The following is a 57294-nucleotide window of genomic DNA, read 5'->3' on the forward strand; positions in this document are numbered from 1 at the left end:
GACGGGCCACAGACCAGCTTCTCAAACCACCGCCGAACAAGCTCAAAAGCCGCAACCAGATGGAATTCCAATGGGCCGCAATTTAAACCGGACAGCAGTGCCCTATTGGTGGCTTCTAAGGGCATCACCGGCCCGATTAGCAAACTTCGCGAACGCATGCTTGCTCTTGCCGAGAACGACGTCGAGTCACCTATCTTTGGAGTTGGCAGAAAGGATGAGTTGGGCCAAATGGCCTCTGCGGTTCTAGTGTTCCAACAGAATGCGATCGATCGGCAGGCGTTGGAAGAAGATTCCCAGAACAGCCGTGTTCAAGCCGAGCGCGACAGGGGGGAACGAGAAGCACAGAAAGCTCGTGAGGCCGACGAAGTGGATTTCGCCATACGTTCGCTGGCATCCGCCTTGGAAGATCTTGCTAACGGGAATCTTGCAAACCGGCTCGAAACCCCGTTTGCGGCCCGCCTTGATCCACTTCGGCTGAACTTCAATGACTCGGTGAGCAAACTCAGGCATGCCCTTGGAAATGTGGCCGCCAATGCGAAGGTAATCGAAGCTGGGGCTTCCGAAATCCAGGCTGGTGCTGACGATCTTTCAAAGCGCACCGAGCAGCAGGCAGCCTCTATCGAAGAGACGGCAGCGGCTTTGGAACAAATCACAACTGCGGTTAAGGACTCGACGAACCGTGCTGAAGAAGCTGGCGTGTTGATTGCTGGCGCAAAGAGAAATGCCGAACACTCCGGGGAAGTGGTGAGGCAAGCCATTGCTGCAATGGAGAAGATTGAGCGATCCTCGGGGGAAATCGGCAACATCATTGGCGTCATCGACGAGATCGCTTTTCAGACCAATTTGTTAGCACTGAATGCGGGCGTTGAAGCCGCAAGGGCTGGCGAAGCTGGGAAGGGGTTTGCAGTGGTGGCGCAGGAAGTCCGCGAGCTTGCGCAAAGATCTGCACAGGCAGCAAAGGAAATCAAAGTTCTCATTGATGCGTCGGGACAGCAGGTGAAAACCGGCGTGAAGCTCGTTGGTGACACCGGCGAAGCCCTTCACTCAATCGTCGCCGAGGTGCAGGCAATCAATCGACATGTCGCTGCTATCATTGAGGCAGCGCGGGAGCAATCCACTGGTCTTCAGGAGATCAACATTGCTGTCAACTCGATGGACCAAGGGACACAACAGAACGCAGCGATGGTCGAGCAATCGACCGCGGCTAGCCATACCTTGGCTCGTGAAGTCGAGGGCCTGAACCGGCTCCTTGCACAATTCAGACTTCACTCAGACAGCATTCGGGTCGCCGATCCAGCAATCCATGCAAGCGCCAGTTCTCCGGCAAATGAACTCCGCCGTCGGATCGTGGCCATTCATGGTGGGATGCTCGCCACTGCAGACCAGCCTAACTGGCAAGAGTTTTGAGGAGGATAAGATGAAAGTCATCCCCTTTCGCGGGCGCGACGACGTCTTGCCTCAGCTACACACCCTTCTCGTTGACGAGGCTTCATTGACTCCACGACAGGAATTGGAGCTGCGCCACCTCATCTCCCGGATAAATGACGCTCGAGCGATCTTCCAGGAAGTGAGCGAGAGAATTGCCTTGTTAAAGGACGAGATCTTGGCGCCAGTGGGTGCTGATCGCTAGGGCAATTGTCGCATTCTCACAAACGAGTGGGTTATCAGTTAGTCCACTCGACATCGCCATTAAACTCCGCAATCAAAAAGTCGATGAATGCTCGTACCTTAGCCGAGCCTCGACGGCTCGGCAGGTACACCGCGTGCACATCTCCTGGTAAGCCTGGGGCAACGCTCCAGCTTTCGAGCAAGCGGACCATCTGACCGGAAGAAATGTCTGGATAAACCAGCCAGATCGGCAGCAATGCAACTCCGACATGTTTAAGGACAGCCTCCCTTAGGGCCATCGAATTATTCGCTCTGAGATTGCCGCCGACCCGCATCTTCTCTGCTCGCCCGTCCTTATAGAAAGACCAAAAGCGATTGGAACGAGAGTAGTTAAACGTTAGGCAGTTGTGCGACATTAGATCACTCGGTTCACGGGGAGTGTCATGCTCTTTGAGATATTCTGGGGTTGCGCATAGAACTCTCTCATTTGAACAAATACGTCGTGCGATGAGGCTAGTGGTCTCAATCTGACCAAGCCGAATCGCAACATCCGCTCTGTCCTCAGTGAGATTAACAATTTCGTCCGTGAGGGTGACATCTATCTCAATATCCGGGTACCGGCGAAGAAACTCAGGCAACCGTGGCGCAATGTGCAGTTCACCAAACGCCACAGGAAGGTTAATCCTCAGCGTCCCACGGGGCTTACCCGAGTTCGCGATGACGTTGGAGTTTGCCTCTGAAAGATCTTGAATGATCTGCACCGCGCTGTCGTAGTATTCAATGCCGATGTCAGTCAGCGTCAAGCGGCGCGTCGATCTGTTGATCAACAACGCAGCCAAGTGATCTTCCAAGCTGTCGACTTGACGCGTAACCGATGATGTCGCGACACCAAGTTTGCGTGCAGCTCGCGCAAAGGCTCCTTCATTGACTACTTCAACAAATGCAGTCAACGCATTGAACATATCCATAAAATTCAACTCATTTTGACCGTTGCGCGGAGCGCAACAGAGGTTCGCGCAGGAGGCAGATTATCATTCTTCGGAATTGGCCCCATTTGCGAGGTACCGCGGCTCGTGCCGCATTCGACATCTGGATAGGACCGAAGATGACCACTGACCTGTTTAGCCCGATCGAAGTTGCGGGCCTCACTTTTCCGCATCGCATTGCGATGGCACCACTCACTCGATCGCGGGCCACCCAGCCGGGGAACGTGCCGGGCGCTATGAACGTCACCTACTACCAGCAGCGTGCAAGCGCTGCGCTTATCATCACTGAGGCGACCCAGATTTCTCAGCAGGGCCAAGGGTATGCCTGGACTCCTGGAATTCACTCTGCGGAACAGATCGACGGCTGGAAGCGCGTCGCCGAGGCGGTGCACAATCAGGGAGGGCGTATATTCATGCAGCTTTGGCACGTAGGGCGCGTTTCCCACCCTAGCTTCCAACCGAACGGTGCGCTTCCGGTCGCCCCAAGCGCCCTTCCCGTTCCTGGTAAGACGTTCATTGTTGACGAGCTTGGAAATGGCAATTGGGGGGAGATCCCCGTTCCACAAGAACTTGACCTGGCTGGCATAAGGCCGATCATCGATGACTATGCTACAGCGGCGAGACATGCGATATCGGCGGGCATGGACGGTGTCGAAATTCATGCTGGGAATGGCTACCTTCTCGATCAGTTCATCAACAGTGAGAGCAACCATCGCACCGACCAATACGGTGGGTCTTCGCAAAATCGCGCACGGCTGCTGCTTGAGGTGACCGACGCCATTTGCGCTGCAGTCGGCCCAAGCCGTGTTGGCGTACGGCTCACGCCGTTGGGTCGCTTCATGGGCATGGGTGACGAGGCACCGGAAGAAACCTTCGGCTATATTGCTGAACAGCTCAATGAGAGGAAACTGGCGTATCTTCACCTCGTCGAGCCGAGCGTGGTTGGCACATCCCTTGATGAGAACACAGATCCGAGATGGGATGGCATAATGGCACTTCTCCGTAAGAAGTTCACCGGTACGTTGATCGTTGCCGGGGGATACGATCTCCAAAAGGCGAAAGATGCAATTGCAAGCGGACGCGCGGACATCGTGGCGTTTGGTCGGCCATTTATTGCGAACCCAGATCTTCCTAAGCGATTTGCAGATGGTCACCCCCTCAACGAACCCGATCAAACGACCTTTTTCGGCGGCGATGCTCGCGGTTACACAGATTATCCAACCATCTAATAGCAACGCGAAATGGTGGCGTTGATCGACTTGCCTCGACCGCCACCATTAGCGATCAGGATACTTTCGCCTGACCGCCGACCATAGGTCTTGTCGAATCCTATTGTTGTGAGCGGCGTCATGAAGCGCAACGCACTACAAATTCCGGACTTTCATCCAAGCCAGCACTCGCTTCACCTGGTACGGTTCTGCTCTCCGTCCGGGCCTCGCGATGACATACGTTTTCAATCCTACTTATCAGCTCCTTGTGTTGGCGAGTGCCTTCGCCGCTGTCCATCTTTTGGCAAGTGGAAGGACGTTCATCTTCGCTTCACACACGATCCTCTTTGCCGCACTCACTGCCGTGTTGGTTAGTCACGGCATCGAGCCCTATCAGACCACAGCTCAAGCGCCAGGTGGACTTTGGGTCAAGCTGTTTTACGGCGCCGCGAAAGCAACGTGGTGGATCGGCGGAGCACTGATGCTGGTCAGCTCCGTTCGCCTGTTTCTGATTTTCGAAGGCAGACCTCGAGAGGGGCGGCTTGTGCAGGACCTGCTCGCTGGCCTCATCTACACTGGTGCAGCTCTTTCAATCGTTGCCTACGTTTTCAATGTCCCCGTCGGTACGTTGATCGCGACGTCTGGCGTTATTGCTGTCATCCTCGGCCTCGCTCTGCAAAGCACTCTCTCGGACGTGTTCTCAGGTGTCGCCTTGAACCTGGGGCGTCCCTACTCTGTCGGCGACTGGATTATCCTGGATACGGGCGTGCAAGGGCGAGTGGTTGAGACCAACTGGCGAGCCACACATCTGCTCAATGGGACTAACGATTTGGTCGTGATTCCGAATAGCACCCTAGCTAAGAGCCAGCTAGTAAATCAGAGTAGCCCGGACGAGACGCACGGCGTAACACTAACAGTTCGCGTTATCACCTCTCGGTCGCCGACACAGATTCAGCAGGTGTTCAGCACCATATTATTGGGCGGACGGCACACGCTTCGAGAACCGGCGCCTCTTGTCACGATGGGTGAAATGGACGGTCAGTCCATTGGCGTGGAGCTGGCGTTCAGAGTCGCTGATGCTGGGCAGATCATAACCGCGAAGAACGAGATGCTGGATCTGATATTTCGTCATCTGAAGGCAGAAGGATTGGCGTTAGCGACTTCCGTTCCAAATCTGGGAGTACCGCTGAACATCACATCGATCGGCAGCGCGGCAGCAGACCCTTCGGATCAACACGACGCTATAAGAGATGTGCCTCTATTCGCAGCCCTAACGGAGAACGAATTAAATCTGCTGACCCAGGGTGTGACAAGAAAGACTTATGCTCGCGGAACCGAGATCATTCACCAGGGTGAAAAGTCCGGCGCTCTTATGGTGGTTACTCGCGGCGTCGTGATCGTCGAAAAGGAACTGGGAAACTCAAGGATCGAACTTAACCGCTTGTCGCCAGGCGATTTTTTCGGTGAGCGTGGCCTGCTAATGGGAGCCGAAGAGCCCGGCTTCATTCGAGCGTTGTCACAAGTTTCCGTGTTGGAAATCACCTCCGAGGATCTCTCGAAAATTTTGCACGCGCGGCCAGATCTTGCAGACGATTTAGGAGCGACTTTGGCCGCAAGACTAGATGCCGAAGCTGAGTATGGTGTCGCGACGCCATCTATGCGCCGTCCCCTGACAATCGCGCATCGCATACGCCACCTCTTTCAACTGTGATCTCTCGCCTACAACGCGCGGGCGCCAAGTGCTTGACCATACGCAGCAATCTCGTTTCCGACGGGTAATCGCAGTTGTTCATACTCGCGGAGCGCGTTCTGGAGAGTGGCGTGGGAAGAGATTGCTGCCCTTAACGCCATCGCATCTCCCGCAGCCTTTGCAACCCCCATCGCTGTGTGTGGGCGTACAATAAAGGCAGAGTCGCCCACTAGGGCAATGTTTTGCGACACCATGTTTCGGGCTTGATAGTCGAAGATACCTTGGATGAAGGGAGCTGGCTCAGCCTCAATAGCCAGCGCAAAGGGCTTCGGGAGCAATACCATTGCGTCCTCCACAAGGGCTCCGCGTCGCATGGGCAAAAGGTCGCCCCTTGGAAGAGAGTAGTCGTAGAGTTTGCCACTCTTCCCAGTGAAGGTTTCAGCGCGGTATCGCGGGGAAACTGGTCGATACCAAACCCAGTTGTAGCGGCGGTCGCCAACGTTCATTTCACCCTTTGGACCAGGCACGAGATAACCCAAGGCATGAATACCCTTCGTCACATAGAATGCGAACCGATCAAGAAGAATAGAAGCCTCCGCCGGTAAGTCGCTTTCCGGGATCAGTCCACGCCATGCAACGTAGCCAGCGAACTGGTTCTCGGGTTCGGCGTTGACGGACGCTCTGACAACTGACGAGATGCCATCGGCGCCTATAACAAGGTCAAACTCTTCCTGGGCACCCGTGTCAAACGTGACTACGGCTCCGGTCGTCGCCTGCTTGACGTTGATGATTGCGCGGCCGATGACGTATGCGTCGGTAGCAAGCTTCGATGCCACCGTCGAAAAGAGATAATCCCAGGAAATCTGGGTCTGAGGAGTAGGTAGCCGTTCGGCGATCTCTCCGTTTGCCGCAAAGTATATTCGCTCTCTGGCGACTACCCCGACCCTGGCAACGTGTTCGCATCCGATAGCCCGCAACACCCGGAAGAGGTCGCCTTGGCCAACGAGTCCCGCGCCCCGCCCGGCAAGGCCATGGGCAGAGCGCTCGTAAACTCGAACATGGTGGCCGTCATTCTGAAGGAGTATGGCGGAGAACAAACCCGCAAGCGATCCCCCGACAACTCCAATCTTCAACGGTCTCATCTTCGATCTCCTATTCCGCGTGACTTAGGTTCGACTTCGAGTTCCGTCCGACCGCCTTGAGTGCGAGAGCAATGAGCGGCAGGATACCTCCCACCAGCGTTACTCCAAGCCAGGATCCGTTCTGCCAAGCAAGAGAGGCGATCGCAGAACCAGCAGCTCCCCCAAGGAACATACCAGTCATGAAGATCGTATTCAGACGGCTCCGGGCATCGGGATTGAGTGCGTAGATGATGTGCTGATTGGAAACCAACGCGCTCTGAATGCCGAAGTCCAGAACGATCACACCGATCACCAAGGCGATGATGGATGCCCACGCTCCGAAGATAAGCCAGGCGACGACTGTCAGTGCAGCACCAAGCCAGACTACGAAGTGTGGACCGCGCTTGTCGGCGATGCGTCCCGCCACTGGGGCCGCGAAGACTCCCACAGCACCCACGATACCGAAGAGCCCTGCAATGTCAGCTCCAAGGCCAAAGTTCGGGCCCTGCAGATACAGGGCAAGTATCGTCCAGAATGCCGTGAAGGAAGCGAACAAAGATGCCTGAACTAGAGTTGCTGTTCGCAGCGCGGGATGATGCCTCCACAAATCACCAAGAGATTTGATAGCATTATGATACCGCATCCGAGAGGTTGGAGCATGGGCGGGTAGTGTGGCGAACATCATCGCCGCTGCAGCCAACGCCATCGGTACACCAATCCAGAACATCTCTCGCCAGCCAGCATGCTCACCAACGAACCCCGACAGTGTTCTACTGAAGAGGATGCCCGAGAGTACGCCAGCCATTACCGTGCCGATCGTCGCCCCCCGCTTTTCCGCCGGAGCCAGTGACGCGGCAAGTGGGACAATCTGTTGAGCAACGGTCGAGCTAGCCCCGACAACGAGAGAGCTGGCAACGAGCATCCAGGCGGATGAGGATATCGCGGCCAGCGACAACGCTGCCGCTAGGATCACAAATTGTCCGATAATCAGTTTCCGACGATGAACCAAGTCGCCAAGCGGCAACAGTAGGAATAGGCCAACCGCATAGCCAAGCTGGGTCGCAGTGGGAACCAGCCCGGTTGCCGATTGACCTGGGAAGTCGGCTTCGATAATGCCGAGCATTGGTTGATTGTAGTAGATATTGGCGACCGCGACGCCGCTCGCGACGGCCATTGCCAGGAGGGCAACTCTGCTCAGGCCGGTGTGTGTTGATGAGGATGACATTTCCTTAGCCTTTCAAGCTACAAGATTGGAATACATGTAGCTTTGCATCGCCTCATGTTTTAGTCTTGGATAATGATCAGCCCATTTATCGAAATCCGTTATAATGAATACTAGTGATCTGGCTGTCTTTGTTGGGGCCGTAGCCTCCGGGAGTATCTCCGAAGCTGGAAGGCGCCTTGGTTTGATACCCATGGCTGCAACACGGCGATTGTCTGCGTTGGAGAGCAACCTTGGCGTCCGGCTACTCAATCGAACAACACGCTCGCTATCGCTAACTCCTGAAGGAGAGGCATTTCTTCCATATGCTCAGGCGATCGTTGAGAACGAGCAGCAAGGCCGTGCTCAGGTTAGAACTGATACGATGGGAGCTGCTGGCCTCCTGCGCGTTTCGGTTCCCATCGCTTTTGGGCTTAAGATTGTCACGCCTGTAATTCCATTGCTTCTTGAGGAGAATCCCGAGCTTCAGATCTCCCTTGATATGAGCGACCGACTTCCAGATCTGACGGCGTCCGGCATTGACCTTGCCATTCGTATCGCTCGCTTGAAGGACAGCAGTCTGATTGCTCATAAACTGGCGAGCAATCCGCGAGTATTGGTCGCCTCTCCCGACTATCTCCATCGCTATGGGATCCCACGCTCTATCAGCGATCTCTCTCATCACAGCTGCCTCCCAATGACTGGCGTCACGCATTGGACGTTTAATTCGCTGGGTTCTGAGACGCACTTCCGTATCACCTCGCGATTTTCGTCCAGCAGCATCGCAGGCTGCCAAGCCGTGTGCATCGCTGGAGCCGGGATCGCACTCCTGTCAGAGTGGGCGGTCGCCGATGACCTACTCTCAGGAAGACTGCAACGGGTGGCTCTAGCAGAAGCAGCACCCGAGGAGATCGGAATTTGGGCGGTCTACCCGACCACCCGAAATGTGCTTCCTAAGGTTCGCGTGTTTGTCTCGGCGTTGCGCAAGGCATTGCAGTTTAAGCCTCCAGTCATAGAGTGACGATTGCAGCTCGAACCTTCGAGGGGGTCATGGGCATGTCACGAAACCTTATTCCTGTCGCATCCGCGAGCGCGTTCGCCAACGCAGCCGATGTAGGTCCCTGGCCGCACTCGGCGACACCCAGGAAAGGTTGGCCCGGCTGCTGCTCCACTTCGACGTCAACCTTTTCAGGAATATCGAGGAATCGCAGGATTGGATATTCGCTCCAGTCAAAGCTAGTTCGCAATGTTTCGGTGTTCTGAACTGCTTCCCGTGTGCACCAACTCAAAGATTGGATTATCGCACCCTCAACTTGGTTTTGGATGCCGTTTGGACTGACAGGCTCGCCGCAATCAACTGCTGCCTGAGCGCGGAGAACGCTGATGCGGCCGGTATCTTGATTGACCTTGACCTCAAGGCAGACAGCACAATACGCGCCAATATTCTTGTATCGAGCAAAGGCCATACCAAACCCATGAAGCGGTCCCTGCTTTCGGCGCCCTTGCCAACCGAACGCCTTGGAAGCCGTCAACATTACCCTCCGAGCCCGCTCATCGGCCATGTGGTTCAGTCTCATGTCTAAGGGGTCGACCCCAGCGACGTGTGCCAGCTCATCAAACATGCTCTCAATTGAAAACACATTGAGGTGTGCTCCCAATGACCGAAGCGCTGACACTCGGATGGGCATGTCCTTAATGAAATGATAGAGGACGTCCATGTTCGGCAGATCATAAAGGGGGTTGGAATTGCGGCTGCCATCCCCCTCAGGCATCGGGATGGGTTTACCCTCTGGCACGGGGAATGGCGGAACTACTTCACTGCCAACTAAGACTCCACCGGCGTTTACAGGGCGATTGTTGTGCGGATTGCTCCAGACTTCATACTTCCACGAGACAATCCGGTTATTATTGTCGAGCCCAGCCTCGACCTCAGTTATCATGCCGGGACCAAGCGGTTCCCAACCGAACTCTTGTTCACGCATCCACTGCAATCGAACAGGGCGACCAGGAACGGACATTGCTATGAGTGCGGCTTCGGCTGCGACATCGTCGGCCCCGTTTTGGCCGTAGCAACCTGAGCCCTCAACGTGAATTGCTCGGATTTTCTCTATTGGATAGCTCAGGAGATCTGCTGCTACGCGTCTGACGTCGAACGTCCCCTGGCTATGTGTCCAGATGGTGAGAAGATCGCCGTCCAAGAGTGCCAAAGCACACGATGGCCCGATTGAGCCATGACTGATCCACGGTCGTGAATATTTGGAGGACACGATCTTAACTGGATCGGGCGTGGGCTTATGGACGTCGAGAATGACGATGTCCCTCGCGGGGAGAGCCTTCAGAGTTTCCTGCACAGTGCCGGTAGGGAACTTGGACCTCGCGAGTTCGAACGGCGATGCCTGTAGCTTCCGCATTAAACGAATTGCATCCCATTCCTTTTCAGCAAGTACAGCGTGGAACGAGCCCTTCTCCACGAACTTGACCAAACCGGGCATAGCTTCGATTTCTGCCCGTGGAGGCAATTTCAGGCGCGTTCCTTCGCTAGGTCCGCGGATGACGCGGGCGTGAAGCATATTGGGGAGTCGCATGTCATGTATGAATGCTTGTCCGCCCGTGGTCTTGGCAGGTATGTCCAATCGCGGAAGGTTCACTCCCATCGTCCGGAAGTCTTTGGTCAATCGCAAAGGTGCGTTTGGAACTGCCTTAACATGGAGAGACGTCGTTCCGGCGATTTCGCCATAGCTGATGACCCTGCCGTCAGGGGATTTGATGTTACCATCGCCCAACGTTTCCAGACTATCGGCAGGGACGCTCAGTTTAGCGGCGGCATTCTGGACAAGCAACATACGAACGTTTGCGGCGGCGTTGCGGACGGCCGTGCCGCTGTCCTGCATCGAATGGCTACCCGCGGTCAGGCCCTCGTCCGGTGTCCGCTCAGTATCCACTGTAACCATGGTCACTTGCGACGGTTTCAGATCTAGTTCCTCTGCCGCCACCTGCAGCAGAGCCGTCTTGATCCCCTGCCCCAACTCCGCCTTTCCCGTGAAGACGGTCGCATGACCGGTTGCATCGATCTGAATCCAGGCATCAAGAAAGGGCCACGACTTCAGACTTCCCAGTAGTTCCGGTGCAACAACAGCTGGACCTGCTCCACCCTCGCCGCCACCTGCGAGCTGGGCTATTGCGGGTCTAGTCAGGGAAAAAGCTACCGCGATACCCGCAGAGGCGAGAAAGGAGCGACGAGAGAGCGCGACTTGTTGAACGGTCATTATTTACCTGCCTTTGCAACGGCGCCGAGTTCATCACTTGCCCGTCTGACCGCGCGGAGAATCCGAGCGTGTGTTCCACAACGGCAAAGGTTGGGTTGCATGTGAACGCGAATATCTTCGTCTGAGGGGGACGGGTTCTTGTCCAGCAACGACTGGGCCCTCATTATCATACCAGCAATGCAATACCCACATTGGGCCGCCTGCTCCTCTTGGAACGCGCGTTGGACAGCATTGGGGCTGTCCGCAGTCCCCAATCCCTCAATTGTGAGAATTGCTCGACCGGCGACCGCACGCACGGGTGTCAGGCAGGAGAATACTGCCTGACCGTCTACTATGACGGTACAAGCACCGCATTGCCCAAGGCCGCAGCCGTATTTGGCTCCGTTCAACTCAAGCTCGTCTCTGAGGACGTAAAGCAGAGGTGTGCTCGGGTCGACATCGACTGACTTCTGGCTTCCATTGATGTTCAGGCTCGAGTTCATCGACTATTCCTCGGATCTGGCCGAAGCCACTGACTTTTCGACATTCTTCCAGTCGGGTTGGTTAGAAAATCTCGTGCGGACGTAGGCCAAAAGGTCGGCCAACTGTTTGTCTGTCATGTTCTGGGCGAAGGACGGCATGAAAGAACTTTTGCCTGGAGGTGCCGCCACGCCTTGCAGAAGAGCGGCCGCCGCATTGGTCGGATCGTCCATCTTGAGCGTGGTCAAATCAGAAAGGGCTGGACGTCCTTGCTGGCTCATCGCCGAACCGGGCTCATGACAGCCTGCGCACGCTCCCTGAAATAGCATCGCACCTTCTGGATGCCGATCCGCAGCCGCACGAGCGTTATCGATCAGTTCAGGAGCGTCAGCTCGCTTGCTTTTGTCGACGCCCATGATCGACGATACATAAACCGCAATCGACCTCACATCTGGGTCATTGAGGTTCGACAGGCCCTCGGCCACTGGACCCATGGGGCCAGCTGCCGCGCCATGACCCCGGTCAAAGCCGGTCTTCAGATAGTTATAAAGCGATTGAGTCGTCCAGGATTTGGCCGATGGATTGGAGGAGTTCAGAGGGGGAGCGTTCCAACCTTCCGCGACGCCTCCAGCGAACTCATTGCCGCGTTCTTCCCCACCCGCCAGATTGCGAGGTGTGTGACAGCCTCCGCAGTGAGCAAGGCCATCGACAAGATATCGACCTCGGTTCCATTCATCTGATTGCCCCGCAACGGCTTCAAACTCCGACTCGTGGAGGAAGAGCATCTTCCATCCAGCCAGCAGGGGTCGAAAGCCGAGACCTGGTAGGAGATTGTTTTCCGGTGCTAATTGAGACACAGGCTGCCTGGTCATCAGAAATGCATAGAGCGCGTGCAGGTCGTCTTTGGACACATGAGTAAAATGCTCATACGGAAGGGCGGGATAGAGGTGACTTCCGTCCCGAGCCACACCCCGCTTCATTGCTCGCGAGAAAGCCTCTTCCGACCAATTACCTATGCCAGTCGCTTCATCAGGAGTGATGTTATTCGAATACAAGGTGCCGAATGGTGTAGGAAGCGGTCGGGCACCTGCAAACGGCACACCATTTTCTGACGTATGACAGACTATGCAATCGCCCACAGTCGCCAACTGCTCGCCCCGCCTCACGATTGCGGGGTCAAAACTATTTCTGTCTGGCCGAGCTATCTTTTCAATTTCGGGCTCATAGACGTACCAGATGGCGAATGAGCCAACGGTTACGGCCGCTAACAAGGCGCCGCCCAGAGTAATAGTCACAAATTTCCTTGTCAGCTTCATTTCGCGACCCAGTTGATAAAGTTTGTCATTTTTCGCGCAAAACCCACGCCTTCTCTTGGTGAGAAGAACGGTGTTTGGATGATCGAATTGCAAAATGCAGTTTGTGCAGCCTTACTTTTCCAGTACGGCAGTTACGCCTGAAATGAACACTCGCAATTCCATTTCAACGACCTCGTCGATCTCGTCGACCGGCATTTGATAGATGAACTTGCGAACGCCAAGATAGAAGATCGCCGCGTGCAGGCCCCAGATGGCCTCGACCTCCATTGCGGTTACCGGCTTTTCGTCGATGGGAGGCGAATTAAACTCCCGTCTTAATTCCGAGATAATCAGACGGAACACTCTTTGACGGAGCAGCTCGAGGTATCGTGTATTGAAGTCCAAACCTTTCAGACCCGCGAACATAAACAGGCGGACCCACTCATAGGTTAGGATGACGCGAGAGTAGTCACGGTAAAACTCTCCAAGTCGCGCCCCCAATGGTTTGGTTCTGTCAACGATCAGTTCTTCCCAAAACGGATTCCACCTTCGCAGGAAGACTTCTTCATAAACGCGCTCCACCAATGCATCCTTGGTCGGAAAGTATCTATAGAGAAGCGGCTGGGTTATCCCTAACCGCGCAGCCAGCTCGCGAGTTTGCCCCTCGAATCCAAACTCAGCAAAGAAACCGACCGCACCTCGCACGATCTCCGCCTCTCGCTGCGCGGGGGACAAGCGTTTGGCCGTCTGCTTTATGTTCATCGCCGGTACCGCCATCAAAAAAACTAAGCTTATTTATCAAGTGATATCATTGCGGTAAATAGGTATGCCGCCAGAAGCGGCATATTTTGCTTAAAATTGGCACTTGACGGCATAAATTGCTTCCGTATGTTTATCGCATGATAAATAAGAGGTCTGGGAGGAGATTTCATGTTTAGCAGGCGCAAATTTCTGGCGAGCGCAGCTTTATCAGCAGCGGTAACCCAGCTCCCCTCAATAGGGAGAGCCCAGAACAAAACCCTTCGCGTAGGGATACTAAGCTGCAAGTCCGGAGCACTCGCATCCGGGGGCAAGCAGATGGAAGATGGGTTTGCCCTCTTCTTGAAAGAACGCGGTGGTAGCGTCGCAGGGCTGCAGGTTGAACTAACGGTCGCTGATACGAGCGGGCAGCCAGCACTCGCTAAGACGCGGGCGCAGGAACTGGTTGAGAGAGCGAACGTCGACCTTATCGTTGGTCCTGTAGCTGCTTTTGAGGCACTTGCCATTAATGATTATTTGGCCGAAGCCAAAGTACCGCTGCTCTGCTCGTCAGCGGCTGCGGAGGACCTTACCCAGCGCAAACTGAACCCCTGGTTCGTTCGAACATCCTCTTCATCTGCGCAGCCTTGCCACCCGCTTGGCGAATATGCGGCCCGAGAACTCGGTTATAAGTCGGTAATCACGATTGCAGACGATTTCGCGTTTGGTCAGGAACAAACTGCAGGTTTCCAGCGCGTCTTCGAAGCGAATGGCGGCACTGTGTCCAGCAAACTCTGGGCTCCACTCACGACCGCAGACTACGGCACATACATTTCGCAAATGAGCGGAGCGGACGCGGTCTTTGCGGCATTCGCGGGTGCCAACGGCCTCCGCTTCCTCAAGCAATTCAATGACTACGGGATGAAAGATCAGATCCCGGTTATCTCCGCGATGACGACAGTAGATGAGGGTGTGCTGAAGAGCATGGGCGACGAAGCGCTCGGCATAATCTCAGCTGGTTGGTACTCGGCAGCGTTGCCGACGGCCGAGAATAAGGCATTCGTTGATCAGCTTCGAGCAATTACTGGCGTAGACCCCGGTTTCTATTCCGTCGGAGCCTATTCCGCTGGCCTAGCCTTGGAAGCTGCGCTGAAGTCTACGGGCGGGAACATAGAAGATAAGCAAGCCTTCATGGATGCGCTGAAGAAGGTCGAAATTTCAAATGACCCGCGAGGCCCGTGGAAGCTCGATCAATACGGAAACCCCGTTCAAAACATCTACATTCGCAAGGTTGAGCGAAAAGACGGGCGCTTAGTAAATTCGGTAGTCCGTACCTACGACAAGGTCTCGCAATTCTGGAATTACAGTCCAGAGCAATTTCTTGCCAGCCCGGTCTACTCGCGAAACGACCCCGCGAAAATCTGATTAACCGACCCTAGCAGATTGGAGACGTCGAATGATTATCGACGCGCATAACCATGTCATTCCGCAGGCAATTATCGACCGCCTGAACGAAGATCGAGAGACCTTTGGCGTGAGGGTCGATCACACCGTCTCGGGAATCAAGGTTTCCCACAAAGAAGGTTTTGCATACCCGCTATTCGATGAGTTCCTAACACCGGCACAAAAGCTGGCCGCGATGGACGAGTGGAGAATTGACACTGCAGTCATCTCGCCCTCTCCGACATTGTTTTTCTATCGTGCGGACTCTGATGCCAACGCGCGATTCGTACGCGCTCTAAATATCTCAATCGCCGAATTCGTAGATAGTTGCCCCAGTCGCCTCATTGGGATGGGGACCCTGCCCATGCAGTCCCCTGAAGCTTCAGTCGCTGAGCTGGAGTTTCTTGTATATACCCTTGGCATTCGGGCAGTCATGATCGGCACCCATATCGACGGCGTTCAGCTAGCTGATCCGCGCTTTCGCCCGCTGCTGAAACGCGCCGCGGAACTCGAAGTGTTCATCCTGACGCATCCCTACTACTTCGGATCGAAGCAAGGACTGGAACCGTTCTATCTCACAAATCTGATCGGCAATCCTCTGGACACCACCGTGATGGCGGCCCACCTGATCTTTGGTGGCGTGATGGAAGAGATTCCAAATCTCAAGATATGCCTCTCTCATGCCGGAGGCTTTGCGCCCTATCAGATCGGACGACTCGTGCATGGCAACCTAGTCCGGCCAGAGGCTCAAACGACGCGACTTCCGGTAAAGGATCTATTCAAAAAGTTCTATTTCGACACTATCACTCATGACCCACAGGCCCTGAGATACTTAGTATCAGTTGTCGGAGCGGATCACGTACTGCTCGGCACGGACATCCCTTACGACATGGCGGATATCGACCCGATGCGCACGCTGAAGGACAGCGGTCTTAGCGAAGCCGACATGTCGAAAATATCTAGTCTCAATGCCCTCTCCCTCATCGGAACTCCCAGAGGAGTGACTGCAGATGTCTGACAACCTTCGCACAGTAGCAACCGGCCACGCCCATTCGGCTAGAGGCCTCTTTGTGGATGGTGAACATCGTCCCTCCGCCGACAGTCGTTCCATGGAAATAAGATCGCCCGGAACCGGCAAGTTGATTGGGAGCGTGACCCTATGCTCTATCGACGACGTCGATCTAGCGGTGCGAAGCTCACACAAAGCGTTCCTTGCCAAGGACTGGGCAGGCATGAGTGTGAGGACACGCGCTCGGCTTGTGAACAAGCTCGCGGACGTCCTGGAGAATAACCTTGACGAACTTTTTGAACTGGAGACACTGAACAACGGTCGCCCGGTAAGAGAGACGCGGGCACAGCTATCCCGAATTCCAGATCTTTTCAGGTACAACGCTGGCCTGGCGCTCGCACGGCGGGATTCAGTGATTCCGGTCGAAGGGGACTATCTCACTTACACTAAACGCGTACCCGTTGGCGTCGTGGCCAATGTCACACCGTTCAATCACCCCCTCCTTATCGCTTCGCGCAACATCGCACCTGCTCTCGCCTCCGGCTGCACCACAGTCGTCAAGCCATCCGAATATACTCCACTTACGACGCTGCGGCTTGCGGAGTTGTTCATTGAAGCCGGGCTTCCGCCAGGGGCTTTCAACGTCGTAACAGGTGATGGCGCGACAACCGGCAAAGCCCTCACAAACCACCAAATGATCCGGAAGCTTGTTCTGACAGGGGGCACTGAGGCTGGCCGATTGGCTGGCGCAGCGGCGGCATCCAATTTCGCGCGGCAAACGCTTGAGCTGGGAGGAAAGACCCCGGTTGTAGTGTTCGATGATTTCAATGTCGATCAAGCAGTCAACTACGCGGCTTTTGGTGCATTTGTTGGCGCTGGGCAAACGTGCGTTTGCGCTGCCAGGCACATCGTGCAACGGGCGATCTACCGTGAGTTCGTCGACAAGCTTGCCGAGAAAGCTAAGGCAATCAAAGTTGGCGATCCATTTGATCCGGCGACCCAAATGGGACCGGTCATATCCGAGCGTCAACGTTCGAGGGTGCTGGAATATGTCCGGATTGGTAACGCCGAAGGCGCCCGGTTGGTGGCTGGAGGCGCGGTCCCTACAGACTTGCCGAGTGATCAGGGATTTTTTGTTCAGCCAACGGTCTTCGCTGATGTAACTCCAGCTATGCGCATCGCGCAGGAGGAGGTCTTCGGGCCGTTCACTGTGGTAATCCCATTCGACACCGAAGAACACGCGATTGCTATTGCGAATGACAGTCCCTACGGACTTGCCGCCGCCATTCGAACCCGGGACGTAGCGCGGGCACACCGTGTTGCCGAGCGCATAGAGGCGGGGATCGTCTGGGTTAACGACCATCACCGAGTGGATGCGGCTTCGCCTTGGGGCGGCTTCAAGCTTTCGGGAACCGGCCGAGAATTCGGCCAGGAATCATTTGACGCCTATTTCGACGTCAAGGCCACGATGGTCAACGTTGGGGATCAACCCTTTGATTGGTTCGACATGTCAGCCCGCAATGTTCGGCTGAACTAGCCAGGTCGCATTTTTTGTAAAGGACGTTCAGATGTTCTGGATAGCCGGAATATGTAACAGCCTCGCCTTCGGAGCGATCCTGTTTCTCCTCGCATCAGGCTTTTCGCTGATCTTTGGTTTGATGAGGGTCGCCAATCTCACTCACGGTGCATTCTTCATGCTCGGGGGCTACGTCGCTACCTCAACTATTGCTGGTGGCTTTGGAATTTCGGTACTGGCGGCAGCTCTCGCATGTGGCGCCTTAGGGGTCGCCGTTGAGCAAATAATTGTTAGACGCTTGCAGGGCCGTGAACTGGCACAGGTACTAGCCACACTAGGGCTATCGTTCGTGATAGCAGATCAATGCCTCCTCCTTTGGTCCGGCGATCCGATCTCTCTGGCTGCTCCGTCGACGTTGCAAGGCGCAATACGTGTCGGCCACTTTGCCTTCCCCGCGTATCGCCTATTCACAATCGGGATTGCTTTCGCGATCGCCGTTCTACTCTGGCTTTTGGTAGAACGCACAACACTTGGAGCCAAGATCCGTGCGGCAGTTGACGACCGAATGATGGCTCAGGCAACGGGTATTCCGGTATCCAGGCTGTTCGCACTTGTCTTTGGATTGGGGTCGGCGCTTGCTGGCCTTGGTGGAGCATTGGCGGCTCCGATAATGTCGGTTTATCCCGGCCTTGATACGGAGATGCTCCCGCTTGCGCTGCTCGTGGTGATCCTTGGCGGCATCGGTAGTCTTGTCGGAGCATTGCTCGGTAGCGTTCTTATTGGCCTGATCTACACATTCGGCCAGATCCTCGCCCCTGACTTGGCCTACGTGATTCTGTTCCTACCGATGGTCTTCGTCTTGGCTGTCCGGCCCCAAGGCATTCTCGGGAGACTTACAACATGAGCAAGTTAGGCATTGCGTTGATAACATTGGCATCGATTGCCGCACCCGTGATCCTCCCAAGCGACTTCTACTTGGGGATCGCAACTCAAGTCACACTCTATGCCCTCTTTGCAACGAGTGTGAATGTCTTGGCAGGCTACGGGGGGATGGTATCCCTGGGACATGCCGGTCTGCTGGGCATCAGCGCCTACACGTACGCGGTACTCGTCACGACTTATGGGTTTGGACCCTACGTTGCAGCCGCTGCAGCGATTTGCGTAGGCTTGATTTTCTCTGCGCTGCTTGGCGTTATTGCGCTGAGAACTGCAGGTATCAGCTTCCTGATGATCACGCTCGCGCTCGGCCAGATCGTGTGGGGCGTAGCTTTCCGCTACACTGACCTGACGAATGGTGACAACGGAATCAACATCCCGCGGGAGGCGATGTTCTCGTCTTCGCCGACCGTGGTTTACTACGTGTGCCTGGCAACGCTGGCGGTTTGTCTATCGATGCTGGCCCTGCTGATGACCTCACCCCTTGGAGCGTCAATCAAAGGTGTCCGCGATCAATCCCGTCGTATGAGCACGCTTGGATACAACACTAGGACAATCCGATTCATCACTTTCATGATTTCGGGTGCGATCGCTGCCATTTCCGGCGTCCTCTATCTCCAAATCTTTCAGTTCATAAGCCCACACGCTCTTTCGCTAACCGTCTCGTCTGAGGCCGTATTGATGGTGATTTCGGGTGGAATAGGGACCTTGGCAGGACCAGTCGTTGGCGCGGGTGTGGTCGTCCTGCTCAAGAACATCGCTAGTGCATACACTGATCGATGGGTGACGCTACTCGGGCTGATCTTCATCATCATCGTCATGGCTTTGCCAGACGGAATTGTACCAGGCATTGCACGCGCCATTAGAGCACTTCGAAGCAAATTCAGCGCGTCCATGCTTGAGCCAGACACTTCCGAACTTGGAAAGGCACGGTCATGACCGCACTCGAGATATCAAACTTGAGCAAGAGCTTCGGAGGCTTGCACATCGTTCGGAATGTGAGCTTTTCAGTTCGCTCCGGCGAGCGCCGCTTGATCCTTGGCCCAAATGGCGCCGGAAAGACGACGCTGTTTAATTTGATTGCTGGAGACCTATCCCCTAGTGCCGGGGCAATTCTCCTGCAGGGCGACGACATATCTTCGTTGTCTACGCACAAGCGGGCAAGGCGTGGAATTGGTCGTACCTTCCAGATTCTGACCCTGTTTGGTGGCGACACCGTGCTCAAGAATGTCCTGCTCGCAATGCTTGGCAGAAGCCGCAAACGCTGGCGCCCGTTCGGGTTCCTCGAGAGCGATGCAGAACTAAGATCAGGAGCCATGGAGATTTTAGACCGTGTCATGCTTGCCCATATAGCGGGTAAACGCGTCGCAGAATGCTCCTACGGTGAACGGCGGCGGTTGGAGATAGCAATGGCTCTGGCCCAAGCACCGCAAGTGCTCCTTCTCGATGAACCCCTAGCGGGGCTGTCTCGTGAAGAGCGAAAGACAGTTCACCAGCTGCTAGTGAGCCTCCCGCGTACTTTAACATGCATCATGATCGAGCATGACATGGATGTGGCACTAGATTTCGCCGAACGAATTTCGTTGCTGCAGAACGGCATTCAGGTCGTGGAAGGTGAGCGAGATGCCGTGATCAACGACCCAAGGACAAAGGAGGCGTACCTTGCCTGAAGGTCAAGCTTTGTCACTTCACTTGGTGAACGCGTACTACGGCGACAGCCATATTCTACAGGATGTATCGTTCGGCGTCGGTCAGGGCCAAGTCTTAGCACTGCTCGGCCGGAACGGTGCTGGGAAGACGACCTGTATGAATACGATTGCAGGTCTGATCACTCCAAAATCTGGTTCAATCTCGACATTCGGCTCACGGATAGGAACCTTAGTGCCCGAGGCCATCTGTCGAGCGGGCGTGGCACTCGTTCCTCAAGGCCGTCGAATCTTCCGGAGTTTGACGGTCACGGAGAACCTGACGGTCGCCGCCAGCAAAACCGTGGATGGAGATCGAACGAGGTGGGACACCGAGAGCATTTACGGGCTTTTCCCGCGCTTGGGCGAACGTCGAAACCACTCTGCCGGTCTCCTCTCGGGTGGAGAACAGCAAATGCTCGCAATCGGCCGCGCGTTGATGACCGCGCCGAGAGTTCTCTTACTGGACGAACCTACTGAAGGTCTGGCGCCTCAGATTGTGAGTGAGGTCGGGAAGATCATCACGAGGCTGAAGGCGACCGGTATGACCATCATTCTCGTTGAGCAGCACACATCGTTTGCTCTCAACCTAGCCGACGAGGTCGCTGTAATCAGCACCGGCGAGATTGTGCTGCAAGGTACCGCGGCCGAGATCACCCGCGACCAAGCGGCCTTGGAGCGCCACCTGGGCGTTCACTAGGCCATAGGATTCACTAGGACGCGCGTGCAGATGCACCAGAACGCGTCTAAACTCGAGGAAATAGCAATGGCAGGACAAAGACGCGCTCTCATCATCGGCGGTTCGATGGGCGGACTATTCGCTGCGCAGCTTCTAGTGAGGCGAGGTTGGAAAGTGGACGTTTTCGAACGCATCACTTCAGAGCTGGCTGGACGGGGTGCGGGAATTGTAACCCACCCGGAGCTTTTTGACGTGCTAGATCTTTGCGGCATCGACAGCGGCACCGCTAAGGTGGGCGTGAGCGTCGAGGGTCGGCGGGTGTTTGGCCAGGACGGTAGCATCGTCGCCGAACAGTCATATCCCCAAGTCCTGACTTCTTGGGGTATGCTCTATGCTCGTCTCAAGGAGACGCTACCGGAGGACTGCTATCACTATGGCACAAACCTCGTCAAAGTCAGCCAAGATGGAGCAACTGCAAAAGCGCATTTTGAAGACGGTTCAGTTATTGAGGGCGACCTATTAATAGGTGCCGATGGTATCTTTTCAACTGTTCGCGCACAGTTTCTGCCAGAGGCGACGCCAAACTATGTTGGTTACATCGCATGGCGAGGACTGGTTGACGAAGCATCTCTCTCGCAGGACACGAGAAATGCGCTTTGCGGTCACTTTTCCTTCTCATTGCCCAAGGGCGAGCAGATGCTGGGCTACCCAGTTGCGGGTCTTGATGAATCAACCGCAATCGGTAGCAGGCGTTTTAACTTCGTTTGGTACAGACCGGCCGCGCACGATTGTGATCTCCGCGAGATCCTCACAGACATCGATGGCGTAGAGCACGCTCTTTCGATCCCTCCGCATAAGATACGACCTCTCGTGATCGACGCGATGCGGCATGCCGCTAGAGAACTACTTTCTCCTCAGTTTGCCGAAGTGGTGGAAAAGACAAAGCAGCCTTTCATCCAGGCGATTCAGGACCTTGAGACACCTCGAATGGTGGTGGCTCCGAATGTCGCCCTACTGGGCGATGCAGCCTTTGTCGCCAGACCTCACGTTGGGATGGGAGTGACGAAAGCCGCCGGAGACGCGCTCGCATTGGCTCAGGCGCTTGATGCCCATGATGAAATTCCTGTCGCCTTAGCGGCTTTCGAAGCCAGCCGTTTCGCGTATGGGGCCGCCGTAATCCGGCGAGCGCGGCACCTGGGCGCCTATATGCAGGCACAAATCCTGACAGATGAAGAAAAGCAAATGGCGGAGAAGCACCGCCATCCACAAGCGATCATGAACGAGACAGCCACTTCGGCTGGCATAGCGGCGTAACTGAGGAGTTGAACAAATGACCAAGACGGTGATCGATAGCTGGCCCGACGCTCCCAGCAATTTAAGTGCTGACCACAGAGCGGAGTTTGAACTCCATAAAGGGAACGGAGCGGTTGGAAGTCGCCTTGTCTCCGAGACAGATCGAGTTCGCGTTTGGTCCCTCACCTTGAAACCGAACGAGCGGATCGGGTTCCACACTCATGTGTTGGATTATTTCTGGACGGCGGTAACCGGAGGAAAGGCTCGATCGCAGTACGCAGACGGTCGGACAGTAGAAGTTGCCTATTCCCCAGGCGATACTCAGCACCATACGTTCGGTTCCGGCGAATTCATGACGCATGATCTGGAGAATATTGGTGACACCGACCTCACCTTCACAACGGTCGAGTTCAAGGAAAGCGCAAACGCTGCGCTGCAGTTGACGTAACGTGACTTATGAGATCGCCTTTAGATCAAGCCTGGGAGGATAATCATGGATAAGACGCACAAGTCAGAAGGCCCCTACGACGTGCTTGAGATCGCAAAGATGCAGACATTCGTTCGCCTCAGTCACGAGCGCAACTGCCTCGGCGCCGTGCTTGCGATCAGTATGGCCGCCGTGTACTTCACATTCATCTTCACTGTCGCCTTCGCTCCGGCTGAACTTGGCCTTCCGATTTACAATGGGGCTGTGGTCTCCTTCGGCGTCGTCGCAGGCGTGGGGATCATGAGCCTGGCCCTTGCGCTGACCGTAGTTTATGTCATCTACGCGTCTCGTCGTCTTGACCCGCTGGTCGAAGCAATCCGAAAGGCGTCACGATGATCGGTCGCCTCCTTGTTTCGAGCGCTCTGACGCTCTTTAGTCTGAAGACCGCCGCATACGCCGATGCGATAAGTGGTCCGGTCGCGAAACAACCGGTCAACCCATTGGCCATCGGCATGTTCCTGCTCTTTGTTGTCGCCAGCCTTGCGGTAACGGTATGGGCCGCGCGACGCGGCACCAAAACAGCAAGCGACTTCTACGCGGCCGGGGGCGGCTTAAGCGGATTTCAGAACGGCTTGGCAATTGCTGGCGACTATACCTCAGCCGCTACTTTCCTGGGGGTGACGGCGCTCGTCTTCGGAGCAGGCTATGACGGTATGATCTACGCGATCGGCTTCCTTGTAGGGTTCCCAATGATCCTGTTTCTGGTTGCCGAACCTCTTCGAAACCTTGGGAAGTATACCTTCGCTGATCTAGCTGCCTACAGGCTAAAGGAAGGGCCAGTGCGAACGATCGCTGGCGTGAACACGCTCGTCATCGTTATTTTTTATCTCATCGCGCAGATGGTTGGAGCTGGTAAGTTGATCGAGCTTCTGTTTGGCCTGCCCTACTGGCTCGCCGTAGTGCTCGTCGGGATCCTGATGATGCTCTATGTCACTTTCGGCGGCATGCTTGCGACGACTTGGGTTCAGATCACAAAAGCTGTGCTCCTGCTGACAGGCACGGTGATAATGTCCCTGCTGATAATGGGACATTTCGGTTTTAGCTTGAACCAGCTATTCGCCGCCGCGATTGCCGTTCACCCCAAAGGAGCCGCTATCATGGCTCCCGGAGGGCTGGTGAAGGATCCGATCTCAGCGATCTCCCTTGGAGTGGCCTTGATCTTTGGGACAGCGGGTCTGCCCCATATTTTGATGCGGTTCTTTACGGTTTCGGACGCGAAGCAGGCCCGGGTTTCGGTGGTCGTGGCGACAGCATTCATAACCGTCTTCTATTCACTGCTTTTTGTTCTGGGATTTGGCGCGATCGCGCTTGTCACCGGTGACCCCGCATTTGTTGACGGAGCGGGCGCAATCATTGGCGGCGCAAACATGATTGCTCTCCATTTGGCTACAAAGCTGGGTGGATCTATCCTGCTAGGCTTCATTTCTGCAGTGGCCTTCGCAACCATTCTGGCAGTTGTGTCCGGCCTTACGATAGCTGGGGCATCCGCTGCAGGACACGATCTCTATGCTCGCGCATTCAAGGGAGGCTCAGCCTCCGAACATTCGGAGGTTAGAGTGTCGAAGATGGCTGCGGCAGGACTTAGCCTGCTCGCAATCCTGCTCGGCATCCTATTCGAAAATCAGAACATTGCCTTTCTGGTAGGATTGGTTTTCGCGATTGCCGCCTCCGCAAATTTTCCAGTAATAATTTTGTCTGTGAAGTGGAGAGGTTTGACGACCAGGGGAGCGGTTTGCGGCGCACTTTGCGGCCTTTTAGCGGCGCTTGGTCTCGTATTGCTGAGCCCAGCGGTGTGGACAAATACCCTTGGATTGGGCTCAGCTATTTTTCCGTACGACAATCCCGCACTCTTCTCTGTCCCCCTTGCCTTCTTCGTCACCGTTCTCGTCTCTGTATACGACAAGAGTGAGCGGGCCGAACGCGACAGAAGCTTGTTCACAGCTCAGCACATCAAGGCAAATACCGGACTAGCTACCTGAGAGGCCTGGACAAGTAGCTCCGTGTATCTTGGACGCGGAGCTACCCGTCAGTTATCCGATTGACGAAGTGTCATGAACCCGTAGCTTCTTGGCTGCGGGTTCTCCTGCCGTAACGTACGCAGCATCTCTTCGTATTCACGCTCAACTTCCGACGTGACAGATGGTCTGACTTCGTGAAGCGCCGTCGCGAAATGCTCTGCAGAAACCTCCGTGACGTCCATGGACTCACGCAGGGCTATCAATCCGGCCCTACGCGTCAGATCCTCAAGATCCGCGCCGGTAAACCGAGACGTTCTTTCCGCCAAATCGTCTAGGTCGACATCAGCCGCAAGCGGCATCTTCTTCGTGTGAATGCCAAGGATCTTCCGCCGCGCCTTGGCGTCGGGGACCGGGACATATACCAGTTCGTCAAACCGACCGGGTCTCAGAAGCGCGGGGTCGAGAAGGTTTGGTCTGTTGGTGGCCGCCATGACAACGACACCCTGCATGTCTTCCAACCCGTCCATCTCAGCAAGAAGAGTGTTAACGACCCGCTCTGTTACTGCGGGCTCGCCGAGCCCACCCCCTCGCGCCGGAGCGAGAGAATCGATTTCGTCGATGAAGATAACCGTTGGTGCAACCTGCCTGGCCCGCTCAAAAAGCCGCGAAACTTGCTGCTCCGATTCGCCGTACCATTTGGAAAGTAGGTCGGACGATTTCGTCGCAACAAAATTGGCTTCAGCTTCACGAGCCACTGCTTTGGCAAGTAGCGTTTTGCCTGTACCGGGAGGTCCGAACAGCAAGAAGCCCTTGGCCGGGCGAATACCCAAGCGTTTGAAGGATTGAGGAGACCGAAGGGGAAGTTCAACGCCTTCCTTCAGCTTGGTCTGGGCTTCGTCTAGTCCCCCGACATCCTCCCAGCGAACATTCGGGGCTTGGATCATAATCTCCCGAAGCGCCGATGGCTGAATTCGCTTCATCGCTGAAAGAAAATCGTCCTGCCCCACAGAGAGCTTCTCGAGCACCTCTGTCGGAATTCCTTCTCGTAGGTTGATGTCTGGTAGGATGCGACGCAGAGAGTCCATTGCCGCTTCCCGAACAAGTGCACCCAGGTCTGCCCCTACGAATCCATAAGTGGTCCGGGCGATCTCATCGAGATCCGTCCCCTCCGCCAATGGCATTCCTCTTGTATGGATCGCTAGCACCTCACGGCGTCCGGTCTGGTCTGGTACGCCAATGACGATCTCCCTGTCGAAACGTCCGGGGCGTCGTAATGCTTCATCGATGGCATCGCGCCTATTCGTTGCCCCTATTACGACAATGTTTTGGCGCGGTTCCAAGCCGTCCATCAACGTAAGAAGTTGCGCAACAATTCTGCGCTCGACCTCACCGGTCACCTGCTCGCGCTTCGGTGCGATTGAATCGATTTCATCAATGAAAATGATCGACGGTGCGTTCTGGGAGGCTTCTTGGAAAACTTGGCGAAGGCGCTCCTCTGATTCACCGTAACGGCTGCCCATGATCTCAGGACCTGCGATGTGGAAGAAGTTTGCCTCCGTCTCATTCGCAACAGCGCGTGCGAGAAGCGTTTTTCCTGTGCCCGGTGGCCCGTAGAGAAGAACACCCTTCGGAGGGTCGATGCCAAGTCGCTGGAAAAGCTCTGGATGACGTAATGGTAGCTCGACCATTTCCCGGACTTGGGCAACGGACGATCCTAAGCCGCCTATGTCGTCATATGTGACATCCGCGCGTCGAGCTTCCTTCGGCTCTTCGAATTGAGGGCGAAGCTCCACAACAGTTTCCGCCGTCATTTGAACTATGCCGCGCGGCTGAGTAGATACCACAACAAGCCGGATCTCTTGCAGGCCATACGTCGGGAGGTCTAGCAATCCCCTCAGAATCTCACTTGTCCCACGCTCGTTCTCGCCAATCCTTTGTTGAACGGACGTAGAAACCACATCGCCAGCGACCATTGGACGCCGGAGGAAGGTGCGTTGCAACGCCTCCCCCGACCCCTGCAAGCGTAGATTTTTCTGTGCCGGAGCGAGAATTACTTTCGTAGCTGGCCTAGCATCTGCCTTGCGAACTTCAATGTGGTCGCCACTGGTTGCCCCCGCGTTCACGCGCTGGAGGCCGTCGAGGCGGACGATGTTCAGACCATCGTCTTCTGGATATGGCCGCATTGCAATCGCCGCTGTGTGCCGTTTTCCCACCAGCTCGACAAGGTCGCCTTCCTTTACGCCAATCTTCGCCATTGCAGTAGCGGTAAGTCGAGCGACGCTCGCGCCTGCATCCTGCGGACGAGTGTTGGCGACTTGAAGCTGAATTGCACTGTCATCCGACATGGGCACCCCCAAAAAGGCAGTTTCAGTAAATCAGTAAGTCAAAATCATTTGGAGCTTCATCCGGCGCACGACTTCGCACGAGGATCGTCCAAGAAGTGGATGATTGAAAACTTACGGGCGCCAACGCCCTAAGTACGCAATGCCACGTCTTGGCTTACACTGAAGCGGCGCCACGCGCTCGGCGTCGTCCCAGTAGCTCGCCGAAAGATGCGTGACAGGTGCGCTTGGTCCGAGAGACCGCAGTCCAAGGCGATCTCACTCAGAGAATCTCTGCTATTGGCCATGCGGCGTTTTGCGTGTTCAACGCGACGGCTGACGATATAGTTGTGAGGGGACATGTCGAAGCTCACTTTGAAAGCGGCTGAAAAGTAGCTCGTACTCAGCCGGATTAGCTGTGCGAGTTCGTCGAGTGAGATGGCTAGCGAGAGGTTCTCTTCGATATACTTTTTGACCCTGTTCACTTGCCAGGGTGCGAGCCCGCCCGTTGAGGAACGTCTGCGAGTTTCAGGTTCCGAAGAAGCCGAAGGACGCAAAAGGATTGACGCCTTCTTCATCAGATCGATAGCGATCAATTCATCGCTTTCGACAAGTGAGATAGCGTGCATCACCAGCCGGGAGATTTCTGTCGACGCTTCGATAGTCAGTTCTCTGAAATCTACTAGTGTGTCGTGATGGGAAAGGGCAGCGGCGCTTGCGGGCATCATCGATCTCCTAACAACCCATAATCCAATGTTTATGCGGTCATATTGGCGAGATCGTCTCGGGCCTGGAATCGTACAACCATTGCATTTTTCAACACATCAGTCGTAGCCAATCATACCTTCGTATGATTGCTGTTATTTGCCTGTCACTCAGTCTGGATTCGGCCAGACGCACTGGCTGGATTGCACCAACTAAAGGCCACGCTTGTGCGACGCCAGTGTTACCCTTGACACTGGATTAGTTGGCATCCAGTCGTGCGAGCCGCAGCCACTGCCCGAGCATCTGAGCGGACTTTGAATGTAACGCTTGTTTTTGGACAATACCTCACTCGGCAATCGTCGCTCGCTTCCAACCGCCGGTGAAACACGCTAAAGTGGCACCTTGGGTGTTGGGTGTGACCAAATGGCTATTTAACTAGCTTGTAGGTCTTCGAGTTTGCGTTACTAGGTATTCAAATACTTTACTCGCAGTGCGCCAGCTTGGGGCCATTGTATTTCAGGAGAGTGAACATGCATGATGGAACACAATCTCCCGGCCCATTCTCCCTGGCTCCATTCGGAATTGTAGGACTTGACCTGACAAAAACCCGGGCGCTTGTGATCGACAGACAGATCACAGTTGACGGCGATCGCTCTTTCGATCAGGCCTCCGTTTGCGCTCTTACCAACAGTGCTACAATTGTTAACATCAACGGCGCGGCACGCTCCATCCTGACGCTCCCCGGTAGAGACGCGCCTGAGCGGGTTTCGCATATAATCCCGGAAAAGCTTCAAAGACCGTTTGCAAGGGGCCTCGTTTCCCTGCTTAACGGCAACAATTTCGTGATTGAAGGCATCCTCAAAGCTGCGGATGGCACGGACTTTCCGGCACAGGTAGTTGGGTGGGTCGACCGCGGGGCTGGAGCTTCAAACAACGTCATCGTCGGCATTGCGAAACTTGAGCAGCCGCGCGGAACTAGCGAAGCAACGGCCGAGATCCTTAGCGATCTAGCCCACGCTTCCAGGATCTCGATGCTTGGGGAAATGACCGCTTCAATTTCCCACGAGGTGAATCAGCCGCTCGGGTCAATCGTGACAAGCGCTGAAGCAGGACTACGATGGCTCGACCACGAGAACCCGGACCTTGATGAGGTGAGAGCGCTGCTCGAAAGGATTGCCAACAGCGGCCGTAGAGCAGGAAATATTGTGTCAGCTCTTAAGGGCCTCGCACGTAATACCAAGCCGGAGCGAGATGAGGTAGAGATATCGTCACTCATTGAAGAGGCTGTCCTAATTTTGCGCTCTGATTTGAACCGTCGACAGATTGGCTTACGCCTCGAAATAAATTCTGGTCTACCTTCGGTGTGGATTGATCGGACCCAAATCCTGCAGGTACTCGTAAATCTTGTCACGAATGCCGCCCAGGCAATGGCGGACGGCCAAGCTTGGAATCGAACACTCGCTGTGAGGGCAAGGGAGTCAGGTGAACGCGTAACTATTGAAGTCGAGGATAGCGGCCCTGGCGTGGATCCAAAGGTCCGCGAGCGGCTGTTCGAGAGCTTTTATACCACGAAAGCGTCAGGGATTGGCATGGGACTAGCGATATGCCGTTCGATCATGGAAGCACATGGGAGCATGATCGAACTACAGTCCTCGAAGTACCTGGGTGCTCGCTTCAGCTTCGGGCTGCCGACAAAGGCAGAAAATGATAATGGACTGTCAGCGGGAGAAACCGCGATCGTTTAGTTTTCAAATTCTTTCGCGGCGGCGGTCGCCAGCCTTGTCAAGATTGCTGCTCAGATCGTCAAATGAGAACGGCTTGGCCACGACAGAAATAGCTCCGCTCGCATACGCCTTCTGCTCGAGCCCCGGCTCCATTCTTCCGGTCATCAATATTACAGGAAGATCTCGTTGAATGTCACTTAGCGCACTCGTCAGCGCTATTCCATCCATAGACGGCATATGGATGTCACTGATAATACAAAAAAAGTCTGTAAGGCTCTCGCGGCTAAGCAGCTGTTCTGCAGAATGAAAGCACTCAGCTTTATAACCGAGTGAGCGGAGCAGGCTGCTAATCGCTACGGGAATATCGGCGTCGTCGTCAACAATGCCAATGAGAGAATTAGAAGGCACCAGCGTCTCCAAAAATGCACCGATCACTGATGCCTTGGAGCAGAAACTAGAGCCTCAGCCAAAAACGTCAATCATCCCTACGTATGCTCGGATTAGAGCCGATTAACCAGCCATGGCCAATCACTAGATTTCAGGATGTATTTTGGCGGCGAACCATGCCGCCGCCAAAAATTAGCGCTCTTGATGTTTGCGAGAGCGTGCAAACGTCGCTCTCTGCCTTACGAGATCCAGCAAAATCGTAACCAACGCGAGGACGGCTATCGTGGCCACCCCGATGTCGACAGCCGTTGTGAGGCTGTAAAATGTGGCAACCTTTCCCAAGGACAGGGCAACCACGGCTTGGGCCAAGTAGGCAACGAGAAACAAAGCCGAAAGTGTTGCTGCTCGATGCGTGACCGGCAAATGTGCGTTGATCAGCGAAAGCCCACCGAGTAGTAGCCAACTATAAGCAGCACCGGCGCCGATCTGGGCGACCATGTAAAGGTTGAGTGAATGCTCGACGGCCGCAAAAGCAAGCAGAGCTGAGGAGGCAATCGCTGTGACACCTCCCGCCAAGATCACCTTACTGGGAGCCATTTTGCGAGCCGGGACCGTCGCCAGTGTCGACGCCAAGGCAAATAGAGCGATCGTTCCTCCGTTTACCAAAGCATTGGAGGATGCAACGACATCCCGAGCGACTTGCGCTCCAAGCGACAAGGTCATGGCGCCAAGTACATAGGAACCCGTGACCGATGCTGTTGATGCGACAAATACAGCGAACACTCCGTTCGGAATCGAAGGCACCCTTGGTCTCCAGCGACCCGCGGCTCTTGACGCCGTGTGGTTGGGCATGAACCATGTCACCACGATGAGTGCCACGAGAACAGCGGTCAGTATCGCGAAGTTGAGCCTGAGCGGCAGTGGTGCATACTGAATTAGAGCGCCACCTATGAGGGCCGCTGCCATCATGCCGAGTCCTTGAGCCGCGGCCGTAGCACTGCCAGCTTGTCCTGCCCGGTGAGCAGGGCTGAACTCGACGACTGCGGCAGCGGATGGCCCGGCCGAAAGACCAACACCTACACCCATGAAGGCCCGTCCGAAGAATATCCAGTCAACATCGGGCGCTAGAGCGAAAACCAAAGAGCCCAAAGCAGAGAATATTAGTCCGATAAGCATAGTCTCTCTCCGGCCTATGTGGTCTGAGAGGTTCCCGAACAGCACAAGTACCAGCACGACAAAAACTGGATAAACAGCGAAAATCGCCGTCGTCGTGAATGTGGTTAAATGCCATTGCTGAGCGTAAAGCGGATAGCTTAGAGCCGGGGCCGCGCTGGTCCAGATGGTGTGTGCAACAATGGCGGACGCGGTGAGAAAGCTTGCTTTCCGTCCGAGTACGTGGCGCGTCATGACTTGTCTCCGACGGCGTTGATAAACTCGTACGCGTCACCATCCTTCTTGATCCGGCCGACCCCCGGATACGTCCAGTGGAAACCGAGAAGCTTTGCGTTTTCCGATGCTGCTTGATCAAGCAACGCCCGACGGGTCGCCTTGGCTTTGGCAGGGTCCATGTCAAACCCAAAGCTCCAGTCCGGATGCTCAAATGACACGATCTCACTTGAGACGGCATCGACGGTAATGATGAGCGGAACGTCACTATCCAAGATCACTGAAAGATGACCAGGTGTGTGACCAGGGGTGGCTAGCACTCGCATCCCAGGGACAATCTCGTCGCCGTCCTGAACCAGGTTCACTCGGCCGTCCAGCGCGGCCAAATCCCTTCGAGCACCTTCGACAAAGGGCTGGGCCTCAGAGGGCAGTCCGGAGGCACCCTCGCCCATCCAGAAGTCCCATTCGGCCTTGCCTACGAAATATCGGGCCTTCGGAAAACGTAGACTCCCGTCATCTCGTAGCAGACCCCAAATATGATCGGGATGAGCGTGGGAGATCAACACAATGGTCACATCTTCAGCGCGGACACCGACCCGTTCCAGGTTCTCTTCGAGCATTCCTTCGGTCGGTTGAAACCGGCTGCCTGCGCCAACGTCTACCAAAATCACCTGTTCGTCATAGACGATGAGCGGGATATTCGACTGCGCATGAGCAGTATTGTCTTGGCCTTTTAGCCGCTTAACGATGTGGGCTCGCTGCTGGTCATTGGCTTCCGGTGCAAATAGTTCTCCGGCGAGTGCAATTGGGCCATCCGAAAGGACAGTCACATCGAACTCGCCATGACGGAAACTGTGAAACTCAGATGTAGTCATTTTCCAACTCCGTAAATTTGATGGATGACATGTCGGCTCATTGGAGATGTTTGGAAACTGACAGAACTGAAGAGTGGCCGTTCATTTTTGAACGACGCGGCTCAATCCAGTTTCATGAGCACTTGCAGGATGATAGCGATGCTGGTGAGCCGACGCGGGCGGGAGATCTACAATATCTCTTAGTACGACGCGCGGAAATCATGCGCGGGTGGGTCGGAGGCACCTAAGAGATGGCCTTGGCGGAGGACACTCCAACTCCCTCCGCCATGCCATACGCTCAGTTTTTCGCTGGCGAGCCATCATAATTTGCCGGGATCCAGTAATAGTGCCCCCCGTTGGCGCTGACATGTCCTGCGCCGGGAAATGAGATGTGCGCTGCCCCTATCCAATAGCCTTTGCGAGCTGCATCTGAGAAAATCGTTTCTCGTTCACTCTCCGCCATCTGAGCATCACTGTCGTAGGCCAAAGTGATTGATGGATTTGGAAATTGAACCGCTGCGACATGAACAACGTCACCCCACATAAGCATCTTCTCCCCTTCACTCTCGACCATGAAGAAGCTGTGACCAGGCGTGTGCCCTGGGCTGGCAATCGGAGTTATCCCCGGCGAGAGTTCTTCGCCGTACTTGAAGGGTTTGAATTTTCCGGCGGCGATGTACGGTTTGAGAGAAGCCTTGTCACCCTCGAACATAGAATTCAGCAACTTAGGCGCTGATTGCTCGTTTTTGTCACTCAGCCAATAGTCGGCGTCAACCTGACTCACCCTGACGATAGCGTTCGCGAACGCCACCTTGCCATTTGGCGCAATACCGCCGACGTGATCGGCATGCAGATGCGTCAAATAGATTTCATCAACCTGCTCAGGCGTATAACCCGCACTTTTGAGGTTGTCGATGAGATGACCGCAGCAGTCCCCGTAGAGTGATCCAGCACCGCTATCAATAAGAATTAGCTTGGAGCCAGTGTTGACCAAAAAAGCGTTGATCGACCCTTCGACCGGCACCGCTAGCTTGCTTTCCGCCAAGAGCGCGTCAGCTTCGCCAGGGGCAACTTGATCCAACGGCACAGCACCTTTTTCCCCAACGACTTGAGTTAGCACTTTATGTACCGGGAATGGATGCGTGCCGTCCGAAAGTACCGTAACTTCAAACTTCCCAACCATCATACGGTAGAAGCCCGGCGCCTGCGTGCCTACAATCGGTGCCGCCGCCAATGCTGGGGTGGTCGTCGAAATGGCCAACGCCCCAATGGTCAAAATTGAAACCACGACGGTTGCCATTGAACTGAAAAGAAATGTGAAGGCGGATTTCGAAGGCATTTGTGTTTCTCCTTATTCGGTGGAGAAATCTTAAACGCCCCTCTTCGGGAACTCTTGCACAGCAGTATGATGTTTGTCCGGGAATACGGTTAAACGACGCGCCATTATGGTTTGTCGCCAACGGAACTCGCAGTGTCGACCGACGCCTCGACAGACATACCTGGCCGAAGATCGTGGATACCATCCGCACCACCAACGACCTTTATCTTCACAGAAATCCTCTGGGGGATTTTGACGAAGTTGCCGATCGCGCTATCCGTTCGCAGCACCGAGAATTCGGACCCTGCAGCTGGGGAGATTCGCTCGACGACGCCGTCGAACCGCTGGGGCCCAATCGCATCAACATAAAACCAAGCGCGTTGCCCAACCTTTATGTTCCGCGTTTGCGCCTCTTTGAAGTTGGCGATGACCCACCGATCAGCGGGAACCAAGAACATCAACTGCGTTCCACTGGTCACATATTGTCCCTTCCTGGCACCTACATCGCTCAGCTCTCCATCCTCCGGTGAAACCACGGTAGTGTAACCAAGATCAATTTTTGCCAGCTCGAGTTGGGCGGCCGCACTTCCAACCTGCGATCGGAGAGCGTTGTCGTTGACTTGCGCCGATCGTATCCTCTGGTGCGAGCTGTCCAGCAGCGCATGCGCCTCCTGAAGAGCCGCAAGCATGGAAAGTTGGGTCGCCCGAGTTGCGTCAAGCTCACTGGTGGACACGGTGCCCCGCTGAACGAGTTGAGTAACGCGCTTCAAATCGTCTTGCGCTTTCGCGCTTTGTGCCTCCGCGCTTGCGACCCGAGCCTGCGCGGTAGCTACGTCGAAATTCCGCTCGGCAATGGTCTGCCGGTTGTTTTCCAGATTAGCATTCGCCAAATCTAGGTTTGCTTGCGCTTCGGCAACTTTCTGGCGGTACACCCTGTCGTCCACTCGCACCAGCTCTTTGCCAGCCTCCACGTCCTGGTAATCTTGGGCCGCAATCGCCTGAATGTAGCCACTGACTTGAGAGCTGATCACCGTAGTCCGCCCACGAACATACGCATTTTCAGTCGTAACGATCGCAGTCGCGAAGGGTGGAAGCTGCCAGACTTTGAGAATGATCAATGTTCCAGCGGTCGCCAATCCGATTGCGAGACCGATCGACAGGAAACTGCTTCGCGGTGGATGCCAAGTGTTTGCTGAAGCGATCGAGACTTCGGTGGGGCGTGCTTCTGTCAAGTTTTGTGCCTTTTTGCGAGAAAGCTGAAAATCTTCCCGTACAGCATCGCGCTCGCGACAATAACGGCGACTGAAAACGCGATGACGGATATGGCGAAGAATACGTCGTTGTAAGCCGCAACTCTGGCGTAGAGCAAACTCTGCTGGGCAAACGTTAACGTACCTTCGCCAGTGCGAAGGATCGGATCTGAGACCACCGCTTTGAATAGGTCCGAGTTCTGTGAAAGCAGTGAGATTACGGTTTCCTTAGATTTCACAGCCTGCCCAGCAAATTCCAAAAGATGAAGCTGCTGTGCGTAATAGAGATAGGTCTGCACGAACGCGGTTCCCGCGAGCGAACCTACGGCCTGCGTGATTCCGAATAATGCAACGAAGCTCGTCATTTTGCCTCCGCCCTCAGTAATTACTCGAGACAACCCGAATATGAATGATGGGCCGATGAACATCGTCGTTGCGAAGGCGATTATCGCTTGAGTCAGGAGGAATTGCGGAACTCGACTTTCGATGCCCGTGAATGAGTCAAGGAATGATGCGGAGGCGACGAGAAGTAGGGATACCAAGACCATCAAGGGCAGCCGCTTGGGGCGAATGACAATTGCTGCGGACAAAAGACCAATAGTCGCGGCGATGAATACAACGAGTGAGAAATCAAAGAAATCGTCGTTGGTCATCCCTAAATCGCGCAACAGGCCGATCACCGCCAATGACTGTTCGGCGATGGCTATTCGCCAGATCACGGCAACTATCGACCAACGGATGAACGTTAAAGATGATAGCCAGCGAACGTCGATCAAGGGACGGCTGCGCGAATACTCAATCAAGAAAACTAGCATGAGGCACGATATAGCAGTTGCAAGACTGAACCCTATCCAAGCCTCGTTCGTCCACCAAAGATAGCCGCCCAGGCCCAAGGACGAACCAAGCAGCGCAACCCCGGCCGCGTGCAATACAAATGTGATAGCATCGAGCGGCTCGAAGGTGTTGTGTCTCTCATTGGGTGGCAGCCTGACCACCAGAACGACCGCGAGCGTCACGGCTGATAAGCCAAGTTCGAACGACGTCAGACCGCGCCAGTTATCAACGGCAAGCTGGTCTTTCGGAAATAGTCGTGCAAGCGGCAACGCTAGTTGAGGGATCCCAATCCCCAACGCCACGGCGCTCAGCCTTCGACTGACTGGAAATGCCTGGATCATATAGAAGACGCCCAGGGACAGGAGCGCGGTGCCACAAAATCCGCTGGCCGCCCGGATAACTATAGCACTTTCGAGAGTTCTTACAGAAAGGTGGGCCGCGATCAGTACGACTTGAATGGTGAGGAACACCATACAGAACGATCGGATGCCGAACAGTTGGCGATATTTTACTAAGAGAGCCCCCGATATCGCTGTCGTCATCAGGTAAGCCGCGGGCAGCCAAGCTACCTCGCTACCATTCAGTTGCAAGGCACCTTGAAGATACGGAAGATTGGCGATCACGAGCCCATTTCCCAGCGCTCCTGTCAAACCGACGAGGACAGACGTCGCGCCATATACGCACCGTACCCTCATGGAATGAATTGGAGTGGGCGGAGCCCCAGGTATAACTCCACGTTCTGCAGCGGAGAATTCAAAGACCTCATCTTCGTAAAAATGTAGGCGCCCGCGCCCTCCGCGCATCAGCTTGCCAAATAGCCTAATTGGGTGAGCATCCATGTGTATGCGCCTTGAGCTGCAAAGCAGGCGAAAGACATGCGCGGGACTGCTACCCGCGCACTTCCTCTCCAACACCAGGTTTCAGGTATCGATCTTACTTGCCTTCGGCGAGACATCCGCTCGATTGGCACCACCGGGTAAATGCCCAAACATGTGCGGCTTGATTTGGTAAAGCCATGACACGGCAGCTGGCTCTTTGCTCCACAATGTCTTGGCGAAGGGAATGAGCTGCTCGCCGACAAGAATTCCAAGGAGGCCGACGAGTGCGATTACCGGCGGCGCTGGAGAGCGAACGTTTAGCAGGCTGTAGACGATACCGACCAGCAGGCCTGCACCAAGGGATAGGAGATAGATTTTCACGGGTGTACCCTCTGTCAGAGACACTGTGTCGCCCTGTACCCACGGCGCAGAGCGACACAGCCGATTATCCTCAATGGCCTTCGGAAGCGTTGAACATCGTCTTCGCGTAGATGATGCCCAGACCGTAGGAGCCGCCGAACTTCTTTGCGATGCCAGTCGTCATGTCGTAAGTCTCGGTACGTGCCCAATCGCGCTGAAGCTCAAGCATGTACTGCAGCGAGGTCATCGGCTGAGCGCCAATCTGAACCATGCGATCCATCGCACGGTTGTGAGCCTCTTCACTCACATCGCCGCATGCGTCCGCAAGGACGAAGACCTCAAAGCCCTGCTCGATTGCCGACAGGGCCGGGCCGACGATGCAAACGCCAGTCCAGAGGCCCGTCAGGACGATACGCTTCTTACCGATGCGATTGATTTCCTCGATGACTGCCGCGTCCTCCCAGGTATTCATTGACGTGCGGTCGAACAACTTCTGTCCCGGAAAGGCGTCGGTGATCTCGTTGAACATGGGGCCAGAGAAGCTTTTCTCGGCCACCGTGGTGAGAATCGTGGATACCCCAAAGCCCTTCGCGGCATTCGCTACGAGGGCAGCGTTGTTTCGCAGGTTGACTGCATCGATGCTCTTTGTCGCAAAAGACATCTGCGACTGAAAGTCGATCATGAGAAGGGTGTGATCCTTCGGGGTCAGAAGCTTGGAACCCGGCGTCGGAGTAGCATTTGCGGTCATGAGTTTTATCCCTCTAGTTGATGCACGATTGCATGAGAGGAAACATGCCCAAAAACGCACCGGTATTCTTGTCGCATACGAAGGTCGTTTGGACTTTTCTATCGCTTGCTGTCCTCCCTCCAAGCCAGAACGGTGCGCTCCGCTTGTTTGCATCAAGCGTCAAACGGAAAGCTATTGGTAGTAGTGAGCGCGACTTTAGTATTGGATGGGGACGACTTTTTGAACGTTTGTGCTGAGATTTGACGATTGCTCCCACTAAAAACTCAGCCTACTAGCGATTCATGGCGGCAGCTGGTAAACCTCAGTAAATCCTTCGAAAACCACGCTTCGGAGCCGCCAAATGCCCATGCTGACTGTCCGCGACAACACGCGTCTTTATTACAAAGATTGGGGAAGCGGTCCCCCAGTGCTGTTCAGCCATGGTTGGCCACTGAATTCGGACATGTGGGAAAACCAGATGATGCACCTGGCATCTGAGGGCTACCGTGTTATCGCCCATGATCGGAGAGGATTTGGTCGTTCCGACCAACCTTGGCATGGATATGATCACGACACCTTTTCCGAGGATCTCTCCGAGATTATCAATGCGTTGGATTTGAGGGACGTCACGCTCGTTGGCTATGCAATGGGTGGCGGAGAAATCACCAGATATATCGGAAGGCACGGCACAGACCGCATTTCGCGCATTGTGCTTATCGGAGCGACGACCCCAAAGCTTGCCTGGAGTGAGGACTATCCAAACGGAGTTCCAGAAGCTGTATTCGAGGGCGTTAGAGCCGGGCTAAAATCAGATCGCGCGGAGTTTATACGTGGTTTCTCACGGCTGTTCTTCGGCGCTGATCGAGACGGCGCAACAGTGTCCGAGGGCAGTATGATGCAGCTGCATCAAATAGCGATGCAGTCTTCACTGAAAGCCGCCCACGATTCCATCACCGCATGTGCGATGACTGATTATCGAGGGGATATAGAAAAATTTGATATTCCCGTGCTCATCATTCACGGGGAAGATGACGCGTTCGTGCCATACGGAGCTACCGCACAACAGGCGATACAATTGATGCCGAATGCGGAGTTGAAGGTATACGAAGGCGCACCACACGGGTTGCTGTTCACACACAAAGATCGCCTGAACAACGACCTTCTGAGCTTTATTCGCCAATGAACTCGGCCGCACCAGAGGGTCCAATCGTATTCATCGTTGAGGATGACGATGAGCTACGATTGTCCTTGGATAGCCTATTTCGGTCTGTAGGCCTGAAGACGAGTATGTTTCCAAACGCGCGAGAGTTCCTCGATGCCAGGAGGCCAGACGCCAACGGCTGCCTAGTTGTTGATGTACGGCTCCCTGGGCTCAGCGGTTTGGATTTCCATGACCAGCTCACTAAAGCAGGGTCTGCGATCCCGGTAATATTCATGACCGGTCACGGCGACATACCGATGACGGTTAGGGCGATGAAGGCCGGTGCCGTGGACTTCTTGCCCAAGCCTTTTCGTGATCAAGACATGCTCGATGCTGTTGCCTCGGCGCTTGAGATCGACCGACATCGTAGAGAGGGAGAGGTCGAGCTTGTCGCCTTGCGAAAGCGCTATGCCGAACTGACATCCAGGGAACGCCAGGTAATGGCTCTCGTTACGACAGGCCTGATGAACAAGCAGGTCGCAGGCAAGCTTTCCCTAAGCGAAGTTACCGTGAAGATTCACCGGGGTTCGGCAATGCGGAAGATGGACGCGAAGACGCTCGCGGATCTTATCAAGATGGCAGAGATGCTTGAACTCCATCAGTCTTTCGAAGACTCCTACTAGGGGCTCACCGATTTGCTGATTGCTTGCAAGAGATCGTCCAGGCTGAAGGGCTTGGTAACGAACGCTGTAGCGCCAGCGTACAGAGCCCTTTCTCGAAGGCCTTGTTCAAACCGACCAGTCATCAAAATGACTGGAAGCCCGGGCCGGACACCTTTTAGCAGCGGCACCAGCTCCAGACCCGACATATTTGGCATGTGAATGTCGCTGATTACGCACTTTAGTCTTTCTAAATCTGAGGACGTAAGAAGACTTTCTGCTGACGGGAAGCATGCCGTTTTATAGCCTAGCGAGCGAATGAGGCTCGCCAGCGCCGAAGGAATATCCGGATCGTCGTCAACGATCCCTATGAGCGGTGTCTCCGGCATCTCCATTCCCCAGTTTGCACCTTGCCGATGCGGTAGCTCCATCGATGGATATAGACGGAGCAGATGCTAACCATCTACGGACGCGCTGGGGCGATCTGCTGGACCAACAAACTCCCGGCGCCACGTTCCATCCTGATCCTGATAGAGGATTTCGGCAGGTTGCCCAATGATATGCTGTCGCCTCGCCGCCTGTTGAGCGGCGGCTTGGGCTGCGGCGTGTGTTGGATATGCCTCAGACCAGACGTCGCCAAGGCGATACGCCCACCCACCATCGTGAGATCCAACATGATAGGTAACATGGGTCGGCGCCGTTTCGCTCATAAGAGCAGCTCCCCTAAGGATATATCCAAGTGCGTTACACCGACCCGCTATGGTCGCTGCGGCATTTAACGGCCCGATTAAGGAATAATTGGGAGACAAATATTGAACCAATCAACTATATGTGGACGATTGGACTGCCACTTTCACAACGAGAACAATGGCGGCACCCGAATGTATGGATGAACTATCCCTACGTATGATTCCCACTTTGATCGAGGTCGAATAGTTTTCACTCGTTGCCTCATATCGAGGTGGTAGCAATCCTCCCAAGCTACCGATGGGCTTCGGCTCCCCCTCCCCCGAAGCCGCGGATTTGTATCCGCTTGGCCGCTCAGCTCCGCCTCTGAGCGGCCATTTTTATCGCACTGGCCCACAGCGATGAAAACTTCGTGCGCGGTTTCATCAAATTCAGAGCATCCGTCCAAGCCACTATGGTTGAGCCGAGTTAGGTCTAGGCCATTGTTTGCTGGTCACCCCGCAGGAGCGCACCCATGACCGATCTACCTCTCCTTTCGCCTCAGGATGCAACACTTCTTGTCGTAGATCACCAAGCTGGACTCGCCTTCGGCGTCGGCTCAACCGACCGACAGCTCCTTCTCAACAACACGGTTGCGCTGGCGAAGACCGCGAAGGCCTTCCAAATCCCCGTTGTCGTTTCGACGTCCGCTTCGAAAGTCTACAGCGGTCCGCTGATGCCAGCTATCCGAAGCGTCTTAGGGGATGTGCCATCATTTGAACGACGGAACATGAACGCGTGGGAAGATGGCGTCGTTCGGGCCGAAATAGACAAGATCGGTCGGCGAAAGTTGATTGTCTCAGGCTTACTAACCGAGGCTTGCGTGTCGTTCCCCGTGCTTTCCGCTCTTACCGACGGATACGAGGTCTCGGTGGTTGCTGACACTTGCGGCGGAATAACCGCAGACAGCCATTCTCTTGCGCTCCGTCGTATGGAAGCAGCTGGCGCGACACTGACCTCGTGGCTGCAGGTGTTGCTCGAGCTTCAAAGGGATTGGACCCGCAAGGAGACTTACGATGGCGCAAGGGCGATCGTCGAAGCACATGCAGGCGGCTACGGCATAGGTTTGGCCTATGCACGAGACATGATTCACCCCGTGTGATGACTGCCTGCCGATGGCATCCCGCAAAATATTTTGTTGAATCGGAGAAGTTTGATGACCGCCGACGTAATTCTACACCATGGCCTTTTCACAACGCTTGATCGTTCAAATCCGACGGCAAGCGCTGTCGCTATCAAGGACGGCCGTTTCTTAGCCGTCGGTCATGACGCTGAGATCATGGCCCATGCTGGTCCCGACACGAAGGTCATCGACCTGAAAGGCAAGCGAGTTCTTCCCGGATTGATTGACAATCATACCCATGTCGTTCGAGGCGGCTTGAACTTCAACATGGAGCTTCGTTGGGACGGTGTGCGTTCGCTAGCTGATGCCATGGACATGCTAAAGCGACAGGTAGCGCACACCCCCGCCCCGCAATGGGTCCGGGTTGTAGGTGGTTTCACGGAGCATCAGTTCGTTGAAAAGCGTCTGCCGACGATCGAAGAGATCAATGCGATTGCGCCCGACACGCCCGTTTTCCTACTGCATCTATATGATCGCGCTCTCCTCAATGGTGCGGCACTGCGGGCGGTAGGTTACAACAAAGACACGCCGAACCCGCCAGGTGGAGAAATCACGCGCGATGCAAACGGCAACCCGACGGGGATGTTGCTTGCGAAGCCAAATGCGGGGATCCTTTATTCGACATTGGCCAAGGGGCCGAAGCTTCCTTTCGACTACCAAGTCAATTCCACGCGTCACTTCATGCGTGAGCTGAACCGGCTTGGTGTCACTGGCGTCATTGACGCAGGTGGAGGCTTCCAGAACTACCCCGATGACTATGCCGTGATCCAGAAGTTGTCGGACGAAGATCAGCTCACGGTGCGGCTGGCCTACAATCTCTTCACGCAGAAGCCAAAAGGCGAGAAGGAAGATTTCCTGAATTGGACTTCGTCGGTAAAATATAAACAGGGCACAGACTACTTTCGCCATAACGGCGCGGGCGAAATGCTTGTCTTCTCCGCTGCCGATTTCGAGGATTTCCGCCAGCCCAGGCCGGACATGGCGCCGGAGATGGAAGGCGAGCTTGAGGAAGTCGTTCGCGTATTGGCTGAAAACCGTTGGCCGTGGCGCCTCCACGCAACATATGACGAAACGATTTCACGCGCTCTCGACGTGTTCGAGAAGGTTAACCAGGATATTCCTCTTGAGGGTCTAAATTGGTTCTTCGACCATGCGGAAACGATCTCCGACCGTTCCATCGACCGTATCGCTGCGCTTGGTGGTGGCATCGCAGTTCAACATCGCATGGCGTATCAAGGCGAGTATTTCGTCGAGCGCTATGGTCATGGCGCAGCTGAAGCCACTCCACCTGTCGCCAAGATCTTGGAAAAGGGCGTAAAGACATCGGCGGGAACCGATGCCACCCGCGTGGCTTCTTACAATCCCTGGGTTTCTCTCGCGTGGATGGTCACCGGCAAGACAGTCGGAGGCATGCAGCTCTATCCACGCGCCAATTGCCTCGACAGGGAAACCGCACTTCGCATGTGGACCGAAAACGTGACCTGGTTTTCGAACGAGGAAGGCAAAAAGGGACGCATTCAAGTTGGCCAGTTTGCCGACCTTGTTGTGCCGGATAAAGACTTCTTCTCATGCGCAGAGGACGAGATTTCCTTCCTCACCTCCGATCTCACAATGGTCGGCGGCAAGATTGTCTTCGGAGCAGGTGACTTCAAGGCGCTTGATGAAAACGACGTGCCGCCTGCAATGCCCGATTGGTCGCCGGTCCGAAAATTTGGGGGCTATGGCGCTTGGGGTGAACCAGATGGAGCGGGAAAGAACTCACTCCGTCGGATGGCAATTGCGTCATGCGCCTGTAACAGCGATTGCGGCGTTCACGGCCACGATCACGCCGGAGCATGGACCTCCAAGCTCCCGATTGCCGATCTCAAGGGTTTCTTTGGAGCTTTAGGTTGCTCCTGCTGGGCAGTGTGAGGGAGGACGTTCTAATGGTTGCACATCGACGAGCATCGCCGGACACGGCAATCGGGCTCAGCAAGAGTTTCGCTAGCAGCAAACCTATTCAATTCATTGGACTTTTGGCCCTTTGCTCTGCGTATATTCAGGGGCCGCTGACAAAAGTATTCGATTTCGGCGGAGCGCTCGCGGAAATGGATCATTTTGGTCTCCGCCCTACTCTTTTTTTCGCGGTTGCCGTGATCATCTTCGAGCTTGCCATGTCCGCGGCTATCCTTACCGGATTTTTTCGCTGGGCTGCAGCCCTTGCTCTAGGGGTGTTCACCCTTTTGGCAACGTCGCTGGCGCTTCGCTTTTGGGAGATGGCTCCAGGGATGGAGCGGACAATGGCGATGAATGCCTTCTTCGAACACCTTGGGCTTGCTGGTGCCTTTCTCTTGGTAGCTTGGCATGACCTTCGGTCCAAGTATCACCTGTAAGGCGTCCAAAACAAACTGGAGTCAAAGCCATGGGACCTAAAATCCGCGACGGGGTCGAGACGTTGCCAGAAATGGAGGACGTCAATCTCGAGCTGCCCCTCCCGCCAGCCGAGAACCAAGACGAACTGATTGATGAAGCTCTGCAAGAGTCATTCCCCGCGAGCGACCCACCGGCCAGCGGCCGGATGGAATGAACAAGCACACCACATAGGAGCCGTTCGATGAACGACGAAATCAAGGCGCGTCGCACCGCCTCACTTAAAACGCCAACAGGCCTCGGCGCAGATGCGACACGAGACATTTCTGCCGCTGCCACGGCACTGCTTGCCGATGTGTTCGCTCTCTATCTCAAGACGAAAAACTTCCACTGGCACATGTCGGGTGCAAACTTCCGTGATTATCATCTTCTGCTGGATGAACATGGCGACCAGCTGTTCGAGATGACTGACCCGCTTGCAGAGCGTGTCAGGAAGCTTGGCGGCACCACGCTGCGATCAATCGGCGATATATCCAGGCAGCAGCGAATTGCCGACAACGATGCGGAATTCGTTCATCCCCACGAGATGCTCGCAGAGCTGAGAGAGGACAACGGTTCACTCGTTGCAAGTATGCGGTCACTTCACGAGACCTGCGATGAGTATGGTGACGTTGCGACCGCCAGTCTCCTAGAAAACTGGATCGATGAAGGCGAAAAGCGCATCTGGTTCCTGTTTGAAATTCTACGCGGCACTAACCAATAAGTCTGTCAAAATCGCGATTTCCAGAGCCACGCCGCCCTCCCAGGGTCGCGTGGCTTTTTAATGCGTACTGACTCGTTCCGAGCAGCTCGCTCGGTGGACTGACCGACGCCCTGTCATTGTTCAAAAATCGTTGAAACCAACAAGATTAGCGGGACGCGGGCACCTACAACTTCCGTCACGGCGATCAACTGCCGCCAAGCCACCAAGGGGCCAACGATGGCAAACGACTTCGACTTCCCACTCTCCCGTCGCCAGACACTCATCGCAGGCGCAGCGCTTTCTGCTGCGATGGCGGTTCCAGATCTCGCATTCTCAAAATCAGCAACTCAGACAGCGAAAGGAAACTTCGAAATGACCGACGGCTTCGTCAAGACCAAGGATGGCGTGAACATCTACTATAAGGATTGGGGTCCGAAGGACGCACAGCCGATCCATTTCCATCACGGTTGGCCGCTGTCTTCCGACGATTGGGATGCCCAGATGATCTTTTTCCTGCAGAACGGCTTCCGTGTCGTCGCACACGATCGCCGTGGCCACGGTCGCTCGTCTCAGGTCGCTGAAGGTCACGACATGGATCACTACGCTGCCGACGCTTCTGCTGTCGTCGAGCATTTGAACCTGAAGAATGCTGTTCATATCGGGCACTCGACCGGCGGCGGCGAAGTTGCCCGCTACGTCGCGAAATTCGGCCAGCCTCAGGGTCGCGTCGCTAAGGCTGTTCTGGTCAGCGCGGTTCCGCCGCTGATGCTCAAGACTGAGTCCAATCCTGGTGGTCTTCCGATGGAGGTCTTCGATGGCATCCGCAAGGCGGTTGCAGACAACCGCGCACAGCTCTTCATCGATTTCCCCACGGGCCCATTCTACGGCTTCAACCGCGATGGTGCGAAAGTTTATCCGGGCGTGATCCAGAATTGGTGGCGCCAAGGCATGATGGGCAGCGTCAAGGCGCACTATGACGGCATCAAGGCTTTCTCTGAAACCGACCAGACCGAAGACCTGAAGAAGATCACCGTTCCGACACTCGTCCTGCATGGTGATGACGACCAGGTAGTCCCGATTGCCGACTCCGGTGAGCTGTCCGTCAAGCTCGTCAAGAACGGCACGCTCAAGGTCTACAAGGGTTACCCGCATGGCATGCTGACGACGCACGCCGATGTGATCAACCCGGATCTGCTCGCCTTCATCAAGGCGTAAGCAAGTTCGCAATTGACCCGCTCGCGAGCAGTCGCGAGCGGGATCTTTTTATTTCAACCTTGCGTCGGGGGATGCCATGAAAAGAGTTCCGCTCTCTGTCCTATTGAGCTTTAACGGCGGCTACGTCGATACGGCTGGTTTCCTTGCGCTGCAGGGGCTATTCCCCGCCCACGTCACTGGTAACTTCGTGACGCTAGGCGCCACCCTTGTTATGGGTGGATCAGGTGCCCTTCCCAAGCTGCTGGCGCTTCCGGTCTTCTGCCTAGTGATCCTTGTGTCCCGTATTGTCGGTCTCATGCTCCATAAGGCTGGTCGACCTGTCCTGAAATGCTTGCTTGCGACCAAGGTAGTGCTGTTGATCGCAGCCGCGATCTTCTCGGTTGTGCACGGCCCCTTCAGCAGCGCCACCGCAATTGCGAATCTCGTGATGGGTATGACCTTGGTTTCGGCTATGGCGGTTCAGAACGCGTTGCACCGTGTTCATCTCGCCAAGTCGCCACCATCGACATTGATGACAGGAACGACCACTCAGATCATGCTCGATCTCGCGGAGATCATGGCAGGAGAGAAGGGTGAAAGTTCTACCCAAGCACTTGGCCGCGTGAAGCGTATGATCGTTGCCGTTGCCGCTTTCGCCCTTGGATGTGCATGTGCGGCTCTCGCGATCGTCTCCATTCCGCTATGGGCGTTTGTCATCCCTGCGGTTCTAAGCGTCTTCTCGTTTGTCGCTCGAGTCGAAACTCCAGAAGGCGACTGAGCGGCTGCGCTTCTTGAAGCGAGCGTCTGCAAAGGTCGATGTCCTAAAGTCTCTGCCACCGGCGTAACTGCGCCCCGAGCGCCGCCCGGTGCTCGGCACACGCTCCTATAATTTTGGACGACATTTTTAGAGCGGCGGTCGCCCTTTTCGGGGCGGCCGTTTGGGCTTCAGGCCCTGCCGAGTTGTTTGCTTCGCGGTAGGTTGATTGAAGGCTGCGGTAACATCCTCAATGCCTGGTCCGGCCCCACATCAATGCGCTCATCGACTCGGATAGAGCACATTCGAAACACCCGTGGACGGGTATTGCGCCCTGTGAGAGCGCCTTTTATCTTGTCGTCGGCTTTAGACCATCGACGAGCGACCAGCATTATACGCGCTCGCAAGAGGATACATAGAGAATATAAAGCTGGCAGCCTTGCGCCACACGTCGGGACCAGGATGTCGTCACCGGCGGTTCTCAGCCGCCATTTCTTGCAGATCCAACTCGTGCTCAAGCTGTCGGAGAACCTCATCGTGGATTTCTCCGGCTTTATGCATTTTCAAGATCTCAGCACGTCCAGCGGCGATTGCCGCGAGAACCGTATCGAAGTGTTCAAGTTTGATGGCGTGATGGAACTCCCGGTCCCGCTCATAGTGCGCTGCCACCTGCGCTCGGTGTCCATACTGCTCTAACAGTCTTGGATGCCGCTCATTGCCATCTGCATCCTGCGACAGCGCCTGAATAGCTTTGTATTGCGCATTAGCCACTCTTCGCCAGGCCATCGCTTCGTTTGCCTGTACCGTGTGGCGCTCGTCTGAACCGACCACACCTAGAAGCGAGATGAGCGGCCCCCAATGTACTCCCTTGCAACAGAACCGTAACGATGATCACGGCGAATGCACTCACCAAGATCAGGTCTCTTCCGGGAAAATTGGCCGGGAGCGACAACGCGCCGGTCAGGGTCACCACACCGCGCATCCCAGCCCAGCTCATCACCACGGTAGTGGCTAGCGACGCCGCCCCATGCAAGCGCCGTAGCCGGAAAGCAAACCTACCTATCGTACCGGCGGTCAACAACCAGGCAAACCGCGCATAGATTACCGTCAACACGACAGCAAGCACGGGAAGTTCCAGCGACACCATCCCCTGTTGGACACCGCCAAATCGGTCGAGTACGCCGCGCAACGATAGTCCTATCAAGATGAACAGAAGCGACTCCATCACGAACACGAGCGCTTTCCAAAACGCTTGAGCCCTGATGCGTGTCTCGGCTCTGAACATCTCGTGTTGGTGCCAGCCTAGCAAGAGGCCTGTGCTGACGGTGGAAAGTACCCCTGATCCTCCAAGCTTCTCGGCCGCGATGTAGGACAAGGCGGCGAGTAGCAAGGTCGACGTGATAATCAATTCGCTGTCACGTAGCTTCCGGATAACGGCCAGACCTGCCCATCCAATCGAAAGACCCACTGCAATCCCGGCCAAGGTGACCCATATCAAGGACGTCACAGCCTCAGTTACGCTGAACGCTCCCGTCAACGTAGCTGCCACGGCAAACCGCAGTAGCACCAAGCCACTTGCGTCGTTTACTAGGCTCTCCCCTTCCAGCAGCGCCGTAATGCGGCTTGGTAGATGGAGGCGCTCAAGAATAGCTCCTGCCGCGATCGCATCGGGCGGCGAAACGATGGCTCCGAGCGCAAATCCTACTGACCACGGTAGCCCTGGGAGCAACAAATGGAAAATAATGCCCACTGCGAGCGTGGTGAAGGCCACCGCCCCGAGCGCGAGGGAAGCGATGCCTGTGAAGTATCGCTTAAAGTCACCCCATACCGTGTAGTAGGCACTCCGCATCAGCAGCGGGGGGAGAAAAACCAACATAACAAGGCTGGGATCTATCTCAATCTGAGGAACGCCAGGCGTCAATGCGAGCACAACCCCACCAACGATAAGCGCTGCGGCTGGAGGAAGCCGCAGTCGCCTTGCTATCAGTTCGAGGATCACTGCTGTCATCAGCAGCAGGACCAAAAACTCGTAGGTGTGTTCCGAATTCATTCGTCGCCAAAACCCTAGATCAGAGACCCGCGCGTGATCGTCCAAGAACCTTACGGTTAACCACATGGACAGGTGTTTGGCCGCTCAATACTCGAGCTACCTCACCGGGCGCTCCAGCTTGAAGCTCGGCGAATGCCTCGATTGAGTACCACGCCGCGTGCGGATTGATTACAACGTTTTCACGGTGTCGCAGGGGGTGGTCGATCGGCAGGGGTTCTGGCACAGTCGTGTCTAGGGCGGCACCACCGATAAGTTTGCCATCCAGCGCACGAACAAGCGCATCCTGGTCTATCACGGCGCCACGCGAGCAATTGACGATATAGGCATGCGGCTGCATCTTTCTGAAAAGATCGTCGCCAAACAAGCCTTTGGTGTCTGCCGTAAGAGGCGTGTGCACGGAGATCAAGTCCGCTCTAGCAAGTAGTTCGTCTAGCTCGACCTTGCTGCCAGGTGCCCTTGCGTCCTCTTCCTTCAAAAAGGGATCGTACCAAAGAATCGTCACGCCAAAGGCGGCCATCCGGTTCGCGACGTGCCGCGCGATGTTGCCGAACCCAACGAGCCCGACAGTTTGCGTCGATAACCTCCGGATTGGTGCCGCCTCCATAACGTCCCACCGCCCAGCTCGCACGGCTCGGTCTAGGAGCGACGTTTTGCGGACGCCGCCAATGAGAAGTGCAACCGTGTGGTCAGCTACTTCTTCAACGCAGTAACTAGGATTGTTCGTCACGATGATCCCGGCGTCCGTGGCGGCATCAAGGTCGATGGTATCCACCCCGATGCCATACCGCGCAATGATTTTGCACTTCGGCATCTCACTCATAGCCTTTGCAGTGATGGGACCTGCGTAGGTATTCAGCAGTGCGTCGCAGTCAGCAGCCTCCGAGAGGAACTCTTGCTCAGTCTTCGTGTGCATTGGAAAAAGATCGACGTCTGGGCCAAGTATGCCGCGCTCAACATCGACACTTTTCCACACGTAATCCGATATTACCACTTTGGAGCGGCTCATAGCTGCTTCCTTTCCGGTTTTGAAATTGAACTCAGGCTTCCCAGGCAACGATTTCCTGGCGTTGTGCTCCGAGTCCGTCGATCCCCAGAGTCACTACGTCTCCGGGCCTTAAGAAGACCGGCGGTTTTTGTCCAAGGCCAACACCAGCAGGAGTGCCAGTGGCAATCAGGTCACCGGGTTCAAGCGCGTAGAAGTTTGAAACGTAGCTGACGATTTCCCGCACACCGAAGACGAGGTTTGACGTGTTCCCGTCCTGGTATCGGTGACCGTTTACCTCCAGCCAGATTGGCAGTTCGCCGACATTTTCGACCTCGTCCTTCGTGACAAGCCATGGGCCGACTGGAGCAAACCCCGGAAAGCTCTTCCCCTTGGTCCACTGCCCTCCGCGATCCATCTGATAGGATCGCTCGGAAAGGTCATTAACAACGCAATAACCCGCAACGTGTGCGAGCGCGTCCTCGGGCGATATGTATAGGCCGCCCTTGCCAATGATGATTCCAAGTTCGACTTCCCAGTCGCCCTTCTCCGACTGCCGGGGAAGCCGGACCAAATCTGTCGATCCGCTAGGACGGCACCCTTTCATGAAGATGGTCGGCTCCTTCGGAAGAGGTAAGCCTACTTCAGCCGCGTGGTCCGTGTAATTCAGTCCTATGCAAATAATCTTGCCGATAGACGAGACCGGCGGACCTAATCGCACATTCGCGTCGTCGACGACTGGCAGGCGGTCAATGTCCAACTCAGCGAGAGCTTTCAGGCTCTCGTCAGACAAAACCTCCGGAAGGATATCTGGAGCAAAGATCGAGATATCCCGAAGCTTACCGTTTCCATCGACGAGCGCGGGGCGCTCAGCCCCAGCCGCTCCATAGCGAGCGAGTTTCATTGGTTTATCCTTTCGAGGGAGAATTGATCAGCCGTTCCAGGTCTCAAGGAACTTCAGAAGGAGCCCATTCACAATCTCGGGCTGCTCTTCCTGCGGAAGGTGGCCGCATTGGGGGATCGCATGCGTTTCGAGGTTATCGGCCATCTCCGCCCAGATCTTGGGCATGTCGAATAGTTTGCCCACAGTGTGGAAGTCTGCGCCCCATAGGGACATGACCGGGCAAGCGATCTTCACATTCGCGTCTTCCAGGTCCTCAGCTATATCGAGCGCGTTTGCACGATAGTCAGACATGGCGCCACGTACTGCCCCCGGCGCTTGGAAAGCACGAACATACGTGTCGAATGCTTCTCCGCTGATAGCTGCAGGGTCATAGCACCAATCTGAGAAGAAGTGCCGCAGCCAGAGGTGTTCACGACCAGCAATCAGGGCTTCCGGCAGGTCCGGCACGAGATGGAACAGGAAAAACCAATAGGCCTTTGCGATCTTTGCATCGAGATCGCGAGCAACAATCCGTGTGGGAACATTGTCCATCACCACCAAGCGATCGACCAAGTCGGGATAATCTTTGGCAAATCGCGTAGACACTCTCGCTCCACGGTCGTGCCCCACCAACGCGATCTTATCAATCTGCAGCTCGCGCATGAGTTCGCGCAGATCCAGAGCCATGTTCCGCTTGTCATACCCCGTCGCGGGCTTCTCAGTTTCACCGTACCCACGAAGGTCCGGTGCGATCACGCGATAGCGTTCCGCAAGCACAGGGATCTGGAAGCGCCACGCGAAGTTTGTCTCCGGGAACCCATGCAAGAGCACCACAGGTGGCCCCTCGCCAGCCTCAACGACGTGTTGGCGAATTCCATTGGCGTAAATCCCATACCGCTTCAGCTTCATGTCGCTCTCCGTTCATTGCGTCGTTGCGATATGTTTTAATTGCCGAAGATGCGGGGTTTGCGCTTGGACGAATTGCTTGGAGTTGAACAATCCGGCTCTGGTTTCTCTCTGGCGAGACAGCTGCTATTTAGCCACGCGGCAGCTACCCTAGCCGTGCATCGCCGGATCCAGGTGTTGTGTCATCGATCTAGGCGAGTTAGCCTTGAGAGCTAAACAGGTGTTTGTGCTGGCGAGGCTGGCATCGGAGGTATTGGTCCGCAGCAGACACGGTATCGCCGAAATGAGCAGCAGCGTGCCACGGCCACCGGGGATCGTAGAGAATAGCCCGAGCGATCGCTATGCAGTCTGCGTCGCCAGTGCCAATTATTGCCTCTGCCTGCTCGAACTCAGTGATAAGACCAACAGCGATCACTGGTATTTTGACCGCTGCTTTGACTGCTCGCGCAAACGGGACCTGATAACTTGGCCCAATCGCTATGTTCTGATCATGCGCAAGCCCGCCACTCGAAACATGGATGGCGTTGCAACCTCTCGCTTCCAACTCAGATGCGAAAGCGACTGTCGATTCCAAATCCCAACCGCCTTCCGACCAGTCGGTAGCGGAAACGCGTACCGTTACTGGTCGATCAATCGGAAACGCCTCACGGACGGCCTCAAACACCTCTAGTGGAAATCGCATTCGGTTTTGGAGTGAACCGCCATACTCGTCCACCCTCCTATTGGACAGCGGCGAGAGGAATTGATGGAGCAGATAGCCGTGCGCCGCGTGGATTTGAACTGCCGAAAGACCAAGGCGGGCCGCGCGACGAGCCGCGCTTTTGAAACTGTCGCGAAGTAACGTCATGTCCGCTCGATCCAGCGGAACAGGAGCATCATAATGGGAGCGAAACGGCACATCGCTCGCTCCCAATGTTTGCCATCCCAGTGTGTCCGTCGGCGGGATCTGCCCCCCGCCTTTCCACGGAACCTGGCTGGACGCTTTGCGCCCAGCGTGGCTGAGTTGGATGGCGATAGGCATATCCGAGTAGCGGCGAACACCTTCGAGTGTTTTGGCAATCGTTGCCTCGGTCTCATCGGAGTAGAGTCCCACATCGCCGTATGAGATACGCCCTTCAGGCGATACTGCCGTAGCCTCAATGGTGAGTAGCGCAGCGCCGGAATTTGCGAGCATGCCTAGATGCATCATATGCCAGTCAGTCATCCGCCCGTCTATTGCAGTGTACTGGCACATTGGGGCGATAACGATCCGGTTTCGCAGTGCCAGATCCCCGACTTTCAATGGCGAAAACAGTTTGGAATGGGTCATCAACAGCTCCACATCATTAGGCGCTCTGACGCCGCCATGTTCCCCATACCGTTCCTCAGGCAATCAAGCTTGAACGATCCGACTGCCGTGCGCTGACCTGCAACCTCGCTTAATCCTCTTTTTCCGCGCCAGATCGGTTCTGTCGTCTCCATTTACCGGGTGTTTGCCCAACAACACCTTGAAAAACGCGCGTCATGTGGCTCTGGTCAGCAAAACCGCATTTAGTAGCCACATCAAAAATTGTGTCTTTTGAGAGAAGCAGCTCTTTCGCTTTCGCAACGCGATATTCAGTGAGCCACTTATACGGGCTCTTACCGAACGTTTCCTTGAAGGCGCGTGTGAAGTGGCTTCTTGATAATCCGCATATTTCCGCAAGCCTGGTTATTGACACCTGATCGAAGGCCGTAGTCGTGAGGAATTCCAGGGCACGCTTTTCCTGCCAGGGCGCTAACAGACCACTCTTCTTTGAGGGGAAATACTGCCCCCCATATGACTGCGCCAGGTGGGTCAGCAACACGATGCTGATTTGCTCAAGGAACATTTGATTGGGATCCTGCCTGCTTAGCAGATAGGGGGATATCGCTTGGGCAAGCCCTAGAATGACTTCATCTCGCGTCCCGGGCTTGCAGTCGAAACCATCGAACTGAGGTCGACCAAGCTCCTCTAGAAATGTGCGTATGAACGCGAGAGGGATATTGAAGCGAATATTGTCGAAGGGCGAGAGATGATGACACTGCCACTCCTCCCTCAAATCAGTTATCGCAATGGCTGATTTTGGATGCCCTCCCTCAAAAGCGAGCCTTCCATTGCGCCACAGACGATGGTGGCGAAAGTCTTCCAATTGGGTGATTACTGAAACGGCTTCTTCCCGCTTGCTTGGTGGCGCAATTGGCAGATCGTCGCCATCGTAACTCAAGCGAGTGACGGTGACCGCCGATGCCTTGATCGACCAACTTGTGACTTTGGCCGCAAAAGGTGAAAAGGCTCCGTCGATATTGGTGTCCAAAACTCGGATCTCCGCGGAATCAGATCAAGAAAGGGCGTTCGACAACTCAGTGGAGTTGGCGACCTCTCCATTGCGCGGGGGTGGAACCAACCTCTTTTGAAAACACTTTGGTAAAGTGGCTCTGGTCAACAAATCCACACGCTTTCGCAATTTCTTTGATCGAAAGCAGGTGCTCTGAGAGGAGGTCCTTCGCGACAACCACACGCGCCTGTATCAGCCACTGGTGTGGGGTCAGGCCAGTCACATTCTTGAAGCCCTGAGCAAAGTGACTGGCGGAGAGGCCGGTGATACTAGCTATCTCGGCAACGGTCAGTTCCCTCGACAGATTTTCTCGCATGAAGCCCTTGGCGGCAATTTCCCTATCAACCGGCAGTATTGCATTGTTTCTTGGCGTCGCGACCTCAAGGCAATCCTGCAAGAGGTGCGTGCAGACAGCCACCGAGAGATGGCGTAGAATAGGATCGACAGTTGAGGGGTCACGGTCGAAAAGCGACAAGATCACAACAGCCAGATTACTAATAACCTGATCGGGCTCGGCTCGACGGCAACGCAGCGTCCGTTTGCCTTGATCTGGGAAACTCACCTCAGCGACCTCAGCTATCAGCGCTTTAGGCAAGTAGATAGCAAGAGAGGATAGATCTCTGTGAAGGACCACCGAAGCGCCCGCACTGAGATCAACCACACAAACAGACCCCTTCCCGCACCACCGTGGCGCCGCCAAGCTTCCATCCGCCTGGACATCAGAGTGTACGGTGTCTTCAAGATAAATCATCAACAGATAAGCATCGCAACTCGGCAAGGCCACCCTCGCCTCGATATCCGTTGACACAGATCGGGCAATCCTCGTAACCGAAATCGACGATGATTTAAGCGGGATCGTCTTCAGAAAGCGTGCTTCCGCCGTTCCAAAGTATGGGCCAAGCGATTTTGTTTCAGGACAGTCGAGATTCAATCTCTTCTCCAAGGCCCCGCTGGATTTCACAACCCGACAGCAGCCGGGCTAAAACACCATACATCTTTGATGTGAGGTTATGCAATGACGAGCCTACAAGTCTTACAATTGTGTTTAGAGCGCGGCTAAGCATTCCGTGTCTCGCAAAAAGACACTGGAAAACATTAATTTAGAAGTTTTTGTGGAAGGGCATGTTCCCAAGCGGCATAGCACTCATCTGATTGCGCTCGAAACTCGTGGCGGAGCGCTCGCCTACATATCGCTCGATGATCAGGTGTGCTCCCGCGAGCACCACGTTATCAATGAAGGAAGGTGCCGAAGCCTGCTCCTGGCGAAGTATAGGTGTGAGGGTTTCCACCAGCGCACGAATTTCGAGGTTTGAGCGGCCACCTGAGTTCCTGATGTGCAAAGCCGAAGTATCGCCGTGAAATCTAAGCAGCATGGCAATGTAGCTAACCGGCAAGAAGAAGTGCAAACATCCTCTCGTGCCGAAAGAAAAAGATAGCCCACTATCCATTCGCAGATCGGAAAGGAAGACACGGTCGGAAATGTCACTGGACGTGGTTCCAACCTCGGCAATTTCGATTGTGCAGAGGAAGGCCTCTTCCCGCTCAGCAGGAATGATGAAGTCACTCTCGCCACCAGGATGGTAAAGAATGGCGACCTGATCGGAACAACAGCAGATCGCGCGTACCGTGGCGTCCCGGAGTGAGCTTTCTTCTGTCACTCTCTTCGCGAACGCGAGTGCACGGGTGTTCCCGGTCATCTAGGATCTCCAAATCAGCGATCAGAGAAGAGTACGACAATTTGTGAGATGGTCGTACCCATCCTGAAGTAGGGGGTGCCCCCGACCGAAGACTTGAGCGGTACAACTATCTGGAAGCTAGCGATCTTTTATTGGCAACTCAAGCTCTTGTGCGAGTCTGACAAGATCCGGCAAGCTCTCCGCATCCATCTTCTTCATAACCTGCCCACGATGTGCCTTTACCGTCGGCTCGCTAATACCGAGAATATTCGCGGTCTCTTTGTTTCCGTAGCCCGCGGTCACAAGCGCCATGACGTCCTTTTCTCTTGCGGTCAGGCCATCGAAGCGGGTTTTTGCCGATGCAAGCGCTCGATCAACAAGTGAGCGCTCGTCATATTTCTCGAAAGCAACGTGAATTGCATCGATCAGCTCCTGCGGCCGTAACGGCTTGGTCAAGAACTCCGTTGCACCAGCTTTTATAGCTCTTACCGCCATGGGGATGTCCCCATGACCGCTGATGAAAATGATCGGAAGTTTGGCATCCAATCTCATGAGGTGATTTTGCAGCGCGATGCCACTTTGTCCGGTCAAACGAACGTCAAGAACCAAGCAGGCTCGGGCCGAAATTGGAACTCGCGCCAGAAACTCTTCCGAGGATGGAAATGTCATCACCTGAAATCCAACGGATTGCAGGAGTGCCTCCAGCGCAACTCTGACGTCTACATCGTCGTCAACGATGTAGACAAGATTATCACGGGGTTCTGGAAGCAACATCTCAGCGTTCATCTGCTGCAGGCACCACTATCTTGAATACTGCGCCGGGTAATCCTCTTGTCGTTTCCGCCCATATTCGTCCTCCGTGAGCTTCCACAATCGAACGGCATATCGACAGTCCGATGCCCATACCTTCGCGCTTCGTCGTGAAGCGCGTCTCAAATAACTTTTCCGCATCGTCTAGGCCGATGCCTGGACCCGTATCGGAGACAGTCAGTATGATTTCTGCGTCTGACGATCGCTGAGACTCAATGGTAATCACGCGTTCGCTAATGTTTGCGCCAGCCATAGCCTCCAAAGCGTTCATAACCAAATTGAGTAAGACTTGCTGGAGCTGAACCGGGTCTCCCACAAATGTTGGAAGTTTGGAACCGAGAATAGTGCGGACTTCGGCCTGGCGACCTCGGATCTCATCCCGCAGGAGGCTAAGAACCTTTGTAATCACTTCGTTGATTTCGATCGCGGCGGATTGCGTTGGGGCGCTTGTTGCGAGGCTGCGTATACTTTTGACAACGTCTCCCACTCGGTGGCTGTTCTGCGCCATTCGGTCCGCCGCAGCCTTGGCTTGGTCGAGATACCGTAAGCAGGTCTCGGCATTCGAGACAATCGCGGTAAGCGGCTGATTTATCTCATGCGCAATGGAGGCGGCCAGTTCCCCCAATCTCGTTAGCCTTGCAACCAATGCCATGTCAGCTTGCGCCCTGCGCATTGCTTCATCCATCTGTTTCCGATGCCCTATGTCACGGAACACCAACACGGCGCCCACAACGTCACCCTCATCATCTATGATCGGCGCCCCGCTATCATCGATGTGAATGTCAGAGTCGTCCTTCGCGATCAGCACGGTATGGTTCGCCAATCCGACAATCGTCCCTAGCCTCAACACCTTTGCGACGGGGTCTTCCACCGTCTCGCGCGTATCTTCGTTAACGATCCGAAAAATGTCCGTGACGGGAAGGCCAAGTGCGTCCTTGGCTGACCACTTTGTCAGCGCCTCAGCCACGGGATTAATAAATGTGATCCGTCCGGTGGCGTCTGTGGCAATGACAGCATCCCCGATGCTCGCGAGCGTCGTAGCGTATCGCCGCTCACTCTCGTGCAAACGCCTTTCCGAGGCGTGCTTGTAGAGGGCGATCTCGATAGCTGCTTTGAGTTGTGTTTCTTCGAAGGGCTTCACGAGATAGCCAAAGGGATCTGACGCACCAGCCCGTTCAATGGTTTCGTCATCAGCATACGCAGTTAAGAATACCACTGGCATTGTTCGTTCACGGCGTATCAACTCGGCCGCCTCTATGCCGTCCATTCCGCCTTCGAGTCTAATGTCCATTAAGACAACATCGGGCCGACGCTCAGATGCCACGGCGACTGCTTCCTCTCCGGTCACAGCCGATCCCACGACCTCGTAACCTGCTCTATGCAGAAGATTTTGGATATCGCGGGAGACAATCCTATCGTCTTCTACCACCAATACTTTTGAACGCTTCATACTTGCCTCACTCATACGCGACTGCAAAAGTGATCTCTGCAGTCGTTCCGCCATTGCATCTAAAACTCAATTTGCCCCTGAGTTGATCCACCAGATCGTGGACTAGCTGCAAACCAAGGGTCTCGCGCGAAACCGGACCCGGACCTAGTCCAACACCATCATCGCGAACGATCAAAGTAAACTCGCTTGACGAGTTGCGCGACATGGAAATCAGAACGCTTCCGGGTTCCCCATCCGGAAATGCGTGCTTC

The 57294-nt window shown here is 55.1% G+C and carries 57 protein-coding genes (1 of these 57 only partly in view); 26 read left to right on the plus strand and 31 right to left on the minus strand.

The features are described from left to right. Together QTL95_RS16545 and QTL95_RS16550 are read left to right on the plus strand one after the other, a co-directional pair. On the plus strand, positions 1–1407 hold a 1407-nt coding region (locus tag QTL95_RS16545; protein ID WP_289721024.1), incomplete at its 5' end, for a methyl-accepting chemotaxis protein. A gap of 10 nt (positions 1408–1417) precedes the next feature. Beyond that, a complete protein-coding gene (locus tag QTL95_RS16550; protein ID WP_289721025.1) occupies positions 1418–1630 on the plus strand; it encodes a hypothetical protein in 213 nt (70 codons plus the stop codon). A 34-nt stretch (positions 1631–1664) separates the two neighbouring features. Here the strand turns inward: QTL95_RS16550 and QTL95_RS16555 are convergent, their stop codons facing one another. Then, complete coding sequence (locus tag QTL95_RS16555) at positions 1665–2576, minus strand: LysR family transcriptional regulator (protein WP_289721026.1); 912 nt, start codon at positions 2574–2576, stop codon at positions 1665–1667. A 137-nt stretch (positions 2577–2713) separates the two neighbouring features. Here QTL95_RS16555 and QTL95_RS16560 point away from each other — a divergent pair, with 137 nt between their 5' ends. Together QTL95_RS16560 and QTL95_RS16565 are read left to right on the plus strand one after the other, a co-directional pair. Next, positions 2714–3823 carry an alkene reductase gene (locus QTL95_RS16560; protein WP_289721027.1) on the plus strand — a complete coding sequence of 370 codons (1110 nt, stop codon included), beginning with the start codon at positions 2714–2716 and terminating at the stop codon, positions 3821–3823. A 211-nt stretch (positions 3824–4034) separates the two neighbouring features. Continuing rightward, on the plus strand, positions 4035–5513 hold the full coding sequence (locus QTL95_RS16565; RefSeq protein WP_289721028.1) for a mechanosensitive ion channel family protein: 1479 nt from the start codon (positions 4035–4037) through the stop codon (positions 5511–5513). An 8-nt stretch (positions 5514–5521) separates the two neighbouring features. On the opposite strand, the gene QTL95_RS16570 is transcribed toward QTL95_RS16565, so the two are convergent. Further along, positions 5522–6634: an FAD binding domain-containing protein gene (locus QTL95_RS16570; RefSeq protein WP_289721029.1), complete on the minus strand. Its 1113-nt coding sequence runs from the start codon at positions 6632–6634 to the stop codon at positions 5522–5524. A 10-nt stretch (positions 6635–6644) separates the two neighbouring features. Further along, positions 6645–7838, minus strand: a complete 1194-nt coding sequence (locus tag QTL95_RS16575; RefSeq protein ID WP_289721030.1) for an MFS transporter — start codon at positions 7836–7838, stop codon at positions 6645–6647. A gap of 103 nt (positions 7839–7941) precedes the next feature. On the opposite strand from QTL95_RS16575, the gene QTL95_RS16580 reads away from it, so the two are divergent. Then, complete coding sequence (locus QTL95_RS16580; RefSeq protein ID WP_289721031.1) at positions 7942–8835, plus strand: LysR family transcriptional regulator; 894 nt, start codon at positions 7942–7944, stop codon at positions 8833–8835. Here QTL95_RS16580 and QTL95_RS16585 read toward each other — a convergent pair. From QTL95_RS16585 to QTL95_RS16600, 4 genes are read right to left on the minus strand one after another with little or no spacing between them, the layout of a single operon-like run. Further along, positions 8825–11080, minus strand: coding sequence for a molybdopterin cofactor-binding domain-containing protein (locus QTL95_RS16585; RefSeq protein ID WP_289721032.1), 2256 nt, complete (start codon positions 11078–11080; stop codon positions 8825–8827). The genes QTL95_RS16580 and QTL95_RS16585 overlap by 11 nt on opposite strands. After that, positions 11080–11562: a (2Fe-2S)-binding protein gene (locus QTL95_RS16590; protein ID WP_289721033.1), complete on the minus strand. Its 483-nt coding sequence runs from the start codon at positions 11560–11562 to the stop codon at positions 11080–11082. The genes QTL95_RS16585 and QTL95_RS16590 overlap by 1 nt, the downstream gene beginning before the upstream one ends. A 3-nt stretch (positions 11563–11565) precedes the next feature. Further along, positions 11566–12948 carry a c-type cytochrome gene (locus QTL95_RS16595; RefSeq protein WP_289721034.1) on the minus strand — a complete coding sequence of 461 codons (1383 nt, stop codon included), beginning with the start codon at positions 12946–12948 and terminating at the stop codon, positions 11566–11568. Between the two features lie 18 nt (positions 12949–12966). Further along, positions 12967–13596 (minus strand): TetR/AcrR family transcriptional regulator, encoded by a 630-nt coding sequence (locus tag QTL95_RS16600; protein WP_289721035.1) that lies wholly within the window; start codon positions 13594–13596, stop codon positions 12967–12969. Between the two features lie 168 nt (positions 13597–13764). On the opposite strand from QTL95_RS16600, the gene QTL95_RS16605 reads away from it, so the two are divergent. The 11 genes from QTL95_RS16605 to actP all read left to right on the plus strand — a co-directional run bounded on the left by QTL95_RS16605 (position 13765) and on the right by actP (position 24599). Then, positions 13765–14997, plus strand: coding sequence for an ABC transporter substrate-binding protein (locus QTL95_RS16605; RefSeq protein WP_289721036.1), 1233 nt, complete (start codon positions 13765–13767; stop codon positions 14995–14997). Between the two features lie 31 nt (positions 14998–15028). Continuing rightward, positions 15029–16033 carry an amidohydrolase family protein gene (locus tag QTL95_RS16610; protein ID WP_289721037.1) on the plus strand — a complete coding sequence of 335 codons (1005 nt, stop codon included), beginning with the start codon at positions 15029–15031 and terminating at the stop codon, positions 16031–16033. Then, positions 16026–17561 (plus strand): aldehyde dehydrogenase, encoded by a 1536-nt coding sequence (locus tag QTL95_RS16615; protein WP_289721038.1) that lies wholly within the window; start codon positions 16026–16028, stop codon positions 17559–17561. Before QTL95_RS16610 ends, QTL95_RS16615 begins: the two co-directional genes overlap by 8 nt. 31 nt (positions 17562–17592) lie before the next feature. Further along, positions 17593–18444, plus strand: coding sequence for a branched-chain amino acid ABC transporter permease (locus tag QTL95_RS16620; RefSeq protein WP_289721039.1), 852 nt, complete (start codon positions 17593–17595; stop codon positions 18442–18444). Then, positions 18441–19415, plus strand: coding sequence for a branched-chain amino acid ABC transporter permease (locus QTL95_RS16625; RefSeq protein ID WP_289721040.1), 975 nt, complete (start codon positions 18441–18443; stop codon positions 19413–19415). The genes QTL95_RS16620 and QTL95_RS16625 overlap by 4 nt, the downstream gene beginning before the upstream one ends. After that, the gene (locus QTL95_RS16630) at positions 19412–20146 is read left to right on the plus strand and encodes an ABC transporter ATP-binding protein (RefSeq protein WP_289721041.1); all 735 of its coding nucleotides are present in this window, start codon (positions 19412–19414) and stop codon (positions 20144–20146) included. The genes QTL95_RS16625 and QTL95_RS16630 overlap by 4 nt, the downstream gene beginning before the upstream one ends. Next, positions 20139–20861, plus strand: coding sequence for an ABC transporter ATP-binding protein (locus QTL95_RS16635; RefSeq protein WP_289721042.1), 723 nt, complete (start codon positions 20139–20141; stop codon positions 20859–20861). Before QTL95_RS16630 ends, QTL95_RS16635 begins: the two co-directional genes overlap by 8 nt. A gap of 66 nt (positions 20862–20927) precedes the next feature. Then, complete coding sequence (locus tag QTL95_RS16640) at positions 20928–22154, plus strand: FAD binding domain-containing protein (protein WP_289721043.1); 1227 nt, start codon at positions 20928–20930, stop codon at positions 22152–22154. A 16-nt stretch (positions 22155–22170) separates the two neighbouring features. Beyond that, positions 22171–22581 (plus strand): hypothetical protein, encoded by a 411-nt coding sequence (locus QTL95_RS16645; protein WP_289721044.1) that lies wholly within the window; start codon positions 22171–22173, stop codon positions 22579–22581. Positions 22582–22626: 45 nt separating this feature from the next. Further along, positions 22627–22956, plus strand: a complete 330-nt coding sequence (locus tag QTL95_RS16650) for a DUF485 domain-containing protein (protein ID WP_289721045.1) — start codon at positions 22627–22629, stop codon at positions 22954–22956. Beyond that, on the plus strand, positions 22953–24599 hold the full coding sequence (gene actP, locus QTL95_RS16655; RefSeq protein WP_289721046.1) for a cation/acetate symporter ActP: 1647 nt from the start codon (positions 22953–22955) through the stop codon (positions 24597–24599). The genes QTL95_RS16650 and actP overlap by 4 nt, the downstream gene beginning before the upstream one ends. Positions 24600–24646: 47 nt before the next feature. On the opposite strand, the gene QTL95_RS16660 is transcribed toward actP, so the two are convergent. Next, a complete protein-coding gene (locus tag QTL95_RS16660; protein ID WP_289721047.1) occupies positions 24647–26923 on the minus strand; it encodes a CDC48 family AAA ATPase in 2277 nt (758 codons plus the stop codon). Between the two features lie 128 nt (positions 26924–27051). Continuing rightward, positions 27052–27624, minus strand: a complete 573-nt coding sequence (locus QTL95_RS16665; RefSeq protein ID WP_289721048.1) for a helix-turn-helix domain-containing protein — start codon at positions 27622–27624, stop codon at positions 27052–27054. 510 nt (positions 27625–28134) lie between these two features. Between QTL95_RS16665 and QTL95_RS16670 the strand changes: the two genes are divergently transcribed. Further along, positions 28135–29349, plus strand: a complete 1215-nt coding sequence (locus QTL95_RS16670) for a sensor histidine kinase (protein WP_289721049.1) — start codon at positions 28135–28137, stop codon at positions 29347–29349. A gap of 3 nt (positions 29350–29352) precedes the next feature. Here the strand turns inward: QTL95_RS16670 and QTL95_RS16675 are convergent, their stop codons facing one another. From QTL95_RS16675 to QTL95_RS16710, 8 genes are all read right to left on the minus strand, one after another. Continuing rightward, positions 29353–29763 (minus strand): response regulator, encoded by a 411-nt coding sequence (locus QTL95_RS16675; protein ID WP_289721050.1) that lies wholly within the window; start codon positions 29761–29763, stop codon positions 29353–29355. A 144-nt stretch (positions 29764–29907) separates the two neighbouring features. Then, positions 29908–31122: an MFS transporter gene (locus QTL95_RS16680; protein ID WP_289721051.1), complete on the minus strand. Its 1215-nt coding sequence runs from the start codon at positions 31120–31122 to the stop codon at positions 29908–29910. Continuing rightward, positions 31119–31976, minus strand: coding sequence for an MBL fold metallo-hydrolase (locus tag QTL95_RS16685; protein ID WP_289721052.1), 858 nt, complete (start codon positions 31974–31976; stop codon positions 31119–31121). The genes QTL95_RS16680 and QTL95_RS16685 overlap by 4 nt, the downstream gene beginning before the upstream one ends. A 277-nt stretch (positions 31977–32253) precedes the next feature. Beyond that, complete coding sequence (locus tag QTL95_RS16690) at positions 32254–33294, minus strand: MBL fold metallo-hydrolase (RefSeq protein ID WP_289721053.1); 1041 nt, start codon at positions 33292–33294, stop codon at positions 32254–32256. A gap of 104 nt (positions 33295–33398) precedes the next feature. Further along, entirely contained in the window at positions 33399–34505 is a 1107-nt protein-coding gene (locus QTL95_RS16695) for an HlyD family secretion protein (protein WP_289721054.1), read from the minus strand. Then, the gene (locus QTL95_RS16700) at positions 34502–35980 is read right to left on the minus strand and encodes a hypothetical protein (RefSeq protein ID WP_289721055.1); all 1479 of its coding nucleotides are present in this window, start codon (positions 35978–35980) and stop codon (positions 34502–34504) included. The genes QTL95_RS16695 and QTL95_RS16700 overlap by 4 nt, the downstream gene beginning before the upstream one ends. A 297-nt stretch (positions 35981–36277) precedes the next feature. Further along, complete coding sequence (locus QTL95_RS16705; protein WP_289721056.1) at positions 36278–36556, minus strand: XapX domain-containing protein; 279 nt, start codon at positions 36554–36556, stop codon at positions 36278–36280. A gap of 70 nt (positions 36557–36626) precedes the next feature. After that, positions 36627–37283: a hydrolase gene (locus QTL95_RS16710; protein WP_289721057.1), complete on the minus strand. Its 657-nt coding sequence runs from the start codon at positions 37281–37283 to the stop codon at positions 36627–36629. Between the two features lie 340 nt (positions 37284–37623). On the opposite strand from QTL95_RS16710, the gene QTL95_RS16715 reads away from it, so the two are divergent. Then, positions 37624–38445 carry an alpha/beta fold hydrolase gene (locus tag QTL95_RS16715; protein ID WP_289721058.1) on the plus strand — a complete coding sequence of 274 codons (822 nt, stop codon included), beginning with the start codon at positions 37624–37626 and terminating at the stop codon, positions 38443–38445. Next, positions 38442–39086, plus strand: coding sequence for a response regulator transcription factor (locus QTL95_RS16720; protein ID WP_289721059.1), 645 nt, complete (start codon positions 38442–38444; stop codon positions 39084–39086). Before QTL95_RS16715 ends, QTL95_RS16720 begins: the two co-directional genes overlap by 4 nt. Here the strand turns inward: QTL95_RS16720 and QTL95_RS16725 are convergent. Further along, positions 39083–39451, minus strand: a complete 369-nt coding sequence (locus QTL95_RS16725) for a response regulator transcription factor (protein ID WP_289721060.1) — start codon at positions 39449–39451, stop codon at positions 39083–39085. The two genes, QTL95_RS16720 and QTL95_RS16725, sit on opposite strands and share 4 nt — an antisense overlap. Positions 39452–39517: 66 nt before the next feature. Then, positions 39518–39772 (minus strand): DUF2188 domain-containing protein, encoded by a 255-nt coding sequence (locus QTL95_RS16730; RefSeq protein ID WP_113176839.1) that lies wholly within the window; start codon positions 39770–39772, stop codon positions 39518–39520. A gap of 491 nt (positions 39773–40263) precedes the next feature. Here QTL95_RS16730 and QTL95_RS16735 point away from each other — a divergent pair, with 491 nt between their 5' ends. The 7 genes from QTL95_RS16735 (at position 40264) to QTL95_RS16765 (ending at position 45974) form a co-directional block, all read left to right on the plus strand. Beyond that, the gene (locus tag QTL95_RS16735; protein ID WP_289721061.1) at positions 40264–40890 is read left to right on the plus strand and encodes a hydrolase; all 627 of its coding nucleotides are present in this window, start codon (positions 40264–40266) and stop codon (positions 40888–40890) included. Between the two features lie 54 nt (positions 40891–40944). Continuing rightward, on the plus strand, positions 40945–42822 hold the full coding sequence (locus QTL95_RS16740; protein WP_289721062.1) for an amidohydrolase: 1878 nt from the start codon (positions 40945–40947) through the stop codon (positions 42820–42822). 14 nt (positions 42823–42836) lie between these two features. Then, a complete protein-coding gene (locus QTL95_RS16745) occupies positions 42837–43283 on the plus strand; it encodes a DoxX family protein (RefSeq protein WP_289721063.1) in 447 nt (148 codons plus the stop codon). Between the two features lie 29 nt (positions 43284–43312). Next, positions 43313–43477 carry a hypothetical protein gene (locus QTL95_RS16750; RefSeq protein ID WP_289721064.1) on the plus strand — a complete coding sequence of 55 codons (165 nt, stop codon included), beginning with the start codon at positions 43313–43315 and terminating at the stop codon, positions 43475–43477. A gap of 27 nt (positions 43478–43504) precedes the next feature. Then, complete coding sequence (locus QTL95_RS16755; protein WP_289721065.1) at positions 43505–44023, plus strand: Dps family protein; 519 nt, start codon at positions 43505–43507, stop codon at positions 44021–44023. A 216-nt stretch (positions 44024–44239) separates the two neighbouring features. Beyond that, positions 44240–45217, plus strand: coding sequence for an alpha/beta fold hydrolase (locus tag QTL95_RS16760; protein ID WP_289721066.1), 978 nt, complete (start codon positions 44240–44242; stop codon positions 45215–45217). A 76-nt stretch (positions 45218–45293) separates the two neighbouring features. After that, on the plus strand, positions 45294–45974 hold the full coding sequence (locus tag QTL95_RS16765; protein ID WP_289721067.1) for a YoaK family protein: 681 nt from the start codon (positions 45294–45296) through the stop codon (positions 45972–45974). A 444-nt stretch (positions 45975–46418) separates the two neighbouring features. On the opposite strand, the gene QTL95_RS16770 is transcribed toward QTL95_RS16765, so the two are convergent. The 12 genes from QTL95_RS16770 to QTL95_RS16825 form a co-directional block, all read right to left on the minus strand. After that, complete coding sequence (locus tag QTL95_RS16770) at positions 46419–46736, minus strand: hypothetical protein (protein WP_289721068.1); 318 nt, start codon at positions 46734–46736, stop codon at positions 46419–46421. Continuing rightward, entirely contained in the window at positions 46714–48000 is a 1287-nt protein-coding gene (locus QTL95_RS16775; RefSeq protein WP_289721069.1) for a cation:proton antiporter, read from the minus strand. Before QTL95_RS16775 ends, QTL95_RS16770 begins: the two co-directional genes overlap by 23 nt. Positions 48001–48019: 19 nt before the next feature. Continuing rightward, a complete protein-coding gene (locus QTL95_RS16780) occupies positions 48020–49006 on the minus strand; it encodes a C-terminal binding protein (protein ID WP_289721070.1) in 987 nt (328 codons plus the stop codon). Between the two features lie 31 nt (positions 49007–49037). Beyond that, a complete protein-coding gene (locus tag QTL95_RS16785) occupies positions 49038–49886 on the minus strand; it encodes a fumarylacetoacetate hydrolase family protein (protein ID WP_289721071.1) in 849 nt (282 codons plus the stop codon). 27 nt (positions 49887–49913) lie between these two features. Then, the gene (locus QTL95_RS16790) at positions 49914–50774 is read right to left on the minus strand and encodes an alpha/beta fold hydrolase (RefSeq protein WP_289721072.1); all 861 of its coding nucleotides are present in this window, start codon (positions 50772–50774) and stop codon (positions 49914–49916) included. A 196-nt stretch (positions 50775–50970) separates the two neighbouring features. Beyond that, positions 50971–52080: an NADH:flavin oxidoreductase/NADH oxidase gene (locus QTL95_RS16795; RefSeq protein ID WP_289721073.1), complete on the minus strand. Its 1110-nt coding sequence runs from the start codon at positions 52078–52080 to the stop codon at positions 50971–50973. Positions 52081–52189: 109 nt separating this feature from the next. Continuing rightward, a complete protein-coding gene (locus QTL95_RS16800) occupies positions 52190–53086 on the minus strand; it encodes a helix-turn-helix domain-containing protein (RefSeq protein ID WP_289721074.1) in 897 nt (298 codons plus the stop codon). 46 nt (positions 53087–53132) lie between these two features. Then, on the minus strand, positions 53133–54038 hold the full coding sequence (locus tag QTL95_RS16805; RefSeq protein ID WP_289721075.1) for a helix-turn-helix domain-containing protein: 906 nt from the start codon (positions 54036–54038) through the stop codon (positions 53133–53135). Between the two features lie 169 nt (positions 54039–54207). Next, the gene (locus QTL95_RS16810; RefSeq protein ID WP_289721076.1) at positions 54208–54804 is read right to left on the minus strand and encodes a hypothetical protein; all 597 of its coding nucleotides are present in this window, start codon (positions 54802–54804) and stop codon (positions 54208–54210) included. Between the two features lie 117 nt (positions 54805–54921). After that, positions 54922–55569 carry a response regulator transcription factor gene (locus tag QTL95_RS16815; protein ID WP_289721077.1) on the minus strand — a complete coding sequence of 216 codons (648 nt, stop codon included), beginning with the start codon at positions 55567–55569 and terminating at the stop codon, positions 54922–54924. Next, positions 55559–57043, minus strand: a complete 1485-nt coding sequence (locus QTL95_RS16820) for an ATP-binding response regulator (protein ID WP_289721078.1) — start codon at positions 57041–57043, stop codon at positions 55559–55561. The genes QTL95_RS16815 and QTL95_RS16820 overlap by 11 nt, the downstream gene beginning before the upstream one ends. A gap of 7 nt (positions 57044–57050) precedes the next feature. Further along, positions 57051–57294, minus strand: partial view of an AAA family ATPase gene (locus tag QTL95_RS16825; RefSeq protein WP_289721079.1) — the end only. The gene runs 4373 nt beyond the window's last position; only the last 244 of its 4617 coding nucleotides appear in the window; its start codon lies beyond the right edge, outside the window; its stop codon occupies positions 57051–57053.

Origin of the sequence: Rhizobium sp. S152 (genome assembly GCF_030380735.1) — a bacterium.
GTDB lineage: Bacteria > Pseudomonadota > Alphaproteobacteria > Rhizobiales > Rhizobiaceae > Rhizobium.

What these genes read in the sequence shown, in the direction of transcription:
- QTL95_RS16600 (WP_289721035.1), bottom strand. Translation starts at nt 13,596, where the DNA reads ATGAACATAAAGCAGACGGCCAAACGCTTGTCCCCCGCGCAGCGAGAG.
- QTL95_RS16745 (WP_289721063.1), top strand. Translation starts at nt 42,837, where the DNA reads ATGGTTGCACATCGACGAGCATCGCCGGACACGGCAATCGGGCTCAGC.
- QTL95_RS16740 (WP_289721062.1), top strand. Translation starts at nt 40,945, where the DNA reads ATGACCGCCGACGTAATTCTACACCATGGCCTTTTCACAACGCTTGAT.
- QTL95_RS16590 (WP_289721033.1), bottom strand. Translation starts at nt 11,562, where the DNA reads ATGAACTCGAGCCTGAACATCAATGGAAGCCAGAAGTCAGTCGATGTC.
- QTL95_RS16815 (WP_289721077.1), bottom strand. Translation starts at nt 55,569, where the DNA reads ATGAACGCTGAGATGTTGCTTCCAGAACCCCGTGATAATCTTGTCTAC.
- QTL95_RS16810 (WP_289721076.1), bottom strand. Translation starts at nt 54,804, where the DNA reads ATGACCGGGAACACCCGTGCACTCGCGTTCGCGAAGAGAGTGACAGAA.
- QTL95_RS16640 (WP_289721043.1), top strand. Translation starts at nt 20,928, where the DNA reads ATGGCAGGACAAAGACGCGCTCTCATCATCGGCGGTTCGATGGGCGGA.
- QTL95_RS16720 (WP_289721059.1), top strand. Translation starts at nt 38,442, where the DNA reads ATGAACTCGGCCGCACCAGAGGGTCCAATCGTATTCATCGTTGAGGAT.
- QTL95_RS16735 (WP_289721061.1), top strand. Translation starts at nt 40,264, where the DNA reads ATGACCGATCTACCTCTCCTTTCGCCTCAGGATGCAACACTTCTTGTC.
- QTL95_RS16820 (WP_289721078.1), bottom strand. Translation starts at nt 57,043, where the DNA reads ATGAAGCGTTCAAAAGTATTGGTGGTAGAAGACGATAGGATTGTCTCC.
- QTL95_RS16625 (WP_289721040.1), top strand. Translation starts at nt 18,441, where the DNA reads ATGAGCAAGTTAGGCATTGCGTTGATAACATTGGCATCGATTGCCGCA.
- QTL95_RS16565 (WP_289721028.1), top strand. Translation starts at nt 4,035, where the DNA reads ATGACATACGTTTTCAATCCTACTTATCAGCTCCTTGTGTTGGCGAGT.
- QTL95_RS16615 (WP_289721038.1), top strand. Translation starts at nt 16,026, where the DNA reads ATGTCTGACAACCTTCGCACAGTAGCAACCGGCCACGCCCATTCGGCT.
- QTL95_RS16770 (WP_289721068.1), bottom strand. Translation starts at nt 46,736, where the DNA reads ATGGCCTGGCGAAGAGTGGCTAATGCGCAATACAAAGCTATTCAGGCG.
- QTL95_RS16780 (WP_289721070.1), bottom strand. Translation starts at nt 49,006, where the DNA reads ATGAGCCGCTCCAAAGTGGTAATATCGGATTACGTGTGGAAAAGTGTC.
- QTL95_RS16790 (WP_289721072.1), bottom strand. Translation starts at nt 50,774, where the DNA reads ATGAAGCTGAAGCGGTATGGGATTTACGCCAATGGAATTCGCCAACAC.
- QTL95_RS16650 (WP_289721045.1), top strand. Translation starts at nt 22,627, where the DNA reads ATGGATAAGACGCACAAGTCAGAAGGCCCCTACGACGTGCTTGAGATC.
- QTL95_RS16630 (WP_289721041.1), top strand. Translation starts at nt 19,412, where the DNA reads ATGACCGCACTCGAGATATCAAACTTGAGCAAGAGCTTCGGAGGCTTG.
- QTL95_RS16765 (WP_289721067.1), top strand. Translation starts at nt 45,294, where the DNA reads ATGAAAAGAGTTCCGCTCTCTGTCCTATTGAGCTTTAACGGCGGCTAC.
- QTL95_RS16755 (WP_289721065.1), top strand. Translation starts at nt 43,505, where the DNA reads ATGAACGACGAAATCAAGGCGCGTCGCACCGCCTCACTTAAAACGCCA.
- QTL95_RS16775 (WP_289721069.1), bottom strand. Translation starts at nt 48,000, where the DNA reads ATGAATTCGGAACACACCTACGAGTTTTTGGTCCTGCTGCTGATGACA.
- QTL95_RS16555 (WP_289721026.1), bottom strand. Translation starts at nt 2,576, where the DNA reads ATGGATATGTTCAATGCGTTGACTGCATTTGTTGAAGTAGTCAATGAA.
- QTL95_RS16645 (WP_289721044.1), top strand. Translation starts at nt 22,171, where the DNA reads ATGACCAAGACGGTGATCGATAGCTGGCCCGACGCTCCCAGCAATTTA.
- QTL95_RS16760 (WP_289721066.1), top strand. Translation starts at nt 44,240, where the DNA reads ATGGCAAACGACTTCGACTTCCCACTCTCCCGTCGCCAGACACTCATC.
- QTL95_RS16680 (WP_289721051.1), bottom strand. Translation starts at nt 31,122, where the DNA reads ATGACGCGCCACGTACTCGGACGGAAAGCAAGCTTTCTCACCGCGTCC.
- QTL95_RS16670 (WP_289721049.1), top strand. Translation starts at nt 28,135, where the DNA reads ATGCATGATGGAACACAATCTCCCGGCCCATTCTCCCTGGCTCCATTC.
- QTL95_RS16570 (WP_289721029.1), bottom strand. Translation starts at nt 6,634, where the DNA reads ATGAGACCGTTGAAGATTGGAGTTGTCGGGGGATCGCTTGCGGGTTTG.
- QTL95_RS16620 (WP_289721039.1), top strand. Translation starts at nt 17,593, where the DNA reads ATGTTCTGGATAGCCGGAATATGTAACAGCCTCGCCTTCGGAGCGATC.
- QTL95_RS16610 (WP_289721037.1), top strand. Translation starts at nt 15,029, where the DNA reads ATGATTATCGACGCGCATAACCATGTCATTCCGCAGGCAATTATCGAC.
- actP (WP_289721046.1), top strand. Translation starts at nt 22,953, where the DNA reads ATGATCGGTCGCCTCCTTGTTTCGAGCGCTCTGACGCTCTTTAGTCTG.
- QTL95_RS16580 (WP_289721031.1), top strand. Translation starts at nt 7,942, where the DNA reads ATGAATACTAGTGATCTGGCTGTCTTTGTTGGGGCCGTAGCCTCCGGG.
- QTL95_RS16750 (WP_289721064.1), top strand. Translation starts at nt 43,313, where the DNA reads ATGGGACCTAAAATCCGCGACGGGGTCGAGACGTTGCCAGAAATGGAG.
- QTL95_RS16605 (WP_289721036.1), top strand. Translation starts at nt 13,765, where the DNA reads ATGTTTAGCAGGCGCAAATTTCTGGCGAGCGCAGCTTTATCAGCAGCG.
- QTL95_RS16795 (WP_289721073.1), bottom strand. Translation starts at nt 52,080, where the DNA reads ATGACCCATTCCAAACTGTTTTCGCCATTGAAAGTCGGGGATCTGGCA.
- QTL95_RS16710 (WP_289721057.1), bottom strand. Translation starts at nt 37,283, where the DNA reads ATGACCGCAAATGCTACTCCGACGCCGGGTTCCAAGCTTCTGACCCCG.
- QTL95_RS16585 (WP_289721032.1), bottom strand. Translation starts at nt 11,080, where the DNA reads ATGACCGTTCAACAAGTCGCGCTCTCTCGTCGCTCCTTTCTCGCCTCT.
- QTL95_RS16690 (WP_289721053.1), bottom strand. Translation starts at nt 33,294, where the DNA reads ATGCCTTCGAAATCCGCCTTCACATTTCTTTTCAGTTCAATGGCAACC.
- QTL95_RS16730 (WP_113176839.1), bottom strand. Translation starts at nt 39,772, where the DNA reads ATGAGCGAAACGGCGCCGACCCATGTTACCTATCATGTTGGATCTCAC.
- QTL95_RS16715 (WP_289721058.1), top strand. Translation starts at nt 37,624, where the DNA reads ATGCCCATGCTGACTGTCCGCGACAACACGCGTCTTTATTACAAAGAT.
- QTL95_RS16685 (WP_289721052.1), bottom strand. Translation starts at nt 31,976, where the DNA reads ATGACTACATCTGAGTTTCACAGTTTCCGTCATGGCGAGTTCGATGTG.
- QTL95_RS16550 (WP_289721025.1), top strand. Translation starts at nt 1,418, where the DNA reads ATGAAAGTCATCCCCTTTCGCGGGCGCGACGACGTCTTGCCTCAGCTA.
- QTL95_RS16725 (WP_289721060.1), bottom strand. Translation starts at nt 39,451, where the DNA reads ATGCCGGAGACACCGCTCATAGGGATCGTTGACGACGATCCGGATATT.
- QTL95_RS16665 (WP_289721048.1), bottom strand. Translation starts at nt 27,624, where the DNA reads ATGCCCGCAAGCGCCGCTGCCCTTTCCCATCACGACACACTAGTAGAT.
- QTL95_RS16575 (WP_289721030.1), bottom strand. Translation starts at nt 7,838, where the DNA reads ATGTCATCCTCATCAACACACACCGGCCTGAGCAGAGTTGCCCTCCTG.
- QTL95_RS16785 (WP_289721071.1), bottom strand. Translation starts at nt 49,886, where the DNA reads ATGAAACTCGCTCGCTATGGAGCGGCTGGGGCTGAGCGCCCCGCGCTC.
- QTL95_RS16560 (WP_289721027.1), top strand. Translation starts at nt 2,714, where the DNA reads ATGACCACTGACCTGTTTAGCCCGATCGAAGTTGCGGGCCTCACTTTT.
- QTL95_RS16660 (WP_289721047.1), bottom strand. Translation starts at nt 26,923, where the DNA reads ATGTCGGATGACAGTGCAATTCAGCTTCAAGTCGCCAACACTCGTCCG.